At 56.9% G+C, this 57671-nt stretch carries 49 protein-coding genes (2 of these 49 only partly in view); 19 read left to right on the plus strand and 30 right to left on the minus strand.

What is annotated here, in order from left to right:
- Together feoB and LQ945_RS11915 are read left to right on the plus strand one after the other, a co-directional pair.
- Positions 1-768, plus strand: the 3' end of a protein-coding gene (gene feoB / locus LQ945_RS11910; protein WP_262241584.1) for a Fe(2+) transporter permease subunit FeoB. The gene continues 1548 nt to the left of window position 1, outside the view; 768 of the gene's 2316 nt are visible here — the last part of the coding sequence; its start codon lies beyond the left edge, outside the window; its stop codon occupies positions 766-768.
- Entirely contained in the window at positions 768-1010 is a 243-nt protein-coding gene (locus tag LQ945_RS11915) for a FeoC-like transcriptional regulator (RefSeq protein WP_270102925.1), read from the plus strand. Before feoB ends, LQ945_RS11915 begins: the two co-directional genes overlap by 1 nt.
- A 37-nt stretch (positions 1011-1047) precedes the next feature.
- On the opposite strand, the gene LQ945_RS11920 is transcribed toward LQ945_RS11915, so the two are convergent.
- Positions 1048-1332, minus strand: a complete 285-nt coding sequence (locus LQ945_RS11920; RefSeq protein ID WP_044554791.1) for a YdgH/BhsA/McbA-like domain containing protein — start codon at positions 1330-1332, stop codon at positions 1048-1050.
- A gap of 260 nt (positions 1333-1592) precedes the next feature.
- On the minus strand, positions 1593-2369 hold the full coding sequence (gene bioH, locus LQ945_RS11925; RefSeq protein WP_270102926.1) for a pimeloyl-ACP methyl ester esterase BioH: 777 nt from the start codon (positions 2367-2369) through the stop codon (positions 1593-1595).
- A gap of 42 nt (positions 2370-2411) precedes the next feature.
- Here bioH and gntX point away from each other — a divergent pair, with 42 nt between their 5' ends.
- Positions 2412-3095 (plus strand): DNA utilization protein GntX, encoded by a 684-nt coding sequence (gene gntX / locus LQ945_RS11930; protein WP_270102927.1) that lies wholly within the window; start codon positions 2412-2414, stop codon positions 3093-3095.
- Between the two features lie 67 nt (positions 3096-3162).
- Positions 3163-3738, plus strand: coding sequence for a Fe-S biogenesis protein NfuA (nfuA, locus tag LQ945_RS11935; RefSeq protein WP_006328556.1), 576 nt, complete (start codon positions 3163-3165; stop codon positions 3736-3738).
- 85 nt (positions 3739-3823) lie between these two features.
- Here nfuA and malQ read toward each other — a convergent pair whose 3' ends face one another.
- Positions 3824-5914, minus strand: a complete 2091-nt coding sequence (gene malQ, locus LQ945_RS11940; RefSeq protein WP_270102928.1) for a 4-alpha-glucanotransferase — start codon at positions 5912-5914, stop codon at positions 3824-3826.
- A gap of 9 nt (positions 5915-5923) precedes the next feature.
- On the minus strand, positions 5924-8329 hold the full coding sequence (malP, locus tag LQ945_RS11945) for a maltodextrin phosphorylase (RefSeq protein ID WP_270102929.1): 2406 nt from the start codon (positions 8327-8329) through the stop codon (positions 5924-5926).
- A 542-nt stretch (positions 8330-8871) separates the two neighbouring features.
- Between malP and malT the strand changes: the two genes are divergently transcribed.
- Together malT and LQ945_RS11955 are read left to right on the plus strand one after the other, a co-directional pair.
- Positions 8872-11586: an HTH-type transcriptional regulator MalT gene (gene malT, locus LQ945_RS11950; protein ID WP_044554796.1), complete on the plus strand. Its 2715-nt coding sequence runs from the start codon at positions 8872-8874 to the stop codon at positions 11584-11586.
- Positions 11587-11611: 25 nt separating this feature from the next.
- The gene (locus LQ945_RS11955; RefSeq protein WP_270102930.1) at positions 11612-12160 is read left to right on the plus strand and encodes a GNAT family N-acetyltransferase; all 549 of its coding nucleotides are present in this window, start codon (positions 11612-11614) and stop codon (positions 12158-12160) included.
- A gap of 97 nt (positions 12161-12257) precedes the next feature.
- On the opposite strand, the gene LQ945_RS11960 is transcribed toward LQ945_RS11955, so the two are convergent.
- The 6 genes from LQ945_RS11960 to ulaA are packed head-to-tail and all read right to left on the minus strand — an operon-like array spanning position 12258 to position 16685.
- On the minus strand, positions 12258-12944 hold the full coding sequence (locus LQ945_RS11960; protein ID WP_270102982.1) for an L-ribulose-5-phosphate 4-epimerase: 687 nt from the start codon (positions 12942-12944) through the stop codon (positions 12258-12260).
- Between the two features lie 4 nt (positions 12945-12948).
- A complete protein-coding gene (locus LQ945_RS11965; protein ID WP_269935993.1) occupies positions 12949-13803 on the minus strand; it encodes an L-ribulose-5-phosphate 3-epimerase in 855 nt (284 codons plus the stop codon).
- A gap of 9 nt (positions 13804-13812) precedes the next feature.
- On the minus strand, positions 13813-14469 hold the full coding sequence (locus tag LQ945_RS11970) for a 3-keto-L-gulonate-6-phosphate decarboxylase UlaD (RefSeq protein WP_270102983.1): 657 nt from the start codon (positions 14467-14469) through the stop codon (positions 13813-13815).
- A gap of 13 nt (positions 14470-14482) precedes the next feature.
- A complete protein-coding gene (gene ulaC / locus LQ945_RS11975) occupies positions 14483-14956 on the minus strand; it encodes a PTS ascorbate transporter subunit IIA (protein ID WP_270102932.1) in 474 nt (157 codons plus the stop codon).
- A gap of 10 nt (positions 14957-14966) precedes the next feature.
- Positions 14967-15275: a PTS ascorbate transporter subunit IIB gene (gene ulaB / locus LQ945_RS11980; protein ID WP_270102933.1), complete on the minus strand. Its 309-nt coding sequence runs from the start codon at positions 15273-15275 to the stop codon at positions 14967-14969.
- A 12-nt stretch (positions 15276-15287) separates the two neighbouring features.
- Positions 15288-16685: a PTS ascorbate transporter subunit IIC gene (gene ulaA / locus LQ945_RS11985; protein ID WP_269935962.1), complete on the minus strand. Its 1398-nt coding sequence runs from the start codon at positions 16683-16685 to the stop codon at positions 15288-15290.
- A 405-nt stretch (positions 16686-17090) separates the two neighbouring features.
- On the opposite strand from ulaA, the gene ulaG reads away from it, so the two are divergent.
- From ulaG to glpD, 6 genes are all read left to right on the plus strand, one after another.
- Complete coding sequence (gene ulaG / locus LQ945_RS11990; RefSeq protein ID WP_270102934.1) at positions 17091-18155, plus strand: L-ascorbate 6-phosphate lactonase; 1065 nt, start codon at positions 17091-17093, stop codon at positions 18153-18155.
- Positions 18156-18274: 119 nt separating this feature from the next.
- Positions 18275-19030 carry an HTH-type transcriptional regulator UlaR gene (gene ulaR, locus LQ945_RS11995; protein WP_270102935.1) on the plus strand — a complete coding sequence of 252 codons (756 nt, stop codon included), beginning with the start codon at positions 18275-18277 and terminating at the stop codon, positions 19028-19030.
- 84 nt (positions 19031-19114) lie between these two features.
- Positions 19115-19441 carry a thiosulfate sulfurtransferase GlpE gene (gene glpE, locus LQ945_RS12000; RefSeq protein ID WP_020837374.1) on the plus strand — a complete coding sequence of 109 codons (327 nt, stop codon included), beginning with the start codon at positions 19115-19117 and terminating at the stop codon, positions 19439-19441.
- 167 nt (positions 19442-19608) lie between these two features.
- Entirely contained in the window at positions 19609-20445 is an 837-nt protein-coding gene (gene glpG / locus LQ945_RS12005; RefSeq protein ID WP_270102936.1) for a rhomboid family intramembrane serine protease GlpG, read from the plus strand.
- A gap of 36 nt (positions 20446-20481) precedes the next feature.
- Entirely contained in the window at positions 20482-21240 is a 759-nt protein-coding gene (locus tag LQ945_RS12010) for a DeoR/GlpR family transcriptional regulator (protein WP_020837378.1), read from the plus strand.
- A gap of 266 nt (positions 21241-21506) precedes the next feature.
- Positions 21507-23015 carry a glycerol-3-phosphate dehydrogenase gene (gene glpD / locus LQ945_RS12015; protein WP_270102937.1) on the plus strand — a complete coding sequence of 503 codons (1509 nt, stop codon included), beginning with the start codon at positions 21507-21509 and terminating at the stop codon, positions 23013-23015.
- 44 nt (positions 23016-23059) lie between these two features.
- Here the strand turns inward: glpD and glgP are convergent, their stop codons facing one another.
- The 6 genes from glgP to asd form a co-directional block, all read right to left on the minus strand.
- On the minus strand, positions 23060-25507 hold the full coding sequence (gene glgP / locus LQ945_RS12020) for a glycogen phosphorylase (RefSeq protein ID WP_044554800.1): 2448 nt from the start codon (positions 25505-25507) through the stop codon (positions 23060-23062).
- A 125-nt stretch (positions 25508-25632) separates the two neighbouring features.
- Positions 25633-27066 (minus strand): glycogen synthase GlgA, encoded by a 1434-nt coding sequence (gene glgA, locus LQ945_RS12025; RefSeq protein ID WP_044554801.1) that lies wholly within the window; start codon positions 27064-27066, stop codon positions 25633-25635.
- Positions 27067-27193: 127 nt separating this feature from the next.
- Entirely contained in the window at positions 27194-28471 is a 1278-nt protein-coding gene (glgC, locus tag LQ945_RS12030) for a glucose-1-phosphate adenylyltransferase (protein WP_020837383.1), read from the minus strand.
- A 12-nt stretch (positions 28472-28483) separates the two neighbouring features.
- Positions 28484-30469: a glycogen debranching protein GlgX gene (glgX, locus tag LQ945_RS12035; protein ID WP_270102938.1), complete on the minus strand. Its 1986-nt coding sequence runs from the start codon at positions 30467-30469 to the stop codon at positions 28484-28486.
- Positions 30466-32652 (minus strand): 1,4-alpha-glucan branching protein GlgB, encoded by a 2187-nt coding sequence (glgB, locus tag LQ945_RS12040; protein WP_270102939.1) that lies wholly within the window; start codon positions 32650-32652, stop codon positions 30466-30468. Before glgB ends, glgX begins: the two co-directional genes overlap by 4 nt.
- A gap of 496 nt (positions 32653-33148) precedes the next feature.
- On the minus strand, positions 33149-34252 hold the full coding sequence (gene asd / locus LQ945_RS12045) for an aspartate-semialdehyde dehydrogenase (protein ID WP_020837386.1): 1104 nt from the start codon (positions 34250-34252) through the stop codon (positions 33149-33151).
- A 213-nt stretch (positions 34253-34465) separates the two neighbouring features.
- Between asd and LQ945_RS12050 the strand changes: the two genes are divergently transcribed.
- Positions 34466-35059: a YhgN family NAAT transporter gene (locus tag LQ945_RS12050; RefSeq protein WP_041415736.1), complete on the plus strand. Its 594-nt coding sequence runs from the start codon at positions 34466-34468 to the stop codon at positions 35057-35059.
- A 48-nt stretch (positions 35060-35107) separates the two neighbouring features.
- On the opposite strand, the gene gntK is transcribed toward LQ945_RS12050, so the two are convergent.
- The 4 genes from gntK to LQ945_RS12070 all read right to left on the minus strand — a co-directional run bounded on the left by gntK (position 35108) and on the right by LQ945_RS12070 (position 39323).
- Positions 35108-35635 (minus strand): gluconokinase, encoded by a 528-nt coding sequence (gntK, locus tag LQ945_RS12055; RefSeq protein ID WP_020837388.1) that lies wholly within the window; start codon positions 35633-35635, stop codon positions 35108-35110.
- Positions 35636-35818: 183 nt separating this feature from the next.
- Complete coding sequence (gene gntT, locus LQ945_RS12060) at positions 35819-37135, minus strand: gluconate transporter (RefSeq protein ID WP_037425035.1); 1317 nt, start codon at positions 37133-37135, stop codon at positions 35819-35821.
- Between the two features lie 365 nt (positions 37136-37500).
- Positions 37501-38496 carry a gluconate operon transcriptional repressor GntR gene (gene gntR, locus LQ945_RS12065; protein ID WP_020837390.1) on the minus strand — a complete coding sequence of 332 codons (996 nt, stop codon included), beginning with the start codon at positions 38494-38496 and terminating at the stop codon, positions 37501-37503.
- Between the two features lie 131 nt (positions 38497-38627).
- On the minus strand, positions 38628-39323 hold the full coding sequence (locus LQ945_RS12070; protein WP_044554806.1) for a pirin family protein: 696 nt from the start codon (positions 39321-39323) through the stop codon (positions 38628-38630).
- 386 nt (positions 39324-39709) lie between these two features.
- On the opposite strand from LQ945_RS12070, the gene LQ945_RS12075 reads away from it, so the two are divergent.
- Positions 39710-40228 carry a GNAT family N-acetyltransferase gene (locus LQ945_RS12075; protein WP_270102941.1) on the plus strand — a complete coding sequence of 173 codons (519 nt, stop codon included), beginning with the start codon at positions 39710-39712 and terminating at the stop codon, positions 40226-40228.
- Complete coding sequence (locus LQ945_RS12080; RefSeq protein ID WP_270102942.1) at positions 40225-41403, plus strand: P1 family peptidase; 1179 nt, start codon at positions 40225-40227, stop codon at positions 41401-41403. Before LQ945_RS12075 ends, LQ945_RS12080 begins: the two co-directional genes overlap by 4 nt.
- 60 nt (positions 41404-41463) lie before the next feature.
- Here the strand turns inward: LQ945_RS12080 and iolE are convergent, their stop codons facing one another.
- The 4 genes from iolE to iolD all read right to left on the minus strand — a co-directional run bounded on the left by iolE (position 41464) and on the right by iolD (position 46363).
- A complete protein-coding gene (gene iolE, locus LQ945_RS12085) occupies positions 41464-42360 on the minus strand; it encodes a myo-inosose-2 dehydratase (protein ID WP_044554811.1) in 897 nt (298 codons plus the stop codon).
- Positions 42361-42420: 60 nt separating this feature from the next.
- Positions 42421-43305 (minus strand): sugar phosphate isomerase/epimerase family protein, encoded by an 885-nt coding sequence (locus LQ945_RS12090; protein WP_044554812.1) that lies wholly within the window; start codon positions 43303-43305, stop codon positions 42421-42423.
- A 39-nt stretch (positions 43306-43344) separates the two neighbouring features.
- The gene (locus LQ945_RS12095; protein ID WP_044554813.1) at positions 43345-44358 is read right to left on the minus strand and encodes a Gfo/Idh/MocA family protein; all 1014 of its coding nucleotides are present in this window, start codon (positions 44356-44358) and stop codon (positions 43345-43347) included.
- A 64-nt stretch (positions 44359-44422) separates the two neighbouring features.
- Positions 44423-46363 (minus strand): 3D-(3,5/4)-trihydroxycyclohexane-1,2-dione acylhydrolase (decyclizing), encoded by a 1941-nt coding sequence (gene iolD, locus LQ945_RS12100; protein WP_044554814.1) that lies wholly within the window; start codon positions 46361-46363, stop codon positions 44423-44425.
- Positions 46364-46897: 534 nt separating this feature from the next.
- On the opposite strand from iolD, the gene LQ945_RS12105 reads away from it, so the two are divergent.
- Both LQ945_RS12105 and LQ945_RS12110 read left to right on the plus strand, forming a co-directional pair.
- Entirely contained in the window at positions 46898-48826 is a 1929-nt protein-coding gene (locus tag LQ945_RS12105) for a bifunctional 5-dehydro-2-deoxygluconokinase/5-dehydro-2-deoxyphosphogluconate aldolase (RefSeq protein ID WP_044554815.1), read from the plus strand.
- A 197-nt stretch (positions 48827-49023) separates the two neighbouring features.
- Positions 49024-49860, plus strand: a complete 837-nt coding sequence (locus LQ945_RS12110; RefSeq protein WP_020837400.1) for a MurR/RpiR family transcriptional regulator — start codon at positions 49024-49026, stop codon at positions 49858-49860.
- 45 nt (positions 49861-49905) lie between these two features.
- Here LQ945_RS12110 and iolB read toward each other — a convergent pair whose 3' ends face one another.
- The gene (gene iolB / locus LQ945_RS12115) at positions 49906-50727 is read right to left on the minus strand and encodes a 5-deoxy-glucuronate isomerase (RefSeq protein WP_044554816.1); all 822 of its coding nucleotides are present in this window, start codon (positions 50725-50727) and stop codon (positions 49906-49908) included.
- 177 nt (positions 50728-50904) lie between these two features.
- Complete coding sequence (locus LQ945_RS12120; protein ID WP_044554817.1) at positions 50905-52410, minus strand: CoA-acylating methylmalonate-semialdehyde dehydrogenase; 1506 nt, start codon at positions 52408-52410, stop codon at positions 50905-50907.
- A 554-nt stretch (positions 52411-52964) separates the two neighbouring features.
- Between LQ945_RS12120 and LQ945_RS12125 the strand changes: the two genes are divergently transcribed.
- Together LQ945_RS12125 and LQ945_RS12130 are read left to right on the plus strand one after the other, a co-directional pair.
- Positions 52965-54392 carry a sugar porter family MFS transporter gene (locus LQ945_RS12125; RefSeq protein ID WP_044554818.1) on the plus strand — a complete coding sequence of 476 codons (1428 nt, stop codon included), beginning with the start codon at positions 52965-52967 and terminating at the stop codon, positions 54390-54392.
- 46 nt (positions 54393-54438) lie between these two features.
- On the plus strand, positions 54439-55275 hold the full coding sequence (locus LQ945_RS12130; protein WP_044554819.1) for a TIM barrel protein: 837 nt from the start codon (positions 54439-54441) through the stop codon (positions 55273-55275).
- Positions 55276-55331: 56 nt separating this feature from the next.
- On the opposite strand, the gene fetB is transcribed toward LQ945_RS12130, so the two are convergent.
- The 4 genes from fetB to LQ945_RS12150 all read right to left on the minus strand — a co-directional run.
- Positions 55332-56105, minus strand: coding sequence for an iron efflux ABC transporter permease subunit FetB (gene fetB / locus LQ945_RS12135; RefSeq protein ID WP_044554820.1), 774 nt, complete (start codon positions 56103-56105; stop codon positions 55332-55334).
- Entirely contained in the window at positions 56092-56769 is a 678-nt protein-coding gene (gene fetA / locus LQ945_RS12140) for an iron efflux ABC transporter ATP-binding subunit FetA (protein WP_044554821.1), read from the minus strand. Before fetA ends, fetB begins: the two co-directional genes overlap by 14 nt.
- Positions 56770-56943: 174 nt before the next feature.
- A complete protein-coding gene (locus tag LQ945_RS12145; protein ID WP_044554822.1) occupies positions 56944-57225 on the minus strand; it encodes a FaeA/PapI family transcriptional regulator in 282 nt (93 codons plus the stop codon).
- Positions 57226-57240: 15 nt separating this feature from the next.
- Positions 57241-57671: the 3' end of an FKBP-type peptidyl-prolyl cis-trans isomerase N-terminal domain-containing protein gene (locus LQ945_RS12150; RefSeq protein ID WP_270102944.1), read on the minus strand. Its footprint extends 736 nt past the window's final position; the window shows 431 of its 1167 coding nt (coding positions 737-1167); its start codon lies beyond the right edge, outside the window; its stop codon occupies positions 57241-57243.

Raw genomic sequence — 57671 nt, forward strand, 5'->3', positions numbered from 1 at the left:
GGTAAGGTGATTGTGATTGCCAGCATCTTTATTGGCGGCCTGAACAGCTTTTCGTTCAGCGGCAAACCGGTGGATAACATTAATGACTCGGCGCTGGCGTCGGTCTCCAAGGTGTTGACGCCGCTGCTGAAACCGATGGGTGTGCACAGCGACAACTGGCAGGCAACCGTCGGCCTGGTGACCGGTGCCATGGCGAAAGAAGTGGTGGTCGGTACGCTAAATACCCTGTACACCGCCGAACATATCAATAGCACCGAGTTTGATGCCGCCAACTTTAACCTGCTGGATGAACTGGGTGGCGCATTGGACACCACCTGGCAAGGGCTGAAAGACACCTTCAGCCTGAGCGTACTGTCCAACCCGATTGAGGCCAGCAAAGGCGACGGGGAAATGGACGTCGGCTCAATGGGCGTTATGAGCAGCAAATTCGGTTCCGGGGTTTCGGCCTACAGTTACCTGATCTTTGTCTTGCTGTACGTCCCTTGCGTCTCGGTGATGGGGGCCATCGCCCGCGAATCCAGCCGCGGCTGGATGACCTTCTCCATTCTCTGGGGATTGAACGTCGCCTACTCGCTGGCCACGCTGTTTTATCAGATTGCCACCTTCAGCCAGCATCCGCAGTACAGCCTGACGGCGATCGCCATCGTGGTGGTGTTCAATCTGCTGATCCTGTTCGGCCTGCGTCGGGCACGTAGTCGGGTCACGGTACGCCTGAGCAACGCCACTCCGGCGGCCTGTTGTCAGGGTGCCAAGGGCAATTGCCACTGATGGCCGGCCTGCTGCAGATCCGCGACACATTGGCGCTGCACGGTAGCGTGCAGGCGCTTCAGCTCAGCCGTCAGTTGGCGGCCCCGCTGCCGCTGGTGCAGGCAATGCTGGAGCGTTTGGTCGCGATGGGAAAAGTGGAGCGTATCGAGCAGGATAACAGCGCTTGCCTGAGCGGCAGTTGCAAAAGCTGTCCAGAAGGCAAAGCGTGCAGCAGTACGGTGATATATCGGTTAAAACACTGAGAGGTGGGGCGCGGCACGAGACGCGCCCCCTTCTGGATTATTGCTTGTCTTTGTACACTTCGGCGATAGCACTGAACTTGCCGTGCTCACGGCCTGCCAGGATCACGTAATATTGTCCGCCTTTCTCATCAGCCAGTTTGGACAGCTCTTCTTTAGCATCCATCGGCGATGTGGTTTGTGCGGTGGTGGTTACCGTACCGAGCTTCTCGTATTTACCCGGATTCTTATCCAGATCTTCCTTGGTCAGCAAGGTCGCCGCCAGGGTGCTGAAAGACACGGAACCCACAACTAACGCTGCAACAATCATTTTCAAAGATTTCATTACCATACCTCTCAAGGGATAATTTATTTGTTATGAAAGCCGTCCAGAGTAAATGCGCGATAACACTGGCTGCCGTGACATCTTCGGACCTCGTTGCTTTCCCTGACGAGACCGTTTTCCCAGAGACGAAACGCCGAATGAAAATACGCACGCGTTTTTTCATTTTGCAGCCAACGCAGTTACCCACCTAAGTATCGAACAGGTTTATTTTTTATCCACTAAGCGGCTCTTTTTTTAGCGCTTTATTGTGCGATTTGGGGTCAGATCCCATTTTCGGCCACAAAGGTGCCAATTATTTCTGCGAATTCATCAGGCTGGGAAATAAAAGGCGCATGAGCCACTTTTGCAATGATGATTGATGGCGAGTTTGGCCAACTGACATCGAGCAACCCGGCGACCTTTCGCGGGACCAATCCGTCCAGATAACCGTAAACCCGCAACAGCGGCAACGGCAGCTTGGCCAGCGGCTGGCGCAAATCGGCAGTTCGCAGTATTTCCAGCCCACCGTTTAATACCTCAACGCTTGGCATCGGTTGGTTAAGTACCACCGATTTCAGCAGGCGGGCATCTTGCCGCGCGCTTTCCGTTCCCAGCGTCTGCAATGCCAGAAAACGCTCTACGGTACGCTGAAAATCCTGCCCCAACTGATGCTGAAAACCGCTCAACACCTCCGGGCGGATCCCCGGCCAGTCATCCTGAGCGGCAAAACAGGGTGATGAAGCTACGGTGATCAACCCGCTCACCCGTTGCGGCTGCAGCAATGCAATCTGGCTGGCCACCAGCCCGCCCAGCGACCAGCCCAGCCACCAGGCCTTCGCCGGCGCCGCTGCCATTACGGTTTCCGCCATCTGTTCGAGTGACATCGGGCCAAATCCCAGGCTACGGCCATAGCCCGGCAGGTCGACCAGATGCAGGCGGAAATGCGGCGTCAGTCGCTCAATCATGCAATGCCACACTTCGGCATTCAGCCCCCAGCCGTGGAGCAGCACAAGATCGCGATCGCCTTCACCTATTGTTTGCCAGTACAACGCACTCATCCGTTATTGTCCTTTCATTCTCATCCGTCAGGGAGGACGGTTATGCTATCAATCCAGAGCCGCTGTTGGCTATGCCGACAGTCGCTGCGTCTTCATGGTCAGGGGATCTGCAGCTACTGCCTGCGCCACATGCCCGCCAAACCTTTGTGCTGCCCCCGCTGCGGCCTGCCCGCCGGCGATGCCAGATTACCTTGTGGCCGCTGCCTGCAACAGCCGCCACCCTGGCAGGCGCTGGTGTTCGTCAATGGCTACGCCGCGCCGCTGCGCCAACTGATAAAAAAGTTCAAGTTTCAGCACACGCCGGAGCTGGCCCCGCTGCTGGCGCGGCTAATCCTGCTGAACTGGCAACAGGCGCATCGAGAGCAATATCTGAACAGACCCGATATCATTTTAGCGGTACCCTTACAGGCAAAACGTTGCTGGCGGCGCGGCTATAATCAGAGCGATCTGCTGGCGCGGCCGCTGGCCCACTGGCTAGGGTGCGATTATCGCTCCGCCGCCCTGAGCCGGGTGCGTAAAACGGCCCCGCAGCTACGGCTATCGGCCCGCGCGCGGCGGCGCAATTTGCGCGGTGCGTTTCGTTGCCATGAAGCCATGACGGGCCGACACGTCGCCCTGCTGGACGATGTGGTGACGACCGGCAGCACGGTCATGGAAATCGCTAAGTTGTTGCAGCGGCAGGGAGTCGCATCGATCCAGATCTGGTGCGTTTGCCGCACGTTGTAGTGCCAGGGCAATGGGCGTATTATAACCTAGTATTAAAGTCAACTATTTGAACTAACGAGCTAATGCCATGATTCGTATAACAGATACTGCACAGGAACACTTTGCCAAACTGCTGGCAAACCAAGAGGAAGGCACCCAAATCCGCGTATTCGTGATCAACCCGGGTACGCCTACGGCCGAATGCGGTGTCTCTTATTGCCCGCCGGACGCCGTGGAAGCGACAGACACCGAGCTGAAGTTCGAAAAGCTGTCCGCCTATATCGACGAGCTGAGCAAACCGTATCTGGAAGATGCCGAAATCGACTTCGTCACCGACCAACTGGGCTCGCAGCTGACGCTGAAAGCGCCAAACGCCAAAATGCGCAAGGTAGACGACAACGCACCGCTGATGGAACGTGTTGAATACGTGCTGCAGTCGCAGATCAACCCACAGCTGGCCGGCCACGGCGGCCGCGTGACGCTGATGGAAATCACCGATGATAGCCTGGCCATCCTGCAGTTCGGCGGCGGCTGTAACGGTTGTTCAATGGTCGACGTGACGCTGAAGGAAGGCATCGAGAAAGAGCTGCTGCAGAAGTTCCCTGAACTGAAAGGCGTGCGCGATTTGACCGAGCACCAGCGCGGCGAGCACTCTTACTACTGATCTCCTGAACCAGGGCTGCCTGCCCAGGGCGGATAAAAAAATGCCGGATTAGGTTAAGCCAATCCGGCATTTTCACGATGTGCAATTACCCCACCGAGACCTTGCGCCGCCGCTTGTCCAAATCCTTCAGCAGGCGATTGACCTGCTGATCGGCAAACATCTCTTCCAGAGTTTTAGTCAGTTTACGCCGCCAGTTAGGGTACTGATTGCTGGTGCCGGGAATATTGACCGGGTCCGCCATATCCAGCCAGTCTTCCGGCTGCAGACCCAGCAAGGCGCTGGCGCTGTCGGCAACATAACGCTGCAAACCACGGTTAAGCAGCGGGCTCATATTCAACAACGCCGCCTTTTTACCCACTTTCTGCGGCACACAGCCATAGTGATGCAAACCGTCCAGTAACCCCTGCTTGGCGCGTTCGCGATCGGCGAACAGCTCTTTCAGGATCTCCGCGTCCGGATACAGCCCCAGCTTGTTGCCAAGCTTCAGATCGCCACTTTGCCAATAACCGCGCAGCGTCGGCAGGTCGTGCGTGGTGATGGTCGCCATCGCCTGAACCGGATAGGCCTGCGGGGCGCGGAAGTGGTTCTCGCCGTCGCGTTCGAAGTACAGCACCTTATAGGAATAAACGCCGCTGTCGCGCAGCTTGCCGACGATTTCCACCGGAACGGTACCGAGGTCCTCACCAATCACCATGCAGCGGTGACGTTGACTTTCCAGCGCCAGCACCGCCAGCAGATCATCTACCGGATATTTCACGTAGGCGCCGTGAACGGCGGTTTCACCGTAAGGGATCCACCATAAACGCAGTAACGCCATCACATGATCAATACGCAGCGCACCGCAGCTGGTCATATTGGCGCGCAGCAGATCGATAAACGGCTGATAGCCACGAGCCGCCATCACATGCGGATCCATCGGCGGCAGCCCCCAGTTTTGCCCCAGCGGCCCGAGAATGTCCGGCGGTGCGCCAACCGAGGCTTTCAGGCAATACAGCTCGCGTTCGCACCAGGTTTCCGCTCCCCCTTCCGCCACGCCAACCGCCAGATCGCGATACAGGCCAATCGGCATCTGCTGTTGCTGACTCTGGCGGAAACAGTCGGCGAACTGGCTGGCAGCCAGCCACTGCAGCCACAGGTAAAATCGCACCTGTTCTTGCTGCTGCTGACAAAATTGCTTTACCGCAGCGCTGTCACCCTGCTGATATTCTTTCGGCCAGGCCGGCCAACCCCACAGGCTGTCATCAGCGGCCGCAAGATGAGCATGCAGCGCGTCGAATGCCGCCTGCTGATACAAACTTTCACCGCCGTCGATAACAAACTGCTCGAATGCCTGGCGCTGCTCGTCACCGGGTTTGCGCGACTGGAACAGCGGGAATGCCAATTGCAACGCCGCCAGCTTAAGCTGCGTCACCTTGGTGTAATTCACCCGATCGCTGCCACGGGCCTCCGCCAGCTTTTTTTGCGTTGCCGGTTTCAGCCACCATTGCTGGGCGGCTTCGTTGCGTTGGAAATCTTCCACCGCATTCACATCGATATAGATCACGTTCAGCCAGCGGCGCGATGACGGGCTGTACGGGCTGGCACTTTCCGGGTTGGCCGGATACAGCGAGTGAATCGGGTTCAGTCCGACAAAAGCGCCGCCCCGTTCACCGACCTGCTCCACCATCTGGCGCAGGTCGCCAAAGTCGCCGATGCCCCAGTTGCGATCGGAGCGAAGGGTATAAAGCTGGACGCAAGCGCCCCACAGCTTCTTGCCGGTCAACAAGGCATCCGGTTCGAAGCAGCGTTTCGGCGCCACAATCAACCGGCACTGCCACTGCTGTTCGCCCTGTGTCAGCGTCAGTTGATGGTAGCCCGTTGGCAATTCAGCCGGCAGGGTGAAGGTTTTGCGTGCGCTGGCGCGGCCTTGCTGCCGGCCGCCGTCTTCACGCAGCAGCGTCCACTGATACTCACCGCTGCCCGCCAGCGGCAATGCCACCGGCGCACCCTGATAAAACACCTTCACCGCCGGCAGCGGCGTCACCGCAGCCTCCTGCGGTTTGGCGCTCCGACCCATGGCGTCCAGCAGCCTGCGCTTGGTGTCCTCAGCGATCGCCTGCTGTTGACCATGGGCATTAATATAATCGGCAGCGATACCCGCCTGAGCTGCCGCCTGATCGATGACCTTGCGATCCATTCGCTCTCCTTAACGCTTGGCTTGCCAGATACGCTGCTGGTAGTCGCGGATCGAGCGATCCGAACTGAACATCCCAACGCGTGCGGTGTTAAGAATAGTACGACGCGTCCATTCATCACGGTCACGATAGAGTTCGTCTACCTGCTGTTGAGCTTTGCAGTAAGAAGCAAAGTCCGCCAGCACCAGATAAGGGTCGCCGCCCTCCAGCAGGCTGTGCAGCATCATGTCGAAAGCATGCTTGTCGCCGTTGCTGAATGCGCCGCTCGCCAATTCGTCCAAAATCGCTTTCAGGTGTTTGTCTTTCTTGCGGTAGCTGAGCGGATCGTAGCCTTTCGCCAGCAGCGCCTTCACCTGATCCACGGTGTTGCCGAAGATAAAGATGTTGTCTTCGCCCACCTGCTCGGCGATTTCCACGTTAGCGCCATCCAGCGTGCCGACGGTCAGCGCGCCGTTTAACGCCAGCTTCATGTTGCCGGTCCCAGAAGCTTCTTTACCGGCGGTGGAGATCTGTTCGGAGATATCCGCGGCCGGGATCATCAGCTCAGCGACGGAAACGCGGTAATCAGGAATAAACGCCACTTTCAGGCGATCCTTCACCAGCGGATCGTTGTTGATCTTCGAAGCCGCCTGGTTGATCGCATAAATGATATTTTTCGCCAGGTAATAGCCCGGAGCCGCTTTGGCGCCAAACAGGAACACGCGCGGTACGATATCCAACTGAGGGTTATCGCGCAGTTGGCGATACAGCGACAGGATATGCAGCAGGTTAAGGTGCTGGCGTTTGTATTCGTGCAGGCGCTTGATCTGCACGTCGAAAATCGCGTCCGGGTTCAGTTTCAACCCCATGACGTCGTGCACATAATTGGCCAATACAACTTTATTATCGCGTTTGATTTGCTGATAGCGCTGACGGAACGCCGCGTCATCGGCAAACTTCTCCAACCCTTTCAACGCGTCAAGATCGTTAGCCCACTCCACCTTCAGCGTTTCGTCGATTAGCCCAGACAGCGCCGGGTTACACTGCTTCAGCCAGCGGCGCGGCGTGATGCCGTTGGTGACGTTGTGGAATTTGTTCGGCCACAGTTGGTGGTATTCCGGGAACAGATCTTTCACCACCAAATCGGAGTGCAATTGCGCCACACCGTTGACCGCAAAGCCGCTGACCACGCACAGGTTAGCCATGCGAACCTGCTTGTTATGGTGCACCGCTAACTTGGCCCACACCGCGTCGTCACCCGGCCAGTGTTGGTCCACCAGCTTTTTGAAGTTGGCGTTGATCTGCTTGATGATGGAGAAGTGGCGGGGCAGCAGACTGCGTACCAGCTTCTCATCCCAGCACTCCAGCGCTTCCGGCATCAGGGTATGGTTGGTGTAGGCGAAGGTCTTGCTGGTGATGGCCCAGGCGGCATCCCACGCCAACTGATGTTCATCCAACAGAATGCGCAGCATTTCCGGAATGGCGATGGTCGGGTGGGTGTCGTTAAGCTGGATCACTTCGTACTTCGGCAGATCTTCAATCTTGCGGCCCGCCAGATGGTGCTTACGCAGGATATCCGCCACCGAGCAGGCACACTGGAAGTATTGTTGCATCAGGCGCAGGCGCTTGCCCGCCTGGTGGTTGTCATTCGGGTACAGCACCTTGGTCAGCTTGGCCGCTTCAACGCCCTGCTTCTCCGCCTGCAGGAATTTACCGTCGTTGAAATCACTCAGATTAAACGGATGCTGATGAGTCGCCTGCCACAGGCGCAGCGGTTGAGTCACGCCATTGCGGAAGCCCAATACCGGCAGATCCCAGGCCTCGCCGCGCAGGGTAAATGCCGGGCGCCACAGTTCGCGGCCATCGGCCAATTTCTCCAGTTTCCCGCCGATGCCCACATCCACCGACAGCGCGGCGTTGTGGCGGAACCACGGGTAGCTTTCGCGCTGCCAGTTATCCGGCGCTTCCTGCTGCTGGCCGTCGCTAAACGACTGGCGGAACAGCCCGTATTGGTAATTCAACCCGTAGCCGGTGGCCGGTTGCTCCACCGTCGCCATCGAATCCAGGAAACAGGCCGCCAAACGCCCCAGCCCGCCATTGCCTAACGCCGGATCGGTTTCCTGCTCCAGCAGATCCGCCAGCTTGATATCCTGTTCCGCCAATGCCTGCTCGACGGTGTCATACCAGCCCAGGTTAATCAGGTTGTTGGCCGTCAGGCGACCAATCAGAAACTCCATCGAAATGTAGTTCACGTGGCGCAGCGGCTTGCTGCTTTTGCGCGGTGCAGGTTGTGCAGCCAACTGCTCGGCCAATGCCGCGCTTACCGCCTCCCACCATTGGTGCTGAGTCATCTGTTGTGCAGAACTGAGGCCAAACTTTTGCCACTGACGGGTCAGTGCCGCCAGGAAAGCATCCTTTTTAAGCGTAGGCTGGGACATAAAAAACTCTCTATCCAGTAAGTGGGTCAAATTAGCGTTATCGTGCCGGGGAGAAAGAGTGAAGGCATCATCCCGCCTGGGGATTAGCTGGGGAGGAGGATTGGGGCGTAGCTAAAATTGTGATCTCAGGCACTTTTTGACTCCCTTGCATCATGCAAAAAAGCCCACCGACGGACGCAGTGAGCACTGAGAACAAGGTGAAAACTTGTTCAATGACGTTAGCACAGTTATTGCAGAGGCTACAGTCGCCTGCGCGCCCATAAATGCTTTCCTGTACCTGCGTCACTTAAGCGCGCTAAAACACCACGCTTCCACAGGGCTTTAGCTGTAAACGTAAAAAAGTGTGATCAATAGCAATATAACTCCAAGCCGATGCGGAACCTTGTTGCAATACGTTTAACGTTGTCAGAAGTTAGGAGGGGGATTAATTACGAGCCATAAAATAATTAACCCCACTCCGATCCCGGCAGGCGTCGCGATGCAATGAACGTCAACGGGCAGGCCAACGGCTACGGAAACCGCGATTTTCACTCTGGAATACTATGCTAATCCCATCAAAACTGAGCCGTCCGGTACGGCTGCAAAATACCGTGATCCGCGATCGCCTGCTGGCCAAATTAGCCAGCACGGCCAACTATCGTCTGACATTGGTCAATTGCCCTGCGGGATACGGGAAAACGACGCTGGTCGCTCAGTGGGCGGCCGGCAAATCAGATTTAGGCTGGTATTCGCTGGATGAAAGCGACAACCAGCCCGAGCGCTTCGCCAGCTACCTGATCGCCGCCTTGCAACACGCCAGCGGCGGCCACTGCGTCAAAAGCGAAGCACTGAGTCAAAAGCATCAGTACGCCAGCCTGTCGGCACTGTTCGCCCAAGTGTTTATCGAGCTTTCCGACTGGCATCAGCCACTGTATCTGGTGATTGACGACTACCATCTGATCACCAATGACGTGATTCATGAAGCCATGCGCTTTTTCCTGCGCCACCAGCCGGAAAATCTGACGCTGATCCTGCTGTCCCGCACCTTGCCGCCGTTGGGCATTGCCAACCTGCGCGTGCGTGACCAACTTTTGGAAATGGGCACGCAGCAGCTGGCGTTTACCCATCAAGAAGCCAAACAGTTCTTTGACTGCCGCCTGACGGCCCCCATGGAACAGCATGACAGCAGCCGGCTGTGCGATGAGGTCGAAGGTTGGGCTACCGCGCTGCAGCTCATTGCGTTATCCGCCCGTCAGTCCACCTCTTCCGCCCAGCAGTCGGCCAAACGCCTGGCGGGCCTTAATGCCAGTCACCTGTCGGATTATCTGGTGGACGAAGTGTTGGATCACGTCGATGCCGAGGCTCGCGCCTTCCTGCTGCGTTGTTCGGTGCTGCGTTCCATGAACGATGCGCTGATCGTCCGCCTGACCGGCGAAGACAACGGCCAGCAACGGCTGGAAGAGCTGGAGCGTCAGGGCTTGTTTATCCACCGCATGGACGACAGCGGCGAGTGGTTCTGTTTCCACCCGTTGTTCGCCACCTTCCTGCGTCAGCGTTGCCAATGGGAATTGGCGCTGGAGCTGCCGGGCCTGCACCGGGCCGCCGCCGAAGGCTGGCTGGCGCTGGGGTATCCCGCAGAGGCGATCCACCACGCGCTGGCGGCCAGTGACGTCAGCATGCTACGCGATATTCTGTTGCAGCACGCCTGGTCGCTGTTCCACCACAGTGAGCTGGCCCTGCTGGAAGAGTGTCTGAACGCGCTTCCCTACGAAAAGCTGATCCAAAACCCCAAGCTTGCACTGCTGCAGGCCTGGCTGGCGCAGAGTCAGCACCGCTATATCGAAGTGAACACCTTGCTGGAGCGTGCCGAACAGGCGATGCGCGAGCATAAAATTGACGTCGATCGCACCCTGCACGCCGAATTTGATGCCCTGCGCGCGCAGGTGGCAATCAACGCCGGGAAGCCGGAAGAGGCCGAACGCCTGGCCACCGAAGCGCTGAAATTCCTGCCGCTTTCCAGCTATTACAGCCGCATCGTCGCCACCTCGGTCACCGGCGAAGTCCATCACTGCAAAGGCGAGCTGGCTCGCGCACTGCCGATGATGCAGCAAACCGAGCAGATGGCCCGACGCCATCAGGCATACCACTACGCGCTGTGGGCGCTGTTGCAGCAGAGCGAAATTCTGATTGCCCAGGGGTTCCTGCAGGCCGCTTACGAAACGCAGGACAAAGCTTTTGAGCTGGTGCGCGAACAGCATCTGGAACAGCTGCCGATGCACGAGTTCTTGCTGCGTATCCGTTCACAAATTCTGTGGTCCTGGTCGCGGCTGGACGAAGCGGAAGACGCCGCCCGCGAAGGCCTGAAAATCCTGGCCAACTACCAGCCCCAACAGCAGTTGCAGTGCATTGCCATGTTGGCCAAGTGCTCGCTGGCGCGCGGCGATCTGGATAACGCCAATGCGCATATGCAACGTTGCGAAGTCCTGCTGCACGGCTCTCAATACCACCGCGACTGGCTGACCAATGCCGACAAACCGCGGGTGATCCACTGGCAGATGACCGGCGACACCGCAGCCGCGGCCCAATGGCTGCGCCAGACCGAAAAACCCGGCATGGCGGACAACCACTTTATGCAGGGCCAGTGGCGCAACATTGCCCGGGTGCAGATCATGCTGGGCCAGTATGAAGAGGCCGAAGTGGTGCTCGATGAGCTCAACGACAATGCCCGCCGCCTGCGTCTGGTCAGCGATCTGAACCGTAACCTGTTGCTCAGCAACCAGCTTTACTGGCAGATGGAGCGTAAAAGCGACGCGCAAAAAGTTCTGATGGAGGCGCTTTCACTGGCCAGCCGCACCGGATTTATCAGCCATTTCGTCATTGAAGGCGAAGCGATGGCGCAGCAACTGCGCCAATTGATTCAGCTTAATACGCTGCCGGAGTTGGAAAATCATCGCGCTCAACGTATTCTGCGCGATATCAACCAGCATCATCGGCATAAGTTCGCGCATTTTGACGAGAACTTCGTCGATAAGCTGCTAACTCACCCTCAGGTACCGGAACTGATCCGCACCAGTCCGCTGACGCAGCGCGAATGGCAGGTACTGGGGCTGATTTATTCCGGCTACAGCAACGACCAAATCGCCGGCGAACTGGACGTGGCAGCCACCACCATCAAAACCCATATCCGCAACCTGTACCAAAAGTTGGGCGTAGCCCACCGCCAGGAAGCGGTACAGCAGGCGCAGCAACTGCTGAAGATGATGGGGTACGGCGCCTGACGAATACAGAAAGGACTAATCGATTATGGAAGATGTCATTATTGGCAACGCTAAAAAAACTGATGCGGGAGAGGTCGTAAGGCTTATCGCACTGGCGGATAAAGACGCGGTATTGGCCCTGTCTGGCAAAGACGATATCAACGAAGCCCTTTTTCAGTACGAAGTGAACTTCGGCCGCCATGATGTGTATTTTGGCTATAAAAATGTCTTCGTGGCTCGGGACAAGGAAAAAATCCTTGGCTGTATCCTCTATTTCAAAGGGGAAGACGAGTCAGGGTTCACGGCCATAACAGAGCATCGAGCTGAAATGGAAAATGAATCAGATCCCGATGAAATATATATCGATTCCCTGGCCGTCCTGCCGGAGTGCAGAGGACGAGGGATAGCAAAATCTCTGATTAACCGTGTCGTTGAGGAAGCCGGGCGGCAAGGGCTCAATAAAGTCGGCCTTCTGGCCGATACCAAAAAGCCCCACCTGAAAGCCCTGTACCAAAAGCTAGGGTTCAATGTGACGGCGGAGATAGAGCTGCTCAACGATCGCTACGAAAAGATGACGGTCGAAACGGGCGCGTAATGAGTCAGGAAAAGGGGCCGCCCTTTTCCTGAGATCGTTGATTGAAGCCCGCCATAACACCCCAGGATAATCACCAACGGGGATAACCTCATCGGTTTTACCCCTGCCCGTAATAAGCAGCAGCGCCGTGTTTACGATTGAAGTGCTTTTCCAGCAGATGGTCATCAATACGTCGCAGCTGGGGGTTAATACCGCAGCTGATCCAGGCCATTTTCGCCACCTCCTCCAGCACCACCGCATTATGCACCGCCTCATCCGGCGTGCTACCCCAACTGAAAGGGCCGTGCTGAAACACGATAATGCCCGGTGTGTACAACGGCTGATGGCCCCCCAAGGTTTCGATGATCACCCGCCCGGTATTCAACTCGTATTCGCCGGCAACCTCTTCCGCCGTCAGGGCACGCGTGCAGGCTATATCCCCGGCAAAATAATCGGCATGGGTAGTGCCAAGCACCGGTATCGATTTACCGGCCTGCGCCCAGGCGGTGGCATGGGTAGAGTGGGTATGCGCGATACCGCCAATTTGCGCATACTCCCGATACAATGCCAAATGCGTAGGGGTATCGGAAGAAGGCCGTAAATGCCCTTCCACCACCTCTCCCTGCATATTCACCACCACCATATCCTCAGGCTGCATGCTTTCATAAGGCACGCCGCTGGGTTTGATCACCACCCACCCCCGTTCACGATCGATGCCGCTGACGTTGCCCCAGGTATAAGTCACCAGCCCATGCGCAGGCAGGGCCATATTCGCGGCATAGACCCGCTGTTTCAGTTGTTCCAGCATACTAAGCTCCTATCGCCAGCCCGGCTCTTGCCATGCGCTCCGTCACCCAGGCTTTCGCCGCCCTCACTTCCTGTAGCGGATCGCTCGCAGTTTCGCTCCACATCTCAATCAGATAGGGACCGCGATAGCCGCTGTGCAACAAGGTACTAAAACAGCGTTCAAAATCGACCACCCCCTCGCCAAAGGCCACGTTTTTAAACTCGCCCGGGCGGGTATCTTTTACATGTACCGCCACGATATGCCCGCGACCGGCCACCAGTTCCATCTGCACGTCGTTGTCCCAGGCCGACAGGTTGCCAATATCCGGATACAGCTGAAACCACGGGTTATTCAGGTAATGGGCATAGCCCAGCGCCTTGCTGATCGAGTTCATCAACGGGTAATCCATAATTTCCATCGCCAGCGTCACCTGGGCACGGCTGGCCATCTCCACCGCCTGTTTCAAACCGTCGCGGAACCTCTCGCGCGTATTGTCATTGGCCTGCTGGTAGTAAACGTCATAACCCGCCAATTGAATCACCCGGATACCGAGATCCTGTGCCAGCCGGATGGCTTTTTGCATAATCAGCAGCCCCTGGTTGCGCACCCCATCATCCTCGCTGCCTAAAGGAAACCGGCGGTGAGCGCTCAGGCACAGTGAAGGCACCCGTACGCCGCTGGTCGCAACGGCTTGAACCAGCGCCAGGCGCTGCTCGCGGCTCCAGTCCAGCCGTGCCTGACGGCTGTCGCTCTCATCTATCGACATCTCTACGAAATCAAATCCCAGTTCACCCGCCAGTTGCAGACGCGTCAGCCAGTCCTCTCCCGCCGGCAGTGCCTTTTCGTAGATGCCCAAAGGGACGGCCTTTTGCAACATAGCCATAATTTACCCCCACAGTTGAGCAATAGCGCGCTTGAACTCACGTGCCGCTGCCACCGGATCCGCAGCATCGCGAATGCTGCGCCCGGCGATGAATACATGAATAGGAATGCCCTGGAACAGCGGCAAATCGCCCAACGCCAGCCCACCGGTGACGGTCACCTTGAAGCCCATATCGGCAAGACGCCGAATAGCGGCGATATCTTCATCGCTCCAGGCCACACCGGCAGCCTGTGCATCGCGGCTACGGTGATAAACCACCTGCTGCACGCCCGCCTGACGCCACTCCACCGCTTGTTCCCAGGTCCAAAAGCCGGTCAGTTCAATCTGCACGTCGCCGTTGAACTCTTTCGCCACGGCCAGCGCACCTTTGGTGGTATTGATATCGGCGCAACAAATCACGGTGATCCAGTCTGCATGCGCCTCAAAACACATGCGCGCCAGGATCTGACCCGCATCGGCAATTTTAGCGTCCGCCAATACGATGCGATCCGGGTACAAGGCTTTCAGGTCACGCACGGCACGCACCCCTTCAGCCACGCACAAAATGGTGCCCACTTCGATGATGTCGACTTCGTCGGCGATCAGGCGTGTCGTACGATAGGCATCGTCCATTGACTGGTTATCCAGCGCCACCTGCAGCATAGGTAAATGTTGGGTCATCATGCTCTCCTGGTTAATGCGTTGCCGCAGCCGCGGACGTTTGATTGATTAAATCCAGCACCTCAGCCACCGAGCGGCAGGCGCGCAAGCGTTCAAAATTGGCTTCGTCTTCAAACAGGTTCACCACCTGCAGAATGCCAACTTCCTGATGCGTACGGCTGTCCACTGCGGCCAGGGTGATTAAGATATCGATAGGGTCGTTACCCTCATCGCCAAAACACACTGGCGTTTTCAACGTGACCAAAGCAAAACCGGTTTTCAGCACCCCTTCTTCCGGGCGACCGTGCGGCATCGCCAGCCCCGGTGCCAATACAAAATAAGGGCCGTGTCGTTCAACGCCGGCCAGGATGGCGTTGAAATAGCGGGGTTCTACCACCCCGGCGGCGACCAGCAGATCAACGCCCAATTTCACCGCCTGCTGCCAATCGGTGGCTTCCGCCTGCAGAAGGACTGACTTGTTCTGTGCCAGTGAGTCACTCAGTTTCATGGCCGTTCCCTCACTGGCTCAGGTCTTTGGGGAAATGCGCCCCAATCACTTCCATCAACTTGGGCCCAAAGTCGGCCGCAGAAAGCATATTGCGCACACCGACCACATACTTGTTGCCACTGACGACAATCTCATCCGCCACATGAGTCGACGCGACGATAATGTCCGCGCTGCCCAGTTCGGATTTGTACTCCCCGACCGCACAGCTGTTCACCGTATGATTAACGCCCTGCTGGGTAAGGAATTGACCGACTTTCATTTTCATGATCATCGAGCTGCCTTGCCCGCAGCCGCATACCGCCAAAATTCGTACTGTCATGGTGCTCTCCCGTTACTGTGAGGCCGTTTCAGCCAGCTGTTTTTCCGCATCTTCTTCCGCGCGCAGGGTGCGCCCGGCGAAGAACATGTAAAGCAGTGCAATCACAATCACCACCCCCATAAACCACAGGCCCAGGCTCAGGCCTTGCATCAATGGCGGTGCCAGAATCGACCAGTCCGCCATACCCATCCAGGCGCTCAGCCCGGTCAGCTTGACGGCCCAGACGCAGCCGAAGATCTCGATCATGCCCATCACCAGGCATATCTTCATGGCAGCACGCCAGCCGCCGAAATGATTGGCAAACACGCCGATAGTGGCATTTGAGAAAAACATCGGAATAAAACCGGGAATGATCATGATGGAGGAGCCGAGCGCCAGCAGTACCGCCACCGCAATCAACTGGCCAATGGTGCCCCACATAAAGCCCCAGACCACGGCATTCGGTGCGAAGCTATAAATGGCGGCGCAGTCAATCGCCAGCACCGCGCCGGGGATCAGCCGCTGAGAAATGCCATTGAAGGCTTCCGTCAGCTCGGCCACAAACATGCGCACGCCCTGCACAATGATGAAAATCGCCACCGCAAACATCAGCCCGGTTTGCAGAATGTAAATCGTCCAGTGCGTTTTCCCGGCCATGATCTGCAGCGTGTCCAGGCCAAATGAGCAGAGAATGATGCCGAAGAACAGCGTCATGACGATGGCGGTGGAAACGATATTGTCGTGGAAAATATTCAACCAGCCCGGCAGTTTCAATGCTTCCACGCTGTCTTCTTTCTTGCCCAGATAAGGGGCGATCTTATAAGCCACCCATGAGGCGAACTGCTGCTGGTGGCCAATAGAAAAACCACTGTTTTCGGTTACTGCCTGCGTCGGCTTGAACATCATGTTGGAGGTTATCCCCCAATACAGCGAGGCCAGCAGCGCGCTGCACAATACGGTAGTCCACATCCCGTAGCCCAGGATGTAGAAAAATACGGCTAACAGCCCAACCTGTTGGAACATGATATGGCCGGTGAGCATGATGGTGCGGATGCCGGTAATGCGCCGCAGCAGTACGTAGAGGGTATTGAGCGCCAGCGCCAGCAGCACTGCATATCCGACCCAGCTGTAGGCGTCCCCCATACGCTCAATGGTGGCCATCATTGAGGCGTAGGTATCAGAAATAGCCCCGTTGATGCCGTACACCTCCGATAACTTCGCCACCACCGGTTTGAAGGTGCTGGTCAAAATACCGGAACCGGCTTGCAGCAACATAAAGCCGATAATCGTCTTGATGGTGCCTTTGATGATCACGGCCGCGCTTTTGCGCAGCAAGACATAGCCAAGCAGCGTGACCAACCCCAGCAACAAGGGGGCGTTCGTCATCACCTGATTAAAAAAAACGGTGAAAATGGTGTAAAGGGTATCCATCTGGCTCTCCCGGTAGCGTTTGCATGCTTGTTGCGCATTGGCGGACGCTACCAGCACCAACGCCAGGCGTCGCAGTCACGCAGGAACAGCCTCACCATACCAATCACCAAGAATCACAAAAAGATTATAAATGATTATTTGTGAACAACCTCGCAAGATATAAAACAATTCTATGTTGATTCAATACCCTAAGATTTGCCCCACCGATTACCCATTGAATTAAATTACCTTTTACTCATTTTCCATCCATGACCTGTAGCTGACCCGCTAGCAAGCCAAACGCTTTACTGCATTGCCAGCTTAAAAAAACGGTGCTAGATTCAGTCAAAATCGATCACATTAAATCTTTAAATGATTATATGTGATTACTTAAGTCACTGAACCGCAAATGATGAGAGGTTAACCATGAGCAAAGTCGCAACGATTACGCGCGAATCCTGGATACTGAACACCTTCCCTGAATGGGGAACCTGGCTGAATGAAGAAATTGAACGCGAGCAGGTCGCGCCAGGCACTTTCGCCATGTGGTGGCTGGGATGCACCGGCATCTGGCTGAAGTCGGAGGGAAGCGCAAACCTGTGCGTTGATTTCTGGTGCGGTACCGGCAAACAAAGCCACAGCAACCCACTGATGAAGAACGGCCACCAGATGCAACGCATGGCCGGGGTAAAAAAATTACAACCCAACCTGCGCACCACCCCCTGTGTGCTCGATCCTTTTGCGATCAAGGACATTGATGCCGTCCTGGCCACCCACGATCACAACGATCATATCGACGTTAACGTTGCCGCCGCCGTAATGCAGAACTGCGCGGCTTCGGTGCCTTTTATCGGGCCACAAAGCTGCGTGGACATCTGGATCGGCTGGGGAGTGCCACGCGAACGCTGCATCACGGTAAAACCGGGGGACGTGATCAAAATCAAGGATGTGGAAATTCACGCGCTGGATGCTTTTGACCGCACGGCCTTGATCACGCTGCCGGTGGAACAAAAAGCCGCCGGCGTGCTGCCGGACGGCATGAACGAGCGAGCGGTAAATTACCTGTTCAAAACACCGGGCGGCAACTTGTACCACAGCGGTGACTCGCACTATTCCAACTACTACGCCAAACACGGCAATGATCATCAAATCGACGTGGCGTTGGGTTCCTATGGCGAGAACCCCCGTGGCGTCACCGACAAAATGACCAGCGCCGACATTCTGCGCATGGCGGAATCATTGAATGCCAAACTGGTGATCCCGTTCCATCACGACATATGGTCAAATTTCCAGGCGGATCCGCAGGAAATCCGCATGCTTTGGGAAATGAAAAAGGATCGGCTCCAATACGGCTTCAAGCCTTTTATCTGGCAGGTTGGCGGCAAATTTACCTGGCCGCTGGATAAAGATAATCTGGAGTACCACTACCCACGCGGTTTTGACGACTGCTTTACCCTTGAACCCGATTTGCCATTCAAATCCTTCCTGTAACCAGGCTATGGGGCATTTTGATGTCATACCTATGCGCACTTTTGAACAGCAATGATTCAAATCGTCAGAAGCTGCGCATATAATCAAAAAAACTGTCCCCACTCCCTGATGGAGCCTGCATGACTGAGTCCCAACGCCATAATGCCCTTCTCGATCTCTTACAGCATAAGGGGCAGATCTCCGTAGCGGACGTGATAACCGCGTTTGAAATATCCCCCGCCACCGCGCGCCGCGATATCAACAAACTGAATGAGATCGGTAAACTGCGTAAGGTTCGCAATGGGGCAGAAGCCACCAGCACCCCTCGCGCAGCATGGACGCCACTCAATATCCACCAGGCCCAGCATTTGGACGAGAAAATGCGTATTGCCAAAGCGGCAGCGCAACTGTGCCAGCCGGGCGAAAGCGTAGTGATTAACTGTGGCTCGACCGCTTTTCTGCTGGGGCGTGAGATGTGCGGCAAAGACGTGCAGGTGATCACCAACTACCTGCCGTTGGCCAACTACTTGATTGAGCAAGAGCACGACAGCGTGGTGATCATGGGTGGCCAGTACAATAAAACTCAGTCCATCACCCTGGCACCGCAGGACGGCGACGCTTCTCTGTATGCCGGCCACTGGATGTTCACCAGCGGCATCGGCCTGACCGCCGATGGCTTGTACAAAACCGATATGCTGACCGCCATGGCCGAGCAGAAGATGCTGAACTATGTCGGTAAACTGGTGGTGCTGGTCGATAGCAGCAAAATTGGTCAGCGCGCAGGCATGCTGTTCAGTCGCACCGAGCAAATCGACATGGTGATAACCGGCCGTGACGCATCTCCAGCTATCGTAGAGCAGCTGCGCTTGCAAGGTGTTGAAGTACAGCTGGTGTGATAAACCATAGTCTTCATCTGGTCTTAATTGGCACGAAATTGATTACAATGGCGGCATATTCTTATTACGAGGCAGTTGGCAGTTATGGAACAGTTTGAAGCGATCAACGTTGAGCAGGCGCACAGCCGTTGGAAAGACGACAGCGCCGCGCTGGTCGACATCCGCGATCCCCAGAGTTTTGAAGCCGGGCATACGCCAGGCGCCTTCCACCTGACCAACGCCAGCCTGCAAACCTTCATGCAGCAAAACGACTTTGATCGTCCGGTGATGGTGATGTGCTACCACGGCAACAGCAGCCGCAGCGCGGCGCAATACCTGCTGCATCAGGGGTTTGACGCGGTGTACAGCATCGACGGCGGCTTTGAGGCCTGGGCTCGCCAGTATCCTCAGGACGTTGAAACCTCCGCATAATCCTCCCCCCGCCGTCTCGGCGGGTTCCTTTTTCGCGCTTTTAGTGAGTGTTTTTGCGGGTTTTTCACAGATCTGCTGCCTGCGCTCAGGGTTTCGACGGTATAATCGGCCGTCAACGCCATCGGGGCAAACCGGCGGCTAAAATCATTCACTTAGACGGAAAAGCCATGGTTAGAGTAATCGCCGTATCCAACCCCCGCCTGGCGCAGGCCTTTGTCGACTATATGGCGACACAGGGCATCGAGCTACGGGTGCACAACAGCGGCGAAGCGGCGGAAATCTGGCTGGCTGACGACAGCCGCCTGGAACAGGTGCAACATGAGCTGCAGCAGTTTCTGATCGATCCGCTCAACAGCCGCTACCGGGCCGCCAGTTGGCAGGCCGGCAAGACCGACGCCGAGCTGCACTACCAGGGCTATTCTTATCTGCAAACCTTGCGCAGCAAGGCCGGCCCGCTGACGCTGAGCGTGATGGCGCTGTGCATTGTGGTCTATATCCTGATGCAGATACTGGGCGACGACGCGGTAATGTACTGGCTGTCCTGGCCGCAGAACAGCGAGCAGTACACGCAACTGTGGCGCTGGGTCAGCCATGCTTTCCTGCATTTCTCGCTGCTGCACATCACCTTTAACCTGATGTGGTGGTGGTATCTCGGCGGCCCGATGGAAAAACGCCTCGGCGCCGGCAAGCTGTTCGTGCTGGCGGTGGTCTCGGCCTTTTTCAGCGGTTGGGCGCAGTCGCTGTTCAGCGGTGCCTTGTTCGGTGGTCTGTCCGGCGTGGTCTATGCGCTGATGGGTTACTGCTGGCTTAGCGGCGAACGTGCGCCGGAACGCGGTCTGATGCTGCCACGCGGCCTGATGGTGTTTTCGGTGCTGTGGCTGGTGGCCGGATATTTCGATATTTTAGGAATGTCGATCGCTAACGCGGCACACGTAGCCGGTTTAGTGTTAGGGTTATTGATGGCATTTTGGGACACGCGTCATCGCGCGCACAACGAACAATAACAGCCAGGTACAAGCCGGGCGTTTTAGGGGATTACCGTGAAGCAAACACAGCGTCATGACGCAATTATCGAGCTGGTGCGCCTGCAGGGCTATGTCAGCACGGAAGAACTGGTCGAACATTTTGACGTCAGCCCGCAAACGATTCGCCGTGATTTGAATGACCTGGCCGATCAGAACAAAATCCAACGCCACCACGGTGGGGCCGCGCTGCCCTCCAGCTCGGTGAATGCCGCGTATAACGATCGTAAAGTGATGTGGTCGGAACAGAAAGCGCGTATTGCCCAACGCGTCGCCAGCCAGATCCCGGACGGCGCCACGCTGTTTATCGACATCGGCACCACGCCGGAAGCGGTCGCTCATGCGCTGATGAACCACAAGAACCTGCGCGTGGTGACCAATAACCTGAACGTCGCCACCCTGCTGACCGCCAAAGAAGATTTCCGCCTGATCCTGGCCGGTGGCGAAGTGCGCACCCGCGACGGCGGCATCATGGGCGAGGCCACGCTGGACTTTATCTCTCAGTTCCGTCTCGATTACGGCATTCTGGGTATCAGCGGCATCGATATGGACGGCTCGCTGCTCGAATTCGACTATCACGAAGTGCGCACCAAACGCGCAATTATCGAAAACTCGCGCTGCGTCATGCTGGTGACCGACCACTCCAAATTCGGCCGCAATGCGATGGTCAACCTTGGTAACATGAACCTGATCGACTATCTGTTTACCGACCAGCTGCCACCGCCAAGCGTGATGAAAATCATCGAGCAGTACGACGTACAGCTCGAACTGTGCTAAGCCCTTTCCGCCACGTTTAACCCTGCGGTACCGCTTTTCAGCGCCATTACGCCCGCCGTTTTCTCCGGGGTTCAGCCTGCTGACCCCGGTCATTCCCAATCGAAATACCCCCTCTTTTTGTATAACTACTATCATCAAACTGTTACCTCTATCACGCCTAAATGTTTTTGTTTGGTTAAGTCTTGGCTTGTTTGTTGGTTTTTGATTACAATCGTGAGCGAAAACGAACATGAAAGAGCTATTTCGAACATCTGGAGGAAGTTGACGTGGAAACCAAAGACTTGATCGTTATCGGTGGCGGCATCAACGGTGCCGGCATCGCGGCGGATGCTGCCGGGCGCGGCCTGTCCGTACTGCTGCTGGAAGCGCAAGACTTGGCCTGTGCTACGTCTTCCGCCAGTTCCAAACTGATCCACGGTGGCCTGCGCTACCTGGAACACTATGAATTCCGTTTGGTCAGCGAAGCGCTGGCAGAACGTGAAGTGCTGCTGAAACTGGCACCGCACATTGCCTTCCCAATGCGCTTTCGCCTGCCGCACCAGCCACACCTGCGTCCGGCCTGGATGATCCGTATCGGCCTGTTCCTGTACGATCACCTGGGCAAACGCACCAGCCTGCCGGGCAGCAAGGGTTTGCGCTTTGGACCAGAATCGGTGCTGAAGCCTGAATTGAAGCGCGGTTTCGAATATTCCGACTGCTGGGTTGACGATGCTCGCCTGGTGGTGTTGAACGCCCAGGAAGTGGAAAAACGCGGTGGCGAAGTTCGCACTCGCACCAAGGTCACCCGTGCATGGCGTGAGAATGGCCTGTGGATGGTTGAAGCGGTCGATGTCGACAGCGGCAAAACCTTTACCTGGCGTGCCAAGGGCCTGGTGAACGCCACTGGCCCATGGGTGAAGCACTTCTTCGACGACGGCCTGAAGCTGAAATCGCCTTACGGTATCCGCCTGATCAAAGGCAGCCACATCGTGGTGCCGCGCGTACACGATCAGCCGCAGTCCTATATTCTGCAGAACGAAGACCACCGTATCGTCTTCGTGATCCCATGGAATGACGAGTTCTCCATCATCGGCACCACCGACGTGGAATACCACGGCGATCCGAAAGACGTGAAGATTGACGATAACGAAATCAACTACCTGCTGAAAGTGTATAACGATCACTTCAAGAAACAGCTGGGCCGTGACGATATCGTCTGGACTTACTCCGGCGTGCGCCCACTGTGCGACGACGAATCGGACTCACCGCAGGCGGTCACCCGCGACTACACGCTGGACGTGCATGACGAACAGGGCAAAGCGCCGCTGCTGTCGGTGTTCGGCGGTAAGCTGACCACCTATCGCAAGCTGGCTGAGCATGCGATGGAAAAACTGGCGCACTACTACCCTGGCTGCGGCCCGGCGTGGACCAAAAACGGTTCGCTGCCAGGCGGCGACATCGGTGGCGATCGCGACAGCTACGCCGCAAAACTGCGCCGCGAGCACAGCTGGTTGCCTGAAGCACTGGCGCGTCGCTTTGCTCGCACCTACGGCAGCCACAGTGAGCTGATCCTGGCCGGTGCCAACAGCCTCAACGATCTGGGCGAAGATTTCGGTCACGGCCTGCATGAAGCCGAGCTGCGCTACCTGATCGAAAAAGAGTGGGTGGTAGAGCTGGATGACGCTATCTGGCGCCGCACCAAGTTGGGTATGTGGTTGGACGAAGCGCAGCAGGCACGAGTCAAAGCCTGGCTGGCGGAACACGCGAAAGCGAAAATGCTGTCTCTGGCATCGTAAGACGCCAAACGTAAAAAGGGCCGGATATCCGGCCCTTTTTTACATTACAGCTTGATGGGTTTGATGTGCCAGATTTCGTCCGCATACTCCTGAATGGTGCGGTCGGAAGAGAAGTAGCCCATATTGGCGATATTCAGCACCGCCCGACGCGTCCAGTCGTCCTGATTGCGATACACCTCATCCACCTTGTCCTGCGTATCCACATAGCTGCGGTAATCTGCCAGCAACTGGTAGTGATCGCCCAGGTTTACCAGGGAATCAAACAGGTTGCTGTAGCGCTTGGGCTCCTCAGGGCTGTAAACGCCGGTGGCGATCTGGGTAAGCGCCTGATGCAGCTCGGGATCCTGCTCATAGTACAGATGCGGGTTGTAGCCGTTGCGGCGCAGCTCCTCGACCTGTTCGGCGGTATTGCCGAAGATAAAGATGTTCTCCGCCCCTACGTGCTCCAGCATTTCAACGTTGGCGCCATCCAGCGTGCCGATGGTCAGCGCACCGTTAAGCGCGAACTTCATATTACTGGTGCCGGATGCCTCGGTGCCTGCCAGCGAGATCTGTTCGGACAGGTCCGCCGCCGGAATAATCATTTGCGCCAGGCTGACGCTGTAGTTTGGAATGAACACCACTTTCAGTTGCGTATGCACTCGCGGATCGTTGTTGATCACCTTGGCGACGTCGTTGATCAAGCGGATGATTTGCTTGGCGGCGTAATAGGCCGAAGCCGCCTTGCCGGCAAAGATCACCACGCGCGGCACCCGCTCGGTTTCCGGATCTTGCAACAGACGGTTATACAGCGTGATCACGTGCAGTACGTTGAGCAATTGCCGTTTGTACTCGTGGATACGTTTAATCTGCACGTCAAACAGCGCGTCCGGGTTGACCACCACATTCAACGTTTTGGCGATGTAGGTCGCCAGTCGCTCCTTGTTCTGCCGTTTGGCGCTTTGCACCGCCTTCAGGAAGCTGGGGTAATCGATATTGGCCTTGATCTCGCTCAGTTGGCTGAGATCGGTACGCCAGGTCTGACCGATGCTGTCATCCAGCACGTCAGACAGCGGTCGGTTAGCCAGCCCCAGCCAGCGCCGTGGGGTGACGCCGTTGGTTTTATTGCAGAAGCGATTAGGGAAAATACGGGCGAAATCGGCAAACAGCGATTGCACCATCAGTTCGGAGTGCAGCGCCGAAACGCCGTTAACCTTGTGGCTCGCCACCACAGCCAGCCACGCCATACGCACACGACGACCATTGGTTTCATCAATGATCGACACCCGCGCCAGCAACTCATTGTCGCCCGGCGCCACTTCCTGCACCTGTTTGAGGAAGTGATCGTTAATCTCGAAAATCAGCTGCAGGTGACGCGGCAGGATCCGGCCAATCATGTCCAGCGGCCAGGTTTCCAGCGCTTCGCTCATCAACGTGTGGTTGGTGTAAGAAAACACCTGCTCGACCACCGCCCAGGCATCCAGCCAGCTGAACTTATGTTCGTCGATTAGCCGGTGCATCAGCTCAGGGATAGACAACACCGGGTGGGTATCATTGAGGTGAATAGCAATCTTGTCTGCCAGGTTGTCGAAGCTTTTATGCATCGTCCAATGGCGGTTGAGGATATCCTGCACCGTGGCCGATACCAGGAAATACTCCTGCCGCAGACGAAGCTCACGCCCTGAATACGTCGAGTCATCGGGATAGAGCACGCGTGATACGTTTTCCGAATGGTTTTTATCCTCAACCGCCGCAAAGTAATCGCCCTGATTGAATTTACCCAGGTTGATTTCATTACTGGCCTGCGCGCTCCACAGCCGCAGCGTATTGGTGGCGTCGGTATCAAAACCGGGGATCACCTGATCGTAAGCGGTGGCGATGATCTCTTCGGTTTCCACCCAACGCGCCTTGGCGCCTTCCTGCTGGATCCGTCCGCCAAAGCGCACCTTATAGCGGGTGTTATGACGCGGGAACTCCCACGGATTGCCGTATTCCAGCCAATAGTCCGGTGACTCCATCTGTTGGCCGTTAACGATATTCTGTTTGAACATGCCGTATTCGTAACGAATGCCGTAGCCCCGACCCGGCAGCGCCAGCGTCGCCAGCGAATCCAGGAAGCAGGCGGCCAATCGGCCCAGCCCGCCGTTGCCCAGCCCGGGATCGTTCTCCTCCTCCAGCAGTTCGCCCAGGCTCAGCCCCATCTCATTCAACGCGTCGTCGATATCCTGATAAATCCCCATCGACAGCAAGGCGTTGGACAGCGTCCGGCCAATCAGAAACTCCATCGACAGGTAATAAACCTGGCGCACATCCTGCGAAAGTTGCGCACGGTTAGAGCGTAACCAGCGCTCCACCATACGGTCGCGCACCGCAAACAGCACGGCGTTCAGCCAGTCATGCTGGTTGGCGATAGCCGGATCCTTGCCGACGATAAACATTAACTTATAGGCGATGGAGTGTTTCAGCGCTTCAACACTGACCGTGGGTGAGGTGTAACTAATCGGTGAAGTCATAGCTTTTCGATCCCCTGAAGGGGGCGCATATATTCGCCCGGAATAGATGCGCCCCACTGAACTCGGGCGCCGCATGTTGCGCCCCTACAACCTACAATAGCGGGTGTCGCTGCACGTCATGACGTCTACAACAAACGCTGATAAAGCGACAGGTATTCTTTTGCCGCGACCTGCCAGCCAAAATCCACGCTCATGGCGTGGCGCTGGACGTGACGCCAATGCTTCGGCCTGCTCCACAGCACCATGGCGCGCCGAATGGCGTTGCCCAGTGCGGTGGCGTCACAATCATCAAACACAAATCCGCTGGCGCTGCCGTCGGCCAGATTCTCCAACGCACAGTCCACCACCGTGTCCGCCAGCCCCCCGGTGCGGCGCACCAGCGGCAGCGTGCCGTATTTCAGGCCATAGAGTTGGGTCAGCCCACAGGGTTCAAAGCGGCTCGGCACCATGATCACATCGGCCCCGCCGATGATGCGGTGCGAGAAGGCTTCGTGGTAACCAATCTGTACGCCAACCTGCTCCGGATAGTCGGCGGCAGCGGCGAGGAACGCCTGTTGCAGCACCGCATCGCCGGCCCCCAGCAGCGCCAGTTGGCCCCCCTGCTCCAGCAGCGCCGGCAGGGCTTCCAGCACCAGATCCAGCCCTTTCTGGCTGGTCAGACGGCTCACTACCGCAAACACCGGCAGCGACTCGTCCACCTTCAGGCCCATGGCTTTTTGCAGGTGCAGCTTGTTCTTGACCTTGTTCTTCAGATCGTCAGCGTCGTAACGGGCGGTCAGACGCGGATCGTGGGACGGGTCCCAAATTTTGTCATCTACGCCGTTAAGAATGCCGCTCAAGCGCCCCTGATGCTGGCGTTCCTGCAGCAGCCCCTCCATGCCATAGCCGAACTCCGGCCGGGTGATTTCCCGTGCGTAGGTCGGGCTGACGGCGGTGATATGGTCGGCGTAGTACAAACCCGCCTTCAGGAATGACATCTGGCCGTAAAACTCCAGGCCATAGACGTTGTAGAACGAAGGCGGTAACCACAGCTCTGCCACGTGATGGGCGGAGAATAGCCCCTGATAGGCCAGGTTGTGCACGGTGAAAATAGATCGCGCCGGATGGCCATTGGCGGCCAGATAGGCGCAAGCCAGCCCCGCATGCCAGTCATGGGCATGCACTACCTGCGGACGCCAGTACCGATCCAACCCCTTGGCCAGCTCGCAGGCCATCCAGCCCAGCAGGGCAAAGCGCCGGTGGTTGTCGGAATAGGCATTCATTGATTGGTCGTGATACGGGCTGCCCGGCCGCTCGTACAGCCAGGGGGCATCAATCAGGTAAATGCCCACGCCGTGGTAGGTGCCGTAACGCAAGCCGACCCGGCCGGCAAAAGAATCGATTTCTGCCACCAGCACGGAATCCGGTATGCCGTTGCGCACGTCAGGAAAAGCGGGCAATAACACCCGAACATCGCCGCCCTCGGCGATCTGAGCCGCGGGTAATGCGCCAACCACGTCTGCGAGCCCCCCGGTTTTCAACAGGGGGAACATTTCAGAACATACGTGTAAAACCTGCATTATCACTCCTGAGAATCGGCAAAATTACTCTGGAAAAGCAGGCTTGCCGCTGTTGTTAACCCCGCGTTGTGCAAGCCATCAGTCCGTTTATATGGCGGCAGGCTATCGTTCTGCCGACTACCTTAACTCACAACTTTGACAACATTTCGCGCGTCACCAGCACAATGCCACCTTCCGAGCGATAAAAGCGTTTGCTGTCCTCGTCGGCGTTTTCGCCAATCACCATCCCCTCGGGAATATGACAGGCACGGTCGATAATGCAGCGCCGCAGACGGCAAGAACGGCCGACGTTAACGTCCGGCAGCAATACGGTAGAGTCGATGGTGCAGAACGAGTTCACCCGCACCCGCGGGAATAGCACCGAATGCACCACCACCGAACCGGAGACGATGCAACCGCCGGACACCAGCGAGTTCATGGTCATGCCGTGGCTGCCGGAGCGATCCTGCACAAACTTGGCCGGCGGCAGCGGTTCCATGTGGGTGCGGATCGGCCAGGCGCGGTCATACATATCCAGCTCCGGCGTTACCGAAGCCAGATCGAGGTTGGCGCGCCAGTAGGCCTCCAGCGTACCCACATCGCGCCAATACGGTGGCAGATCGGGGTTGGAGGTCACGCAGGACAGCGTGAACGGGTGCGCCCAAGCCGCTTTCTGGGCAGTGATTTTCGGGATCAGATCCTTACCGAAATCGTGGGTGGAGCCCGGCGTCGACATGTCCTCCTCCAGCAGTTGGAACAGGTAGTCGGCGTTAAAGATGTAGATCCCCATGCTGGCCAGCGACATATCCGGATTGCCCGGCATCGGCGGCGGGTTGCTGGGCTTTTCCAGGAATTCGAGGATCAGATCGTTTTCGTCCACTTCCATCACGCCGAACTCGCTGGCTTCCTCACGGGGTACCGGCAAGCAGGCGACGGTGCATTGCGCGCCCTTTTCCACGTGGTCGATCAGCATGCGCGAGTAATCCATCTTGTAGATGTGATCGCCCGCCAGGATCACCACATATTCGGCGTCGTAACGGCGAATGATATCCAGGTTCTGGTACACCGCATCCGCCGTGCCCTTGTACCAGTGCTCGGTACTGAGGCGTTGCTGGGCCGGCAACAGGTCAACAAACTCGTTCATCTCTTCGTTGAGGAACGACCAACCGCGCTGGATATGCTGCACCAGAGTATGGGACTGGTATTGGGTGATCACGCCGATGCGGCGGATCCCCGAGTTCAGACAGTTCGACAGGGCAAAATCGATAATGCGGAATTTACCGCCAAAGTGGACGGCCGGCTTGGCCCGGGTTGAGGTTAAATCTTTCAAACGCGAACCGCGGCCACCGGCCAGGATCAGGGCGACGGACTTAATCGGCAGTTGGCGTGCCAACATCAGGGGGTCTTTATTTTCAAACCTAACCATAGCTGACTCCTTTTATTTTTTCTTTACCAGCACGCAAATCGAGTGCGCAGCCTGGTGCCAGGCGGGTAAAATCGCCCGCGAATCTTCCTGAGTAAAGGGGGCGACAAGCTGCCAATCGCCGACGGGCAACGTCATCTCCACCGCCTGCTGCGTGGCATTCACCACCACCAGCCAACGTTGCGACAGACAGATCTGCAACCGCAGTTCACCCTGCTCCCACTCTTGCGCGTCGAGGGGTTGCCCCTGCGCGTTCAGCCACTGCACGCTGCCGTCACCCTCCTGCCACCAGCGGTCTTGCTGCAAGGCAGGGATTTGTTGGCGCAAACGGATCAGTGCGGCGGTGTAATCGGTGAGAGCGTCATCTGCCGTGGCCCAATCGAGCCAGGTGATAGCGTTGTCCTGACAATAGGCATTGTTGTTGCCCTGCTGGCTGTGTCCATGCTCGTCGCCGGCCAGCAGCATCGGCGTCCCCTGGGACAGCAACAACGTAGCGAGCAGCACTCGCCGGCTGGCCCTGCGGCGTTGCAAAATGGCATCGTCGGCAATCGGGCCTTCAACACCGTGGTTATTGCTAAAGTTACGGTCGCTGCCGTCACGGTTACCTTCACCGTTCAGTTGGTTGTGCTTGCGGTTAAAACTGACCAAGTCCTGCAGGGTGAATCCGTCATGAGCGGTCAGCATGTTGATGCTGGCGTACGGCGCACGCCCGCGTTGGTTAAACCAATCGCTGGAAGCGGCGAAACGTTGGGCGAACTGGCCCAGCGATACGCCGTCCTGCAGCCAGAAACGACGGATATCGTCCCGATAATGGTCGTTCCACTCGGCGAATCGCCCAGGGAACTCACCCACCTGATAACCGCCGGGGCCAATATCCCACGGCTCGGCAATCAGCTTGCAGCGCGACAGCAGGTCGTCTGCCAGCATCGCCTGGAAAAGCGGCGCATCGCGGTCGAACGCGGGCGTACGGCCGAGCACGCTGCCCAGATCGAAGCGAAAGCCGTCAACATGGCACTCGCCAACCCAAAAACGCAAACAGTCCATCACCCAGGCGACACCCTGTGGTTGATCCAACCGCAGGGTGTTGCCGCAGCCGGTATCGTTCACATAATCACCGTCGGGGGTAAGCCAGTAATAGCCTGGGTTATCGATACCGCGCAGCGACAGCGTCGGGCCGTCGGTATCCAGCTCGGCGCTGTGGTTGAACACCACGTCGAGGATCACTTCAATGCTGGCTTTATGCAGCGCCTTCACCGCATCGCGAAACTCGCGCAGCGGCGTCGTATCCGTGCGCAGGCTGGAATAACGGTTATCCGGCGCATAGGGCGCCAGCACGTTATAGCCCCAGTAATTAATCAATCCGAGCCGCTGCAGACGCGGTTCAGAACTGTGCTGCTGCACCGGCAACAACTCCAGCGCAGTGATGCCGAGCCGCTTGAAATAGGCGATCATCACCGGATGGCCGAGCGCGGCGAAGCTGCCGCGCAGCACCGGCGGGATCTCCGGGTGCTGCAAGGTCAGGCCGCGGACATGCGCTTCGTAGATCACCGTTTTGCCCCAGGGCGTAGCCGGCGGGCGGTCATCCTGCCAATCATAGGCTTCATCAATCACCACGCACTTGGGCATCAGTTCGGCGCTGTCATGCTGATCCGGCCGGTCATAGCCGCCATGCAGGTAAGGGTCATCCGCCACCGGTCCCTCCACCGCACGCGCAGCGGGATCCAACAGCAGTTTGTTGGGGTTAAAACGCAGCCCCCGAGCAGGATCAAACGGACCATGCACGCGGAAACCGTAACGCTGCCCCGGTTTACCGCCCGGCAAGTAGCCGTGCCAGATATCACCGCTGCGCGCCGTCAACGGCAGCCGAACTTCCTGCTGCTGTTCGTCAAACAGGCACAGCTCCACCCCCGTGGCTCGGGCGGAATACAGGCTAAAGTTGATGCCGTTACCGTCATAGTGCGCCCCGAGAGGCGCGGCGATGCCGGGCGTCAGCTCAGTCATTGCGCCTCCCGCAACAGGTAGATGGTCGCCAATGGCGGTACGGTCACGCTAATCGAATGCTCGCGGCCGTGGTTGCCTATCGGTTCGGACACTACGCGGCCCTGATTGCCGGTATTGCTGCCGTGATAATGATGTGAGTCGGTATTGAGGATTTCCCGGTATTCGCCGGCGCGGGAAATGCCGATGCGATAATGGTGGCGCGGCACCGGGGTGAAATTGCTGACGGCGATCAGCTCATTCCCTTGGGAGTCGTAACGGGCAAAGGCAAAGACCGAGTTGTCGTGGTCGTCCACCACCAACCACTCAAAGCCGTCAGGGCGGTAGTCGCGTTCATACAACGGCGCCTGCTGTTGATAGCAATGGTTGAGATCGCGTACCAGCCGCTGTACGCCGTGGTGCCAGCCGTCCAGCCCTTCCAGCAGGTGCCAGTCGAGGCTGCTGTCGAAGTTCCATTCGCGCCCTTGGGCAAACTCGCAGCCCATAAACAGCAGCTTCTTGCCCGGATGCGCCCACATAAAGCCGTAGTAGGCACGCAGGTTGGCGAACTTCTGCCAGGCATCGCCGGGCATGCGGTCGAGCACCGATTTTTTGCCGTGCACCACTTCGTCATGGGAAATCGGCAGCACAAAGTTCTCGGTGTAGGCGTACAGCATGCCGAAAGTCATCTGATTGTGATGATATTTACGGTGCACCGGATCACATTGCATGTAGTTAAGCGTGTCGTGCATCCACCCCAGGTTCCATTTGTAGTGGAACCCCAGGCCGTTGGATTCCGGCGGCAGCGTCACCCCAGGGTAATCGGTAGACTCTTCCGCCAGCGTCACTGCGCCGGGGCGCTCCTTGCCGACGGTCTGGTTGGTGTAACGCAGGAAGGCGATGGCCTCCAGATTCTCATTGCCGCCGTAGTAATTCGGCACCCATTCGCCGTCGGCGCGGCTGTAGTCACGGTAGATCATCGAGGCTACCGCATCGACGCGCAGCGCATCTATACCGTAACGTTCCAGCCAGTAAAGGGCATTGCCCGCCAGATAATTACGCACCTCATTGCGGCCATAGTTATAGATCAGGGTATTCCAGTCCTGATGGAAACCTTCGCGCGGATCGGCATATTCATACAGCGCGGTGCCGTCGAAGTTCGCCAGGCCATAGGCGTCGCTGGGAAAATGCCCCGGCACCCAGTCGAGGATCACATTGATACCGGCCCGGTGCGCCGCAGCCACGAACGCCTTAAAATCGGCCGGAGTGCCGAAACGTCGGGTCGGGGCATACAGCCCTAGCGGCTGATAACCCCAACTGCCGTCAAACGGGTGCTCGTTAATCGGCAGCAGCTCGATATGGGTGAATCCCATATCCTTGACGTAATCAATCAGCTGCACGGCCAATTCGCCATAGCTGAGCCAGAAATTATCGTCGGTGTGGCGGCGCCAAGAGCCAAGATGCACTTCGTAGATAGAAATCGGGCGGTCAAAATCATTGGCCCGCTGACGTTGCGGGGTGTTTTCTACCACCTCAGGCAACGGAGTGACCAACGACGCGGTGTCCGGCCGCATCTGCGCTTCGAATGCGTAAGGATCGGCTTTGAGTTGGGTATTGCCGTAGCAGTCGATGATTTCATATTTGTACAACTGCCCGGCCTTCACTCCCGGTAGAAACAGCTCCCAAATGCCGTTTTCACGGCGCAGGCGCATCGGATGGCGGCGTCCATCCCAAAAGTTGAACTCCCCCACCACCGAGACTCGCTGGGCGTTGGGTGCCCAGACGGCAAAAGTGACGCCTTCGACGTCATCGAGCGTGGCGAGATGAGCGCCCAACCGCTCATAAGGACGCAAATGGGTACCTTCAGCCAACAGCCAACTGTCGATATCCTGCAGCAGGGTGCCGAAACGGTAGGGATCGTCGACGATCTGTTGGTGATCGTGCCAGCGCACATCAAACTGATAGCGGAACGGGGTTTTACGGCGCGGCACCGTGGCGCTGAAAAAACCGCGTACATCATCGCAGTTCAACTGCACCAGTCGGCGACCGGTTTGCTGCTCCCGCAGCCAGACTTCGCTGGCGTCAGGCAGCAGCGCACGCACCTGCAGGCCGTTATCGACCGCATGCATGCCAAGCAGGGAAAAAGGATCGGCAGAGTTGCCGGAGAAAAGCTGATCAATCACGTCACGATCGGGAAGTACAGGCATAGTCTTCTTCCTAAGATTAAGAGCATGATTTATAAGAGGCCACGCAGCCCATCGCCTTTCAGGTTACAGCGGCGTTGGCTGTACCTTGAGATCCGCAGGGCGTAACGCTTAATCCATAGCCGTTTTGGTTATCATGCAATTCATTCGGTGTCTAAAGCGTGATTGCGGTCGGTTATTGATCAATTCTCACCTTCCCGACCCGAATTCCGCTCTTTATGCTTATTTTTAGCGCTGGTGAAAGTTTATTCGCCAGTGCTTTAAGCATAGCTAATGTCGGTTAAAAACATTGCCGCATTACCAGGAAAAAGCTTCATTAAGAAAACTGCCAGCCTGACAGCGTCTTTGCGCTGCTGCCCGCATGGAGGAATGCCGATGACTTGTGCTCTTTCTCCCCTTTGCAGCGACTTAGTCCATAGCGCGCCGAAACGGAGAAAAAGGAAGAAAATAAGGCTTTTGAGGGCTGAAAGAGCTCAGCCCTCGAGAAGTACAGTTCAGGTTACAGCAGGATACGCAGCATGCGGCGCAGCGGTTCAGCCGCACCCCACAGCAATTGGTCACCCACGGTGAACGCAGACAGGTATTCCGGCCCCATATTCAGCTTGCGCAGGCGACCGACTGGCGTATTCAGCGTCCCGGTGACCGCGGCCGGCGTCAGTTCACGCATGGTCAGTTCACGATCGTTCGGGATCACCCGCACCCAATCATTGTGGGTCGCCAGCATCTGTTCGATTTCCGGCAGTGAAACGTCTTTTTTCAGCTTCAGGGTGAATGCCTGGCTATGGCAACGCAACGCGCCAACGCGCACGCACAGGCCATCAACCGGGATCACGCTGCTGCTGTTTAGGATTTTGTTGGTTTCCGCCTGGCCTTTCCACTCTTCGCGGCTCTGGCCGTTATCGAGCTGCTTGTCGATCCACGGGATCAGGCTGCCGGCCAGCGGCACGCCAAAGTTATCGGTTGGCAATTTGCCGCTGCGGGTGGCCGCAGTGACTTTGCGTTCGATGTCCAAAATCGCCGATGCCGGATCCTGCAGCTCTTTCGCCACGTCGGCGTGCAGCATGCCCATTTGGGTCAGCAGTTCGCGCATATGGCGCGCACCGCCGCCGGAAGCGGCCTGATAGGTCGCGACGGACGCCCACTCGACGAGGTTGTTGGCGAACAGGCCGCCCAGCGACATCAGCATCAGGCTGACGGTGCAGTTACCGCCGACAAAGGTCTTGATGCCTTTGTCCAGGCCCTGCTGGATCACGTCGCGGTTGACCGGATCCAGAATGATAATCGCGTCGTCCTGCATGCGCAGAGAAGAAGCCGCATCAATCCAGTAGCCTTGCCAACCGGTTTCACGCAGCTTCGGGTAAATTTCGTTGGTATAATCGCCGCCCTGGCAGGTAATAATGATGTCGAGCGCGCTCAGCGCATCAACATCGTAAGCATCTTGCAGCGTGCCCTGCTGGCCGCCGAATGCCGGCGCCGCAGAACCGTGCTGCGAAGTGGAGAAAAAGACCGGGCGAATGGCGTCGAAATCGCGCTCTTCCGTCATGCGTTGCATGAGTACGGAGCCGACCATTCCGCGCCAACCGATGAAACCAACGTTTTTCATATGACTGTCCTGCCTTGGAGGATGACTGCTATAAGTTGTGTGCACTATCTCTCCACCTTACAAAATGTCAGCGCAGGCGCAAAGTGAATTTATTCGATAGCTGAACGATTCTCAGCAATCCTTCTTATATACCCCGTCGTCTTTCAAGCCATCGGGGATGGGTTAGTGCGTGGGTCGGGATGGCCGACACGTTTTTCAGAGTCAGAGGTAATGATGACAGAGATGATTTCCGTCACGGTGTTGCTGTTTTTAATCATGGATCCGCTGGGCAATTTGCCGATTTTCATGTCGGTACTCAAACATCTGGAACCGCGCCGACGCCGGGTGGTGGTGATCCGCGAACTGCTGATCGCCCTGTTGTTGATGCTGATTTTCCTGTTCGCCGGCGAGAAAATTCTGGCGTTTCTTAACCTGCGAACCGAAACCGTGTCCATTTCCGGCGGGATTATTCTGTTTCTGATCGCCATCAAGATGATTTTCCCTACGCAGGAGGGCAACAGCAGCGGGCTTTCCGCCGGGGAAGAGCCCTTCCTGGTGCCGCTGGCGATCCCGTTGGTCGCCGGGCCTTCGATTCTGGCGGCGCTGATGCTGCTCTCGCACCAGTATCCGAACCAGATTTCGCACCTGGTGGTGGCATTGCTGATTGCCTGGGGCATTTCCGCCGCTATCTTGCTGATGTCGGATCTGTTCCTGCGCCTGCTGGGCAGTAAAGGGGTAAGCGCATTGGAAAGGTTGATGGGGCTGATTCTGGTGATGCTGTCGACCCAGATGTTCCTGGACGGCGTGCGGGCCTACATGAAGTTGTAGTGAATAAACGGGCGCCTGTGCGGCGCCGGCTTAGGGTGGCAGCCCGGATTACTGGGCTGCAACATGCCGAATATAGGCAAGGGTATCGGCGACTACGCCATCCAGCGGCTGATCGATATCAATCGCCTGCACATCCGGCTCCTGTGCGCCCGGCTCTTCCAGGGTGGCAAATTGGGAAACCAGCATCTGCGGCTTGAAGAAATGGCCTTTGCGCTGCTTCAGCCGCTCTTCAATCACCGCCTTGTCACCCTTCAGATAAATGAAATGCAGGTTGCGGTTGCCTTCACGCAGGCGGTCGCGATAGCTTTTTTTCAACGCCGAGCACACCAACAGGGAAACGTCGTTGGTGCGTTCCATGGCAAAAATAGCGTCATTCAATGCGGCCAACCACGGGGCGCGATCGTTATCGTCCAGCGCATGCCCGGCGGCCATTTTGTTGATGTTGGCGCGCGGGTGCAGGTAGTCTCCGTCCAGCATCGCGGCATGAGCTTCATGGGCAACGGCGCTGGCTACGGCAGATTTTCCGCTGCCTGAAACGCCCATCAAAATAAATACGTGGTGCTGTGGATTACTCATAATGTCATGCCCTTACGGAGTCAGATGTACGTTCTGGCAACGGGTTACGCCGCCTGCGCCATCAAATGCGCCCCAAACTCAAAATAATGTCCGACACCCCACGGGGTGCCGGATAACCTCGTTATTCCCTGCGCATTTCAAGCGGCAGCCAACGCTGCGTCAGCCTGAAAGGCGGCGGGAATATTAGACCACCGTCGCCAGCAGCAAACACCCTACCAGGCCGCAGACGGAAATGATGGTTTCCAGCACCGACCAGGACTTGATGGTTTCCATGATGCTCAGGTTGAAATACTCTTTGAACAACCAGAAACCTGGATCGTTGACGTGAGAGAAAATCACGCTGCCTGAACCGACTGCGATCACCATCAGCTCCGGGCTGACGCCGGTAGTGGCGATCAGCGGGGCCACGATGCCGCCGGCGGTGATCGCCGCCACGGTAGCGGAACCCAGCGCCAGACGCAGCGCAGCCGCAATCGACCAGGCCATCAGAATAGGTGAGACGTTGCTGCCTTCCATCAGAGCGGCAATGTATTTCTCCACGCCGCTGTCGACCAGTACCTGCTTGAACGCACCGCCACCGCCGATGATCAACAGCATCATGGCGATAATTTTGATGGAGTCGGTGATGGTCCCCATCACTTCATCCATAGTACGGCCGCGGTTCAAACCAAAGGTGAAGATAGCGATCAGTACCGCAATCAACGTCGCCATCACCGGATCGCCGAAGAACTCGGCAAAACGCAGCAGGCTATGGCCCTTCGGCAGCACCATTTCTGCTACCGCGCGCAGCGCCATCAGGATCACCGGCACCAATGAGGTGGCAACGCTGATGCCAAAGCTTGGCATTTCCGCTTCGGTGAAGATTTTTGGGTTATACAGACCTTCAGGAACCGGCTTGTCGATGCCTTTCAGGAAGCGGGCATAGACAGGACCGGCCAGGATCACCGTCGGAATGGCCAGCAGCGTGCCATACAGCAGGGTTTTCCCCATATCGGCATGGAAGATGGTGGCGATCGCCGTTGGGCCAGGGTGCGGCGGCAGGAAACCGTGGGTCACCGACAGCGCAGCCGCCATCGGCACGCCGACATACAGCAGCGGCACGCGAGCAGAAGCGGCGATGCTGAAGACCAGCGGCAGCAGCAGCACGAAGCCCACTTCATAGAACAGCGCAAAACCGACGGTAAAACCGGTCAGTACCACCGCCCATTGAATGTATTTTTGACCGAACTTCTCGATTAGCGTAGTGGCGATGCGCTGAGCGCCGCCGCAGTCCGCCAGCAGCTTGCCGAGCATGGCGCCGAAGCCCATGATCAACGCCAGGCTACCCAAGGTGCCGCCCACGCCGGCCTTGATGGAGCCGATCACTTTATCGACTGGCATACCCTGAGCGATACCCACCGCCAGAGCAACCAGAACCAGAGAGATAAAGCCGTTCAGCTTAAAGCGGATCATCAGCAGCAACAGCAGCGCGACGCCGCCTGCAACAATCACTAATGGCATATTTTTTCTCCAACCTTTTTATCGCAGACTCTCTTTACGATAGGCCGTAAAGCGCGCGTTTGTTGTATTTTTAGGCTCTTCCCGGTGTTAGAAGACGAGCTGTAGGTGGTGCTGAGTCAAGGGTTCTATTTCTCCCTGTAGCGACCCTACCGCGCCGCCACAAGGTCATTGACCTCGTTGTTACCGGTATCATGATACCGGTAACAACGGGAGTGCCGGAACCGGGTAACGGGCTAAAATTCACGTTCTGGGATAGAGATCAAACTTATGGGGGTAACGAGAGACGGGCTTACAGGCGGGGATAAAAACGCGCCGGGCGGCGCGCGTTCAAAATTAAAATTGGTGAAACAACGGCTTAAAAGCGATCAGATGCTGCCGCCGGGGATCACGGTGAAACCGACATCCACCATGCGTGGGCTGACCGTCTCGCCCCGCAAACGGGCCAGCAGGCGTTCAGCCCCGATTTGCCCCATGCGTTCACGCGGCGTCAGGACGCTCGCCAGTTTTGGCACCATCACCTGACCAATATCGTGGCCGTGGAAACCGGCAATCGCCATATCTTTGGGGATCGACAGCCCCTGCCGTTGACACTCAAAGGTCGCACCAATCGCCAGGTCATCGTTGGTACAGAAAATACTGTCGATCTGCGGATAATCGCGCTGCGCCTGACGCAGCAGTTCGCCACCGGCGGAATAGGACGACGAACGCGCGGTCATGACGCTGTACGGCTCAAGACCGGATTCGCGCATCGCCTGTTCATAGCCCTGTTGTTTGATAATGGTACGTTCATCCTGACGCGCTCCGAAATACACCACGTGGCGATGACCGTGCGCGATGATTTGCTGAGTCATCTGGCGCGCCGCTTCAAAGTTATTGAAACCCACGGCCAGGTCAATGCAGGGCGAAACGCAGTCCATCAGTTCGACAACCGGGATCCCTGCCACCTCAATCATCTTCATGGTGCGCGGCGTATGGTGGCGTTCAGACAGGATCAGCCCATCAATGTTGTAAGACAGCAGCGAGGTCAGGCGCTGTTCTTCACGCTCCGGCAAATAACCATAGTGCGCCAGCATGGTCTGGTAATTGTGCGCATCGGTGACGCTCTCGATGCCGCGCAGCACTTCGGCGAACACCTGGTTGGTCAACGACGGCAACAATACGCCAATGGCGCGGCTGGTGGAGTTGGAAAGGATATCCGGCGCACGGTTGGGAATGTAGCCCAGCTCATCCAGTGCGACGGCAATTTTTTGCTGCAAGATGGCAGAAACCTGCTCGGGATTACGCAGATAACGGCTCACCGTCATCTTGGTAACGCCAACCTTGTCTGCGACATCTTGAAGTACCGGCCGTTTTTTCTTCATTATCAATGAACTGGCTAACCGTGAATGGGCGCTCATTTTAGCAAAAAAAAACCGCTGCCGATATTGTTGGTTATCGGACGTCACAACGCAAAAAGGGCTCACTGTGTGAGCCCTCGGTATTGACTGTTGAATCAGACCGGCGGCAGATCGAACAGCAGGATTTCACTGTCTTCATCGGCATGAATCGACAGCGCGGTTTCATCCCACACCGCGAAAGCATCGCTGGTACCGGCCTGCTGACCGTTGACCACGACCTTGCCTCGCACCACCTGGATCCACACGCGACGACCGGCTTCAATCGGGCACTCAGCCTGTTCGTCTTGCTTCAATGCCCAGCGGGACAGCGTCATGTCCTGGAACACTTTCAGCGAACCTTCACGCGCATCCGGCGACAGCACCAGTTGACGGCCCTGTGGCGCATCGAACATGCGTTGCTCATAGCGCGGCTCCAGCCCAACCTGATCGGGAATGATCCAAATCTGGTACAAATGCAACGGACGATCGTTATTGCCGTTGTACTCGGAGTGACGCACTCCGGTGCCGGCACTCATGATCTGGAATTCACCGGCCTGGATCTGCTCTTTATTGCCCATGCTGTCCTGGTGCTCTACCGTGCCGCTCAGCACGTAGGTCAGGATTTCCATGTCTTTATGCGGGTGAGTGCCAAAACCCTGCCCTGCGTCAATCACGTCTTCGTTGATCACCCGCAGCGCCGAGAAGCCCATAAAATCGGCATCGTAATAGTTGGCAAAGGAGAAGGTGTGCCAGCTATCCAGCCAACCATGATTGGCATGACCGCGATCTTCTGCCTTACGTAGATAAATCATATTCAACTCTCCTCAATGTTTTTTACAGTCTAGTCCTGGCAGCAGAATATGAAAGCGTAAAAAACTCATCTCTCTGTTCAAAAAATTAGATGGAGTAGCGAAGCCATTGGCAGGGAATTTGTTGAAGGCGGATGAGCTGAAAACAGGCAAAAAAAAAGCCAGCACCCGAGCTGGCTAAGTAATACTTGGAAGCAATGTGAGCAATGTCGTGCCTTCGCAGCGAGGGTATCAAAGGTTGATACTCTCCCCGGAACGCATCGCAATAATAATCATTATCATTCGCACCTGTAAAGCGTTTTTTTAACCAATCCGGAATAATATTGACTCGACACAATAAACCGATAAATTCAGAGGTTATTCAACCGGTAAGCCAAAGGAGCAGCGTAATGAGTGAAATCGTAGTTCGTCACGTGGAAACGGCAGATGCACAGGCCCTGCATCAACTCTATTCTCAGCCGAAGGCTTACCGTGACACGCTACATCTCCCGCTACCCTCCGTCGAGCTATGGCACAAGCGCCTCGCCAACCTCGAACCGGGCACCCATAGCCTGGTGGCCTGCATCGACGGGCAGATTGTCGGCCAGTTGAGCGTGATGCTGAATCAACGCGTGCGCCGCCGCCATGTGGCGAGTTTCGGCATTGGCGTCGATGACCGCCACCACGGTAAAGGCGTCGGCAGCAGCCTGATGAAGGCGATGATCGACCTTTGCGACAAATGGGCAGACATCGAGCGCATCGAACTGACGGTGTTTACCGATAATCAGGCGGCCATCGCGCTATACCGCAAATTCGGTTTTGAAATCGAAGGCACCAGCCGCGCTTATGCCATGCGCGACGGGGTGCTGGTTGATTCTTACCATATGGCGCGTTTTCGCAGTGAACAGCAGAAAAAAACAGCCTCATGAGTGAGATAAAAAAAGGATCAGGGGCGGCAAACCGCCCCTTCACCGTCAGCCGTCGCACCTTCGTGCAAACGCTGGCCTGCGTAACGGGTGCTATCGGCATCCTCTCTCCCACCACCTTCCTGGGGGCCGCAATGCCAACCTCTCCTGCCGTACGAACCGGCGCCCGTAACCTGATTACCGACGTGCCCGGCCTGAAAGTCGGGGTCGCCCACGACAGCCGGGTGCGCACCGGCACAACGGTGATCCTGCCGGATCGCCCGGCGATCGCCGCAGTCGATGTGCGCGGCGGTGGCCCGGCAACCCGCGAAACCGATGCGCTGGGGGAAGATAATCTGGTGCAAACCCTCGATGCCCTGGTGCTGAGCGGCGGGTCGGTGTATGGCCTGGCGGCGGCCGATGGCGTGGCGGCCTGGCTGGGGCAACAGGGCCGGGGTTATGCCCTGCGCCCGGCCCCGGGCGTACCTGTCTCTCCAATAGTGCCTACCGCCTGCCTGTACGATTTAAGCAACGCAGGGGATAAAAACTGGCAGCTCGACCCGCCTTATCGCCAATTGGGGATAGAAGCCGCCAGCAAAGCCGGTCACGATTTCCCGCTCGGCACCGTTGGCGCCGGCTATGGTGCCATGACCGGCATGGGCAAGCTGAAAGGTGGCCTGGGGTCGGCTTCGATCGTGGCGACCAATGGCGCCATCGTCGGCGCATTGGTGGCGGTCAATAGCCTGGGGTCGGTCGTTGCCCCCGGGACCCGCGCCTTTTGGGCTACGCCTTATGAAATCGGCGGCGAGTTTGGCAACGGGGGTACCGCAGCGCTGGCGCAGTTGCACGGCCAGGGCGAAGACTGGATGCCAGAAGAACCGACGGGCGGCAGGAAGAACACCACCCTGGCCTGCATTGCCACCGATCTGGCTTTAACCCGGGTGGAGCTGAAACGCGTGGCAATGATGGCACAGGACGGCATGGCACGCGCCATTCGTCCACTGCACAGCCCGTTCGACGGCGACGTGGTCTTTGCCTTATCCACCGGGCAGCGTGAGGTGCAAGGCAGCCGAGAGCTGGCGGTGCTGCAGACAGGTGCACTGGCGGCGGACACCCTGGCACGGGCCATCGCCCGTGGTGTCTATGCGGCAACCCCATGGCCCGGCGGGCAGGTCACCACCTGGAAAACCCTCGCCTGATACCGCCAATAAAAAGGGGCGCATTGATCACTCAAGCGCCCCTTGCCGATCGCCAGCGAATTAAAGGCCGGCGGTCTCTTTAATATAACGTCGCGCCTTCACCGCATATTCAAACGGGTTGGCCAGCGCCGGATCTTGCTCAGCCTCCACCACCATCCAGCCTTTGTAACCGCGCTCATCCAGCAGTTTAAACACCGGACGGAAATCGATCGCCCCATCACCCGGCACGGTGAAGGTGCCTTTCTTCACGCCGTCGAGGAAGCTGAGCTTGTTGGCTTTCACCTCGGCCACCACGTCGTCACGCACGTCTTTCAGATGCACATGGTTGATACGCGGCAGGTATTTTTCCAGTATCGCCATCATCGCCTGCTGGCCACCTTCAGAATAGTAAGCGTGGCCGGTATCAAACAGCAGATAGACGTCGTCGTTTACCATGCTCATGTAGCGGTCGATTTCGGCGGTGGTCTGGATGCCGGTGCCCATATGGTGATGCAGACAGACCTGCATCCCTTTCCCGGCGGCAATTTTCGCCAGTTCGTTGTAACCGTCAGCCACCCGCTGCCACTCTTCATCGCTGAAATAGGGCTTCTCTTCGAACACCCCTTTAGTGGTGCCCTGAATGCTTTTGCTCTGCTCGGAGCAGCCAATCACCTTGGCGCCCATCGCATGCAGGAAATTCATGTGGTTAATAAATTCATCGATGGTTTTTTCTTTCTGACCATCGGCGAAGAAGGTGCTGAACCAAGCGTTGCAGATTTGAATGCCGCGGATATCCAGCATCGGCTTGAGCACCGCCGGATCGCGCGGATACTTGCTGCCCACTTCGCTGCCTGTAAACCCGGCCAGTGCCATTTCACTGACGCACTGCTGGAAAGTGTTCTCTTTGCCCAGGTCAGGCATGTCGTCGTTGGTCCAGCCAATCGGGGCGATGGCCAGTTTTACGTTGTCTTTGTTCATTTTCAGCCTCAATCATAGGAGCAGCACGCCGGTGATTTCACACCCACGCAGCCGAGAAATTTATTTGCCCAACAGCTCTTTTTCGATGCGCTCTCGGGTCGCTACCGCCTGAGTTTTCATTCGTTCCGGATAGCCAAACAGCGAGGTGCAGATAATGGATTCGCCACCCACCTTAAAATTACGATTGGCAAACTCCATATCGCGCAGCGTCTGGAACAGGGCATCGAAATCCACTTCCCCTTCGCCGATACCCATATGCTGGTGCACGGCGGCGTCTACGCCCGGCGGGTTGACGATATAGCGGCAGTGCTTGGTATGGTTCATGGTGTCGGCTATCAACACGTGCGAGAGATCGTCACCGGCATATTTCAGCATGCCGGCTACGTCGCCCTGGCCTTTGTCGTAGTAGAAGGTGTGCGGCACGCTGTAGAGATACTTCACGTGATCGCTGCGTAACGACTTGACGATATCGGCGGTTTCGTTGCTCAGCTCGCAGAAATCCCACGGGTGCGATTGGATCTCCATGCGGATACCTTCGCGCTCGATAATCGGCAGCAGCTCCTCCATTGAGCGGTACCACAGCTCTTCACAGATCTCCGGCTCATTGGGGTTGCCCGCCAGCTCGGTGTTGATCACCTGGACGCCCATTTCCACTGCGATTTCAATCATCCGGCGCCAGTTTTTGACCGCCGCCTGGCGGCGATCTTCCCCCGGACCGGACCAGCGATACACCACGATAAATGAGGAAATCTCCACGCCGGTGGCCTTCAGCGCATTTTTGTATTCCGCCATCACTTCACGCCCGGCTTTCGGGTGCTTGTAAAACGGATTGATCTGCGGGTGCGGCGACTGCTCAATATACTGATAGCCCCAGTCCGCCACCTGCTCAACCATTTTGGTGATGCCAAGGTCCCTGATGACATCCACATCAAAAGCGATCTTCATGGTTATTCCTCTTTAAACGTAAGTGCGGCGCTCAACCCATCAGTTGCCGTAAAAAGCCGGGCGCGGCGGCAAGGTCACCGGCACAATTTCACCGCTGAGTTGCGCAGCCACGCAGGCGTCGGCAGTGACAGAAGCGGCATAACCATCCCAGGCAGAAGGCCCGGTCAACTTGCCGGCCAATACGTCATTGATAAAGCCTTGCAGCTCGACGTCATAAGCATCGATAAAGCGGTCTTTCCAGTCGGTCAGAATTTCGGTAGACAGTCTGGCACCGCTGCGCATCTGCACCGAAGACGGCTCTGGCAGCTTGGCAATGCCGGTTTCACCCACCACTTCACACTGGATGTCATAGCCGTATTGGCAGTTAACGAAAATTTCGACGTCGATACGCGTGCCTTTGGCGGTTTCGAACAGCACAATTTGCGGATCTTTCAGATGCGGGAACGCCTTGGGGCTTTTACGCGGGAACACGACCTGCACCGAGACATAGTCGTCATCCAGCAGCCAGCGCAGCACGTCAATCTCGTGGATCAGGGTGTCGGTGATCGCCATATCCGTGGTGTAAGCTTCGCCGACGGTCGGGTTACGGTGTGCGCAGTGCAGCATCAGCGGTTCGCCGATTTGCCCGCTGGTCAGCACCTGTTTTAATGCGCGGTAACCCTGATCGTAAGGGCGCATAAAGCCGACCTGCACCAGACGCTTACCGTGCTTCGCTTCGGCCTCGACGATGTTTTTACAGCCCTGAGCGGTGACCGCCAGCGGCTTTTCGCAGAATACCGGCTTACCGGCGGCAATCGCAGCCAACACAAACTCTTCGTGACTCGGCCCCCAGGAAGTGACCAGCACCGCCTGCACGTCCGCCGCCTTGACCAGATCGTGGCCGTTGTCATACACCTTGGCGTCCAGTTGCAGATCGCTCACCACCTTGGCGGCGCTGTCGCGATTGATGTCGTTGACCGCCACGATGCGGCTGCCCTGCAACACTTTGCTGCAGCGGCGAATGTGATCCCGACCGATTGCGCCGGTGCCAATAACCCCAATGTTCAATGTCATTTTCGTTATCCTCTTCAAATAGTTGCGGCAGACGCAAGGTCTGGGTAATCAAGCCTGGTGACGATCAGTAGTCGCGCGCCTTATCGATGTTTTCCTGCAGCTTGCGGGCCACGGCGACAATTTTTTCGCTGTCGGCAACCTGGGCACCGCCCACGCGCCACCAACTGAGATATTTGTGCACCATGGTTTTTGGCAGCACCTTGATGTCCAGCAGGGTCGACACGGTTTGCCGACGGGCATCGGCCAGCGCTTCGATCAGCTGCTGCTCGGTGGTCACGCTGTAGGTCTTGCAACCGTAGGCCGCAGCCAACATGGCAAAGTTGACCGGCACCAAATTGCCGTCAAGTTTGCCGCCCTGCGGATTGCGGAAGCGGAATTCGGTGGTGTAGCTGTCCATGCCGTGTTCCATCTGCAGGTTGTTGATGCAACCGTTGGTCATGTTGTCGAGCAGCACCACGTTGATTTTGCAGCCTTCCTGAATTGAGGTGACCAGTTCGGAATGCAGCATCATAAAGGCGCCGTCGCCGACCATCGCATACACCTCGCGGTTCGGCTCGGCCAGCTTGACCCCCAGCGCGGCATTGACCTCGTAACCCATGCAGGAATAGCCGTATTCCACGTGATAACCCTGTTCGCCGTGGTTGTGCCACACCCGTTGCAAATCGCCCGGCAGGCTGCCGGCGGCGGCGACGATCACGCTGTCCTGCGGCAGATGCTGGTTCAGTACCCCCAGCACCCGGCTTTGGGTTAACAAGGAGTCGGTCTTTTCGATAAATTCGGCAAACACGCGATCGCGATCGAGGTGATCGTCAATTTCAGGAACAAATCCTTCTCCGGTGTATTCCACCGCATAAACCCGGGCGGTTTCCTGCTGCTGTGCGCTGCGCGCGTCGACAATGGCATTGCCCCAGCCGGCGCGGTAATCCGCCTGTGCCAGCCGTTCGCTCAGTGCGGACAGCGCTTCGCGGGCATCGGCCAACACCTGCACGCCGTCGAGCTTGCCGGCGTCAAAAGCGCTGACGTTGATATTGAGGAAATCGACGTCCGGATCCTGGAACAGCCATTTTGACGAGGTGGTAAAGTCGGTATAACGGGTGCCTACGCCAATCACCAGATCGGCCTGACGTGCCAGCGTATTCGCCGCCAGACAGCCGGTTTCACCGATGCCCCCCAGGTTGAATTCATGGCTGCTCGGCACCGTGCCTTTGCCCGCCTGAGTTTCGGCAAACGGGATGTGGAAACGCTCGGCGAAGTCACGCAGCGCCTGGCCGGCCTGCGAGTATTTCACCCCGCCACCGCACACCAGCAGCGGGCGACGTTTAGCGGTCAGCAGCGCCAACGCATCCTCCAGCATGCCTGCGGTCGCCGGGCGGCGATCGAGCCGATGCACACGCTTTTGGAAGAAATAGTCCGGGTAGTCATAGGCTTCGCCCTGCACGTCCTGCGGCAGGCACAGCGTCACCGCGCCGGTTTCCGCCGGATCGGTCAGCACGCGCATCGCGTTGATGCAGGCGCTCATCAGTTGCTCCGGTCGCACTATGCGGTCCCAGTACTTGCTCACCGCACGGAAGGCGTCATTGGTGCTGATGCTGAGATCGTAAGACTGTTCAATCTGCTGCAGCACCGGGTCCGGCTGGCGTGAGGCGTAAACATCGCCCGGCAGCAACAATAAAGGAATGCGGTTGGCGGTGGCGGTCGCGGCGGCGGTGATCATATTGGCGGCGCCGGGCCCGACGGAAGAGGTGCAGGCATAGATCTGCTGGCGCAGCTTCTGTTTGGCGAAGCCGGTCGCTGCGTGGGCCATACCCTGCTCGTTACGCCCCTGATGCACCACCAGCTCGCCGCTGTCCTGTTCCAGCGCCTGCCCCAGACCGAGGACGTTGCCGTGGCCGAAAATCGCAAAGATGCCTTTGACGAATTTGGTTTCCACGCCGTCGACCAACAGATACTGGTTGTCGAGGAACCTGACGAGTGCCTGTGCCATGGTTAACCGGATCTTGCCCATTTACTCACCCTTTTAGATTAGTCTCGCCCGCGCCGGCACCAGCTGCATGCCGAACCTGAGAAGCTGTGTGATACTCGCCGTCAGCAAGCGCTTTGCCCTGCTTAAGCCGACAACGTGAAACGTGTTGGGATTATAAACAAATATATTTTTCATAAAATCACATTACAGAAGAAACATTTCATTTTGCGATAAAGATCGCATTATGATGAAAACCCCGTTTCATCCATGCCTTTAGAATTCACTGACTTAGCCACCCTTTCTCCCGTTGCGGCGACCGCCCCACACCGCCTGAACTCGCCGCAACCCTTGGCACCATCAGCCTGTGACATCAGGGCGACGCTTACCGACCTTCGGCATTTTCATCTCAGTGCGGGCGGGGTTTTCGATGCCCTTAACCGCCGTAACAACGGGGTTTTAAATGCATCACATTTTTGGGGTGTAAATTTCATTCAATCTTGAAATTGAAATTTTTATTCCTCATACTCCAAAAATGCTTCGCAGTCGGGGTTTCGCTTAATACAGAAGGAAACGGGTATGGCTACACAAGAAAAACAGCTTGATGTCATTTGTCTCGGGCGTATCGCCGTCGATTTCTATGCACAGCAAATCGGCGCGCGCCTGGAAGATGCCAGCACATTCTCAAAATATCTCGGCGGCTCTTCCGGCAATGTGGCTTACGGCACGGCCATTCAGGGTCTGAAGTCCGGCATGCTGGCCCGCGTCGGCGACGAACATATGGGCCGTTTCCTGCGCGAAGAACTGCAACGCGTCGGTGCCGACACCCAAAGCCTGATTACCGACCCCCAGCGCCTGACCGGCCTGGTGATCCTCGGCATAAAAGATCAGGAAACCTTCCCGCTGATTTTCTACCGCGAAAACTGCGCCGATATGGCGTTGACGCCGGACGATATCGACGAGGCCTACATTGCATCGTCACGGGCATTGGCCATTACCGGTACCCACCTGTCGCATCCGAATACCCGTGCGGCGGTTTTGAAGGCGCTGGAATACGCACGCCGCCACGGTCTGCGCACCGCGCTGGACATCGACTACCGACCGGTGTTGTGGGGCCTGACGTCGCTGGGCGACGGGGAAACCCGTTTCGTCGAGTCAGAAAAAGTGACCCGCGAACTGCAAGAGGTGCTGCATCACTTTGATCTGATCGTCGGCACCGAAGAAGAGTTTCATATTGCCGGCGGCAGCACCGATACCCTGACCGCGTTGAAAAACGTGCGCAAGGCGACCCAGGCTACGCTGGTTTGCAAACGCGGCGCCCAGGGCTGCTCGGTATTTGAAACGGAGATCCCGGCAAGCTGGCAGCAGGTCAAACTGCACTCCGGCGTAAGGGTCGAGGTACTGAACGTACTGGGTGCCGGCGATGCCTTTATGTCCGGCCTGCTGCGCGGTTACCTGAACGATGAAGGTTGGGATCAAGCCTGTCGCTATGCCAATGCCTGTGGCGCACTGGTGGTTTCGCGTCACGGTTGTGCGCCGGCGATGCCGACCAAACAGGAACTGGATGACTACCTGCAGCGCGAGCAGGAAGTAAAACGCCCGGATCGCGATGCGCGGCTTAACCATCTGCACCGGGTCACTACCCGCAAACAGCAGTGGCCGGAGCTGTGCGTGTTCGCTTTCGACCACCGCAAACAGTTGGCGGACATGGCACGAGAAGCCAATGTCAGCGAGGAACGCATTCCCAAACTGAAAACCCTGCTGCTGACCGCGGCGCAACAAGCCGCCGAGGTTGCCGGGTTGCAAGGCAACAGCGGCATTCTGGCCGATACCACCTATGGGCAGGCGGCGCTGAACAGCATCACCGGGCAGGGCTGGTGGATTGGCCGGCCGATCGAGCTGCCCAGCTCACGCCCGCTACGACTGGAGCACGGCAATATTGGCTCGCAGCTGATCGACTGGCCGCAGGAGCACGTGGTGAAGTGCCTGGTGTTTTACCACCCGCATGACGCCGCCGAACTGCGCCGTGAGCAGGATGAACTGATTGGCGACGTGTATCGCGGCTGCTGCAAGTCCGGCCACGAACTGTTGCTGGAGGTGATCCTGCCGGAAAGCAATGCCGACAAGGCCGAAAGCTACTATCTGGAGATGTTGCAGCACTTTTACAAGCTGGGCATCAAACCGGACTGGTGGAAGCTGCCGCCGCTGAGCGCAGAAAATTGGCAGCGAGTGGGGGCTTTGATAGAGGCGAACGATCCATTCTGCCGCGGCGTATTGATACTGGGGCTGGACTCACCGGAAGAAACGCTGAAGGCCGGTTTTGCCGCGGCGGCGGACGCCCGCTGGGTGAAAGGTTTCGCCGTCGGCCGCACCATCTTCGGCCAGCCTTCACGCCGCTGGTTGCAGGGCGAGCTGGATGACGCCGGGTTAATCGAACAGGTGAAACAAAAATACCTGACGCTGATTGGCTTCTGGCGCCAATACCGCCCAACCTCTCACTCGTCTTAATCGAAAAAACCTCCCCTTAAACGGATTTTCGCCGCTTTAAGGGGATTTTTTTGCCTGTTTTCTGTGAAGTAACGCAACTTGCAATCGAATAAATCGCTTTTTGGTGAAATGAAACTTCCGCTCCATCTGTTAGAATGAGCTGTCAATAATTCAGGCGTCAGGCCAATACGCCTTAGCCCACACTGCGAGCCGAATGGATGAACAACCCAACTCAACTTTCGCTGTTACAGGACGAGATCCGCCACCGCTATGAAACGCTGAGCAAGCGTTTGAAGCAGGTGGCGCGTTACATTTTGGATAACAGTAACAGCATCGCTTTCGATACCGTCGCCTCCATCGCCGCACAGGCCAGCGTCCCACCGTCTACCCTGATCCGCTTCGCCAACGCGTTTGGCTTCAGCGGTTTCAACGAAATGAAACAGGTTTTTCGTCAGCACCTGATGGAAGAAACGGTCAACTATACCGAACGCGCTCGCCTGTTTCGCCAGACCTCTACCGACGATAACGTTGCGCCGGAAAAGCCGGCGGAAATTCTTAACGTTTTCACCATGGTCAATGCTCAGGCCCTGCAACAGCTGGCGATGCAAACCAGTCCCGAGCAGTTGGATCGCGCGGTTGAGCTGCTGAACAACGCCGAGAATATCTACGTGATCGGCCTGCGTCGTTCATTCAGCGTCGCCTCTTACCTCACCTATGCCCTGCGTCACCTGGAGCGCCGAGCCTTTCTGATCGACGGTTTGGGCGGCATGTTTACCGAGCAGCTAAGCATGGTGAAGCCCAATGACGTCGTGATCGCCATCAGCTATTCGCCGTATGCGCAGGAAGCGTTGGAACTGGTGGAGTTAGGCGCTAAACGTGGCGCACAACAGATCGCCATTACCGACAGCCAGGTCAGCCCGCTGGCCGCCTTCAGCGACGTGTGTTTTGTGGTACGCGAAGCGCAGGTGGACGGTTTCCGCTCCCAGGTCGCCTCTATGTGTCTGGCGCAAACCCTGGCGGTCTCGCTGGCGCTGAATAACGCCAAAGAAGAGTAATACGGGCAGGATCAACAAGGCCCGGCTAGCCGGGCCTGATGCGAATTATTTCGCCGCCGGGTAACCGTCGCTATTAATCCAGGCGTGGTCTTTTTCCCAGGTGAATTTCCACAGGCGCACCGGCCCGGCCATCACGTTGAGATAGTAGTTGTCGTAACCGGCCAGCGTTGCCACCGGGTGGTAACCACGTGGCACCTTGACCACGTCACGGTTATACACCGCCATGCACTCGTCCAGCGACCTGTCATCGGTATAGACCCGTTGCATGCAAAATCCCTGTTCCGGCTGGATCCGGTGATAGTAAGTCTCTTCCAGATAGGTTTCATCCGGCGAGTCTTCTTGATCGTGCTTGTGGCTAGGGTACGAGCTGGTATTGCCCTCATCCGTGTACACTTCCACCACCAACAGGCTGTCGGCCGGCGCGCTGTCCGGCAAGATATTGTGCACCAGACGCTGGTTGCGCCCTTTGCCGCGCCGCTCTACGCCCACGTCCGCCGGGGTGATCAGCCGCGATGGCAGGTGCCCGTGGCTGGGCGCGCTGCAAACCGCCAACTCCAACGCACTTTCCGCGCGCACTTCAATTCGATCGTGATGCGGCACATATACCGCGTAAGGCGGGGTGCGCTCAAACGGGCTCATCCGTTTACCGATGCTCGGGTATTCCGCTCGCAGGGTAGCGACAGAAGCGATACCGGCGACCAGCACCAGGCACAGCTCTTTGTCGCCACTTTCCAACTGCAGCGACTGACCGGCTTCGAGACGATAGACGTCAAACCCGACAAAGCGCCAGTCGGCATTCTCCGGGGTGACGTGCTGGATGCGCCCCTCGGCATTTGGCTGCTGACATTTGGCGAGCAATGAGGACATGGTGATTCTCCCAATTAAGTATGAATGGACCCCAAATAATTGGCGTTGCATCATCGTAGGGGCGCTGCATGCTGCGCCCGCGATAATCGGGGCGAATTTATTCGCCCCCTACAGGATGACTGGGCCGAATGCACGCAGCCAACACAGATGCAGCTTTCAGTATGAAAGGTATATACCCTAACCCAGCGTCGGCATACTGTATTCAGACACCGTTTGCTGCCCGGTTGGCCAGCGGGCGGTGGCGGTTTTCATCCGCGTGTAGAAACGCACGCCGTCGGTGCCGTGAACGTTTAATGCACCGAACACCGAGCGCTTCCAGCCACCGAAGCTGTGGAACGCCATCGGGACAGGCACCGGGACGTTGACCCCCACCATGCCGGCCTGCACTTCCTGCACGAACTGGCGCGCATAGTGGCCGTTGCTGGTAAAGATAGCGCTGCCGTTACCAAATTCATGGCCATTCACCGTATCGATGGCGGTCTGGTAGTCCGGCACGCGGACAATGCCCAGCACCGGCCCAAAGATCTCTTCGCGATAGATACGCATGTCCGGCGTAACGTGGTCAAACAGGGTACCGCCAACGTAATAGCCGTCCGGGTAACCCGCCACCTGATAGTTACGGCCATCGGCCACCAGGGTGGCGCCTTCCTCCACGCCCAGATCGATATAACCCAATACTTTCTTCTGGTGCGCCGAGGATACCAGCGGCCCCATTTCGTTTTCTTCGCCACCCTGTTTAAGCCCTGGGCCAACGCGCAGCTGAGCGATCAGCGGCTTCAGTCTGGCAATCAGTTTATCGGCCGTGTCGTCGCCGACCACCACCGCCACCGGCAACGCCATGCAGCGCTCGCCGGCCGAGCCGAATGCGCCGCCCATCAGGGCATTGACCGTCGCGTCCAGATCGGCGTCCGGCATGATGATGGCCTGGTTTTTCGCCGCGCCGAAGGCCTGCACCCGCTTACCGTGGGCGCTGGCGGTAGTATAGATATGTTCCGCCACCGCAGAGGAGCCTACAAAGCTCACCGCCTGAATGTGGGGATCGGTGCACAGCTGCGCGGCTTCTTCGTTTGCGCAATGCACCACGTTGAATACGCCGTCCGGCAGCCCGGCTTCTTTCAGCAGTTCGGCCATGCGAACCGAGGCCGAAGGCACCAGCGCCGGGGGTTTGAGCACAAAGGTATTGCCGCAGGCCAGCGCGATAGGGAACATCCACATCGGCACCATCGCCGGGAAGTTGAAGGGAGTAATACCGGCCACCACGCCTAACGGCTGCATCAGCGAGAAGCTGTCAACGCCGCTGCCGACGTCCGCCGAATACTCGCCCTTGATCAAATGCGGAATGCCGCAGGCAAATTCCACCACTTCGATACCGCGGGTCAGTTCGCCCAGCGCATCGGAATAAACCTTGCCGTGCTCGCTGACAATCAGCGCAGCCAGCTCGTCGCGATGCTGTTCCAGCAGCGCCTTAAAATTGAACATGATGCGCGCACGGCGCAGCGGTGTGGTGCGCGACCAGTCGGCAAATGCCTGGTGGGCCACGTCAATGGCCTGCTTCACCTCGGCGGCAGTGCTCTGCGTCACGCGGCGTTCAACCTGCCCGGAAGCCGGATTATGCACGTCGACGGTTTGATTGCTGCTGCTCAGGCACACCTGCCCGCCAATAAAGTTACCCACGGTTTTCATGTCTCACCCTCTTTTAAGTCCGCTGTCGCCTGACCGCCTGCGGCCGTAGCGTTTTCATCACACCGCTTGCCGGAGACTGCCCGCAAGCAGGCTAAATCCTGACCGGATGAAGCAAACTCTATTTCATTGAAAAAAAAGTTTCAAATAAATTATTTTAGAAAATTTGTTTTTAGTGCGGAAGGTCGCAGTTTTGCCACGTCACTGTACAAGGCCATTACATGCGGGAAAAAAAGCGGTCCCGGTGTTCACACGCCAACGACAGGGAATTAGCCCTGACTTTTATACAGAAATAGGCAGCCCGTGGGGAAATGCGACCCGGCCAGACGTTAAAGGATCGCGCGGTAACGCCTGTGGGGCATTTGCGGTTTTTTTTGAACTGGATCTAAAAATCAATATTTCATTATTCACTAATTATGAAATAAATGTTCTTGTTTACCGAAGCATTAACTCGACTATCACCGCCTTAATGACAGGCAGGGTCCAACCCCTTCCGCCTCCTCTTCCCTACAACCAACAGCGCGGGTGGAAGCCAGGAAAAAAAATCGGAGCAACACATGTCATCTCAGCGTAAGCATAATACCGGGTACATACTGCGAATATGCGGCATTGCGGCACTTGGCGGCATTCTGTTCGGCTACGACACCGCCGTGATTTCCGGCGCGATCGAATCCCTGAAAACCTATTTTAATCTCAGCCCCGCCGAAACCGGCTGGGCCGTTTCCAACGTGGTGATCGGCTGCGTGGTCGGTGCCTTTGCCGCCGGGCCGCTAGCCGGGCGATATGGCCGTAAGAAGGCCCTGATGCTGGCGGCAGTGCTGTTCACCATTTCGGCGGTGGGTTCTTCACTGGCGCCGACCTTCACCTGGTTTGTGATTTACCGCATTATCGGCGGTTTGGCGGTGGGTATCGCCGCGACCGTTTCGCCGATGTACATGTCGGAAGTCTCCCCCAAAGACATGCGCGGCCGTGCGCTCAGCATGCAGCAATTCGCCATCGTGTTCGGCCAAATCGTGATCTTCTACGTTAACTTCAAAATCGCCAGCATCGCCAGTGAAGCCTGGCTGGTGGAGATGGGCTGGCGCTGGATGTTCGCCTCCGGTGTGCTGCCCTGCATCCTGTTTTGCATTTTGGTCTTTATCATTCCAGAGTCACCGCGCTGGAGCGTGATGGTCGGCCGGGACGAGCAGGCGCTGGCGATGCTGACCAAAGTGTCCAATGCCGAACACGCGAAAAAAGTGCTGCAGGAAATCAAAGACTCGATACGGCAGGATCAGCAAGCCAGCCAGAAAAAACTCAGCTATGCCGATAAACGGGTCCGCTTCATTCTGTTCGTTGGCTGCATGATCGCCATGCTGCAGCAGGTCACCGGGGTTAACGTGATGATGTATTACGCGCCGGTGGTGCTGAAAACCGTCACCGTAAACGCGCAGGAGGCTCTGTTCCAAACCATCTGGATCGGCGTGATGCAGCTGGTCGGCTCCGTCATCGGCGCCATATTGATGGATCGCATGGGCCGCATCCCGCTGATGCGTTGGGGTACGCTGGGCGTCGTCGCCGGCCTGCTGATCACCTCCTATGCGCTCTATACCGAGGCCACCGGCTACTTCGCGCTGTTTGGCATGCTGTTCTTTATGGTGTTCTATGCGCTCTCCTGGGGCGTGGGCGCCTGGGTTCTGGTGTCAGAAATCTTCCCCAATCGCATGCGCGCCCAGGGCATGAGCATCGCCGTCGGCTGCATGTGGCTGGCCAACTTTGTCGTGTCCCAGACCTTCCCGATGATCAACGATAACCCTTACCTGTTCTCCAGCTTCCACGGAGCCTTCCCGATGTGGGTGTTCGCCGTCTGCTGCCTGTTCAGTTACTGGTTTATCGGCCGCTATATTCCTGAAACACGAGGAGTATCGCTGGAAAAAATGGAGGACGTGGTCATGGCAAAACGCTATCGCCAACCCCAACCCGAAATACAACGCACGCCGCTGTAAGTCGGCAAATATCAGGCTTTATCAACTCATTCAGGAGTAATGCATCATGACCATTGCGCCAGACCGTTTTTGCATCAACCGCAAGATCGCGCCAAATCTCGATTTGGAACAGTTTTTCAGCCTGGTGAAAAAGTGCGGGCTCAACAAAGTAGAGCTGCGCAACGATATGCCGAGCGGCAAGGTGACAGATAACCTGAGCAACGATCAATTAAATGCGTTGGCGGGAAAATACGGTATCGAAATCATCACCATTAATGCGCTCGGCATGTTTAACCTGCTGGACGATCAAGCCGCGTTGCTGAAAAACGCCAAGGCGCTGTTGTCACAAGCTCAGGCAATCCACAGCAAGGCACTGGTGCTGTGCCCGCATTGCAGCGCGAGCGATAACCGCAGCGAAGAGCAGAAAAAAACTGACACGCTGGCGGCCCTTAAGCTGCTGGCTCCGCTGTTCAAGCAATACGGTGTGCAGGGCTATGTGGAGCCGCTGGGGTTCGGTATCAGTTCACTGCGCTCGTCGCTGCTGACGCAGTCCCTGATCCGGGATTCTGGCGCGCCTTACAAAATCGTGCTGGATACCTTCCACCACTGTTTAAGCGACGTGGCACAGCCTGAATTTGATACGCAAATTCAGATTGACGGCATTGGGCTGGTGCACCTTTCCGGGGTAGAAGATCCGCGGGCTAAAAGTGCATTAAGCGATGAAGAGCGCATTATGCTAAGTGACAAGGATAGGCTGGAGAGCAAACAGCAGGTGCAGAATCTGGAGCGCCTCGGTTACCGCGGTCTCTACGCCTTCGAGCCGTTCTCGTCGCAGCTGGACAGCTGGACGCCAGCGGATATAGAACGTGAAATCCGTCAGAGCATCGCTCTGCTGCAAGGGTAATGCTTGCCCCTGATTTAACCGGGCGCTGCGTGCAGCGCCCTACTTTTTTTTCTGTATTATTTCAACGTGCTGACCACCAGTTGGTGGCGCTCGTTGTAGAACTTCCGGTAGGCCAGGTAGCAGGCGATGATGGTCGACAGGCTGGCGGTCGACAACAGCATGAAAGTCACCATAATCTGGTACTTAATCGCCTTGACCGGATCGATACCGGCGAAGATCAGACCCGACATCATGCCCGGCAGGCTGACCAACCCCACGGTTTTGGCAGAGTCCACCGTAGGGATCAACGAAGCACGGATACTGTCGCGGATTAGCGCCGCCGAAGCAAACTTCGGCGAGGCGCCCAGGCTCAGCATCTCCTGAATCTTCTGCTGATCGCTTTTGAAACGCTGTCCCAGGTTGTTGTAGCACAAGCCAACTGCCACCATCGCATTGCCGGCCACCATGCCGGCAATCGGGATCACCTGCATTGGGGTAAATTCTATCGAGCCGGTCAGCACCAATACCGCCAGCGTTAATACCGCGCCGGTGGTTATGGCAATAAACGACGTCACAAAAGCATGATCGATATATTTACTGCGTTTTTGCGCGTTGTAAGCAGCGTTAAAACAGATAAATAACACCATCAGCACCGTCAGAATGGCGTTATTCACATCAAAAATATATTTCAGCACGTAGCCGACAATGATCAGCTGCACCACCGCCCGGCAAATGCTCCAGATAATGTCTTTTTCCAGCGCCAGCTTTTCTTTGTGGCTGATTAAAATGGCGACAATCACCAATACCATCGACAAAGCCAAGGATTCATTGCTGATATTATGCTGGTTCATGGGTCGTCTCCTGTGCCCGTGCACCCTGCGCACTCAGGGTAATCACATCATCCGCATGCTTGATTTCGTCTTTATCATGCGTGACCCACAGCACCGCTACGCCATGCTGCGCCACCAGTTGATGAATAATGTCGTTAACGTTGCGTTTGTTATCTTCATCCAGCGCACTGGTGATCTCATCCAATAACAACACTTTGGGCATAAATTGCAGGTTACGGATCAATGAAATTCGCTGTTTCTCCCCGCCCGATAATTCGTTTACGCTTTTATCCAACATATTTTCCGGCAGCCCAAAACGCGCCAGATCGGCCTGCATTTTTTTCCTGTCCGGTTTTTGCTTTCTGATCTGGTAAGGCAGCGCGATATTGTCATACACCGCGTCACCAAACAGCGAAGGGGTTTGAAAACAGTAAGACACCTGCTGGCGATATTCTTCCGGCGGTATATCGGTTATGGCCTTACCGTCAAAGATAATTTCTCCACGAGTCGGGTCGATCAGGGAAGAAATGATTTTTAGCAGGGTGCTTTTACCGCAGCCCGACGGCCCGGTAATCAGTTTAAATTCCCCCTGATTCAGTCCGAAAGACACAGAATCCAAAATAACCTGATCACCTATTTGATAATGAATATCATTTAATATCAGTATGTCTTTGCTTTCCTTCATTATAAACTCGCATCCCTCATGAAAATATTTGTCCCCAGGCAGCCAGTATAAAGCTTCAAAAATTACACTAGCAATGGCTGGTCATTAAGGAGTCGGGCTGAGGCGCTTTTCGCACCGTCAGCCCTGTATTGATCCGCTGTGAAGGGTAGTCAAAATGACGAAACAGGAAAGGAATTACACTTTTTTGGGTGATGCACAAATATACCAGCGTAACGAGTTATTGATGCTGCGATGGGTACAACGAACTTTACCCTCTTTTTCCAATGCTAATAACAGCGTGCGCGTGGTGTAAATATTTTCACCGCACTTGTCTGCCAGCTCCCTGGTTTTAGGCCAGTGTTCCGGTGCCGGAGGATGATGCTCCCCTGCTCCCGACGCGCGTTCCATACAGAGTTTTCGTAACACGTTTAGCATATGTGACTTCCTGATTTCATATGTTATCGGCGCCTTGGCCATCGCGTACTCCTTGAGTTACTTTTGCCTGCTCCTGTCCTGCGGCAGCACGTCGGCCACGCGCAAGGTGTAAATCATGGTGGCCCCCGGCGGGATCGCGGGCGGACTTCCCTTATCGCCATACGCCAAGGCGGGGGGGACCACCAGCGTCATGGACCCGTGCTTATTCAGCTTGCCGATGGCGGCCCTAAACAGCGGCGGGTATTGCGCCAACGGCAAAGAGATTGTGGTGCCGGCCAAGTCCATATCCTTAATCACTTGCCCATCGGGGAGGCTTTCGCGTACCACGATATCGACGTTGTCATTGGCTTTTATCTGCCCGCTACCGGCATAGTCCACGCGGTAATAGAAACCGAGCGCATCTTTTTGCACACCGGGTTGTTTGGCGAAATCGGCGAGATAGGTTTTACCCTCCACTCGTATCGCCTGCTGCCGCTGCCGTTGGGTCT

Source organism: Serratia liquefaciens (assembly GCF_027594825.1).
Lineage (GTDB): Bacteria > Pseudomonadota > Gammaproteobacteria > Enterobacterales > Enterobacteriaceae > Serratia > Serratia liquefaciens_A.

Bases quoted from the DNA above. Each gene is read 5' to 3' on its own strand.
- LQ945_RS11915 (WP_270102925.1), top strand. From the start codon at position 768: ATGGCCGGCCTGCTGCAGATCCGCGACACATTGGCGCTGCACGGTAGC.
- LQ945_RS11920 (WP_044554791.1), bottom strand. From the start codon at position 1,332: ATGAAATCTTTGAAAATGATTGTTGCAGCGTTAGTTGTGGGTTCCGTG.
- bioH (WP_270102926.1), bottom strand. From the start codon at position 2,369: ATGAGTGCGTTGTACTGGCAAACAATAGGTGAAGGCGATCGCGATCTT.
- gntX (WP_270102927.1), top strand. From the start codon at position 2,412: ATGCTATCAATCCAGAGCCGCTGTTGGCTATGCCGACAGTCGCTGCGT.
- nfuA (WP_006328556.1), top strand. From the start codon at position 3,163: ATGATTCGTATAACAGATACTGCACAGGAACACTTTGCCAAACTGCTG.
- malQ (WP_270102928.1), bottom strand. From the start codon at position 5,914: ATGGATCGCAAGGTCATCGATCAGGCGGCAGCTCAGGCGGGTATCGCT.
- malP (WP_270102929.1), bottom strand. From the start codon at position 8,329: ATGTCCCAGCCTACGCTTAAAAAGGATGCTTTCCTGGCGGCACTGACC.
- malT (WP_044554796.1), top strand. From the start codon at position 8,872: ATGCTAATCCCATCAAAACTGAGCCGTCCGGTACGGCTGCAAAATACC.
- LQ945_RS11955 (WP_270102930.1), top strand. From the start codon at position 11,612: ATGGAAGATGTCATTATTGGCAACGCTAAAAAAACTGATGCGGGAGAG.
- LQ945_RS11965 (WP_269935993.1), bottom strand. From the start codon at position 13,803: ATGTTGCAAAAGGCCGTCCCTTTGGGCATCTACGAAAAGGCACTGCCG.
- LQ945_RS11970 (WP_270102983.1), bottom strand. From the start codon at position 14,469: ATGACCCAACATTTACCTATGCTGCAGGTGGCGCTGGATAACCAGTCA.
- ulaC (WP_270102932.1), bottom strand. From the start codon at position 14,956: ATGAAACTGAGTGACTCACTGGCACAGAACAAGTCAGTCCTTCTGCAG.
- ulaB (WP_270102933.1), bottom strand. From the start codon at position 15,275: ATGACAGTACGAATTTTGGCGGTATGCGGCTGCGGGCAAGGCAGCTCG.
- ulaA (WP_269935962.1), bottom strand. From the start codon at position 16,685: ATGGATACCCTTTACACCATTTTCACCGTTTTTTTTAATCAGGTGATG.
- ulaG (WP_270102934.1), top strand. From the start codon at position 17,091: ATGAGCAAAGTCGCAACGATTACGCGCGAATCCTGGATACTGAACACC.
- ulaR (WP_270102935.1), top strand. From the start codon at position 18,275: ATGACTGAGTCCCAACGCCATAATGCCCTTCTCGATCTCTTACAGCAT.
- glpE (WP_020837374.1), top strand. From the start codon at position 19,115: ATGGAACAGTTTGAAGCGATCAACGTTGAGCAGGCGCACAGCCGTTGG.
- glpG (WP_270102936.1), top strand. From the start codon at position 19,609: ATGGTTAGAGTAATCGCCGTATCCAACCCCCGCCTGGCGCAGGCCTTT.
- glgP (WP_044554800.1), bottom strand. From the start codon at position 25,507: ATGACTTCACCGATTAGTTACACCTCACCCACGGTCAGTGTTGAAGCG.
- glgA (WP_044554801.1), bottom strand. From the start codon at position 27,066: ATGCAGGTTTTACACGTATGTTCTGAAATGTTCCCCCTGTTGAAAACC.
- glgC (WP_020837383.1), bottom strand. From the start codon at position 28,471: ATGGTTAGGTTTGAAAATAAAGACCCCCTGATGTTGGCACGCCAACTG.
- glgX (WP_270102938.1), bottom strand. From the start codon at position 30,469: ATGACTGAGCTGACGCCCGGCATCGCCGCGCCTCTCGGGGCGCACTAT.
- glgB (WP_270102939.1), bottom strand. From the start codon at position 32,652: ATGCCTGTACTTCCCGATCGTGACGTGATTGATCAGCTTTTCTCCGGC.
- asd (WP_020837386.1), bottom strand. From the start codon at position 34,252: ATGAAAAACGTTGGTTTCATCGGTTGGCGCGGAATGGTCGGCTCCGTA.
- LQ945_RS12050 (WP_041415736.1), top strand. From the start codon at position 34,466: ATGACAGAGATGATTTCCGTCACGGTGTTGCTGTTTTTAATCATGGAT.
- gntK (WP_020837388.1), bottom strand. From the start codon at position 35,635: ATGAGTAATCCACAGCACCACGTATTTATTTTGATGGGCGTTTCAGGC.
- gntT (WP_037425035.1), bottom strand. From the start codon at position 37,135: ATGCCATTAGTGATTGTTGCAGGCGGCGTCGCGCTGCTGTTGCTGCTG.
- gntR (WP_020837390.1), bottom strand. From the start codon at position 38,496: ATGAAGAAAAAACGGCCGGTACTTCAAGATGTCGCAGACAAGGTTGGC.
- LQ945_RS12070 (WP_044554806.1), bottom strand. From the start codon at position 39,323: ATGATTTATCTACGTAAGGCAGAAGATCGCGGTCATGCCAATCATGGT.
- LQ945_RS12075 (WP_270102941.1), top strand. From the start codon at position 39,710: ATGAGTGAAATCGTAGTTCGTCACGTGGAAACGGCAGATGCACAGGCC.
- LQ945_RS12080 (WP_270102942.1), top strand. From the start codon at position 40,225: ATGAGTGAGATAAAAAAAGGATCAGGGGCGGCAAACCGCCCCTTCACC.
- iolE (WP_044554811.1), bottom strand. From the start codon at position 42,360: ATGAACAAAGACAACGTAAAACTGGCCATCGCCCCGATTGGCTGGACC.
- LQ945_RS12090 (WP_044554812.1), bottom strand. From the start codon at position 43,305: ATGAAGATCGCTTTTGATGTGGATGTCATCAGGGACCTTGGCATCACC.
- LQ945_RS12095 (WP_044554813.1), bottom strand. From the start codon at position 44,358: ATGACATTGAACATTGGGGTTATTGGCACCGGCGCAATCGGTCGGGAT.
- iolD (WP_044554814.1), bottom strand. From the start codon at position 46,363: ATGGGCAAGATCCGGTTAACCATGGCACAGGCACTCGTCAGGTTCCTC.
- LQ945_RS12105 (WP_044554815.1), top strand. From the start codon at position 46,898: ATGGCTACACAAGAAAAACAGCTTGATGTCATTTGTCTCGGGCGTATC.
- LQ945_RS12110 (WP_020837400.1), top strand. From the start codon at position 49,024: ATGAACAACCCAACTCAACTTTCGCTGTTACAGGACGAGATCCGCCAC.
- iolB (WP_044554816.1), bottom strand. From the start codon at position 50,727: ATGTCCTCATTGCTCGCCAAATGTCAGCAGCCAAATGCCGAGGGGCGC.
- LQ945_RS12120 (WP_044554817.1), bottom strand. From the start codon at position 52,410: ATGAAAACCGTGGGTAACTTTATTGGCGGGCAGGTGTGCCTGAGCAGC.
- LQ945_RS12125 (WP_044554818.1), top strand. From the start codon at position 52,965: ATGTCATCTCAGCGTAAGCATAATACCGGGTACATACTGCGAATATGC.
- LQ945_RS12130 (WP_044554819.1), top strand. From the start codon at position 54,439: ATGACCATTGCGCCAGACCGTTTTTGCATCAACCGCAAGATCGCGCCA.
- fetB (WP_044554820.1), bottom strand. From the start codon at position 56,105: ATGAACCAGCATAATATCAGCAATGAATCCTTGGCTTTGTCGATGGTA.
- fetA (WP_044554821.1), bottom strand. From the start codon at position 56,769: ATGAAGGAAAGCAAAGACATACTGATATTAAATGATATTCATTATCAA.
- LQ945_RS12145 (WP_044554822.1), bottom strand. From the start codon at position 57,225: ATGGCCAAGGCGCCGATAACATATGAAATCAGGAAGTCACATATGCTA.